Source organism: Enterococcus sp. MMGLQ5-1, assembly GCF_013155265.1.
GTDB lineage: Bacteria > Bacillota > Bacilli > Lactobacillales > Streptococcaceae > MMGLQ5-1.
Genome location: NZ_JABJXU010000001.1, coordinates 488,154 through 545,824 on the forward strand (window position 1 = coordinate 488,154; position 57,671 = coordinate 545,824).

Genomic DNA, 57,671 nt, shown 5'->3' on the forward strand with positions numbered 1-57,671 from the left:
GTACAAGTATTAGTGATTCATCATCAACAAGTACGAGCGTAAGCAACAGTGCTGCATCAGAAAGTACAAGTATTAGTAATAGCGAAAGCACAAGCTTAAGTACGAGTGTGAGTGATTCGTCATCAATTAGTACAAGCAATAGTAATAGTGACAGCTCAAGTCTTAGTGCTAGTGATTCATCTTCTACAAGTGAGAGCACAAGCATCAGTAATAGCTCTATCTCAGGTGGAACTGGATCTGGTACGAATGGCACTTCAGCAGCGACCGGAACAGGTACTACATACTCTGGTAAGCAATTACCAATGACTGGTGAAAATACTGATATGACCAAAGAATTAGCTATGTTAGGAATGGTTTCAATGCTCTTAGCGTTAGTTCTAAAAAAGAAAAAGAAACAATATAAGATGTAAGAATTTGAGAAAATAATGTTGGGAATGTTAACCAGTGTCTCAAGGCACTGGTTGATATTTTTTAAGTCATTAAATTGAATTATTAGTTCTATCGCTTTATTTTTTAAGCTTTATGGTGACTAGGATGAATGATTGAGATTTAATAAAAATAATAAATTCCCTTTAAAGGTAAAAAAATGATAGATAAAAAATTAAAAAAATATAGTAAAATTGCCAATGAAATTCAAAAATTATCAGAGAGTTATCAAAAGTTAACTGATGATGAATTAAAATTTAAAACAATTTCTTTTAAGCAACGTCTTGTTGAAGGAATAGGCCTAGAAAACTTATTAATAGAGGCTTATGCAGTTATAATTGAAGCAGATTATCGGGTTTTAGGGATACGTCCTTACTATGTTCAAATTTTGGGCGGAATTGCTCTTTTTTATGGTAACGTAGCTGAGATGAAAACCGGAGAAGGAAAAACGTTAACTGCGACAATGCCTTTATATTTGAGAGGATTAACTGGAAAAGGTAATTTTTTGATTACATCAAATTCTTATTTAGCATGGCGTGATGCTGAGGATGTCGGAAAAGTGTATAAATGGTTGGGACTTACTTGTTCAGTAGGTGTTGTAAAGGATAATAGTGAAGATGAAATTGATAAAGAATTAGTTTACAACTCGGATATCGTCTATACAACACATAGTGCATTAGGTTTTGATTATTTGTTTGATAATCTAACTACGACTATTGAAGAGCAATTTGTTACAAATTTTAACTTTGTGCTAATTGATGAAATTGATGCTATTTTACTAGATATGGCACAGGTGCCTTTAGTAATATCAGGCGCACCGAAGGTCCAATCAAATTTATTTAAATTATCGGATATCTTAGTTAAAGGATTAGTTAATGATGAAGATTTTGAAATCAGTGAAGATATGAAGAATGTTTGGTTTCTAAAATCTGGAATAGAAAAAATTGAAAAGCAGCTAGGTATCCAAAATATTCTTTCTGAAAAATGGCAGGATTTATATCGCCACTTGGTTTTAGCCTTGCGAGCAAATTATTTATTATTTAAGGATAGAGATTATATTGTCGAAGCAGGAGAAATTATGCTTCTAGATGTCGCTAATGGTCGAAAGCTAGAAGGAAATAAGTTGCAAGCTGGTTTTCATCAGGCCTTGGAAGCAAAGGAAGGACTGGAGATAACTGAGGAAAGTCGATCAATGGGATCAATTACTTATCAGAATTTATTTAAAAAGTTTAAGACGATTGCTGGCATGACTGGAACTGCTATGACAGATGCTGAAGAATTTAGAGAAACCTATCAAATGGATGTTGTAGAGATACCGACAAATAAGCCACTTTGCAGAGTGGATCATCCGGATCAAATATTTTTGACGAATGAAGCTAAAATGAAGGCGTCATTAGAGGTTGTAAAAGAAGCAATTAAAAGTCAACGCCCAATCTTGATTGGTACCAGTTCAGTTTCTATGTCAAATCTTTATTCCCTAATGCTACTTGAAAATCAGATTCCTCACAGTGTCCTTAATGCCTCAAGTACAGCAAAGGAGTCATTAATTATTTCTGAATCAGGAAATAAGGGCATTGTTACAGTTGCTACCTCTATGGCTGGTCGTGGAACAGATATAAAATTGGACGATGAAACTCGGTCATTAGGCGGTCTATTAATACTTGGAACTGAACGGATGACAAGTAGTCGAGTGGATAACCAATTGCGTGGACGAGCAGGTCGACAGGGAGATCCAGGAGATAGTATGTTTTTCGTTTCCTTGGAAGATAAGATTGTGCTTGAAAATTCACCAAGCTGGGTTTCAAAGATAAAAGGAAAATTTGAAAAATCTGCTAGTAAAAATGGTGAGGCTATTCTAGAGGAGCCGTTAGATTCTAAGAAGTATGGGCGTGTTATTTCAAGGTCACAGAAATATCTTAAAAATCAAGAGGTTGAAGGTAGAAAGCAGGTTCTTGAATATGATGGTATTATTGACCTTCAACGAGAAAAAATTTATAAAATGAGAAATAGGATAATGGGAGCCAACGAAGACTATCTGGATAGAATTATTAAATATTCCAACCAACAAAGTATTGAGGTTTTTGTTTCCAATAAAGAAAATCTAACGAAACTAAAAGTTATCGATTTTATTTATAATTATTTGGATTATAATTTTGATTATTCATTAATTGGACAAATTGAGAAATTTAGTGATAAAATAATCAAAATTTTTCTAAACAAGATTATTGAAGATAAAATTCATGATTTACCAAAAATGATTCCGGATCGAGTTCAGCTCGTTTATTTTAAGCGTTTGATTATTTTAAAAGCGATTGATTCAATGTGGATTGAACAATCAGACAATTTGCAGCAATTGAAATCTGTAGTTAGTGCTAGAGGTTGGGGTCAGCATAAACCCATTTATGAATTTCAGGAGGAATCACAAAAATCTTTTATTGAGATGGAAAATGAGATTTCAGAGAACGTTATGAGAAATCTATTGTTATCTGAGCTAATCAATAATGAGGATGGATCAATTGAAATTGAATTTCCATAAAATTGAGGAGGATATCATGAAGAACTTTAAGTTCTTATATAGAAAAATAGGTTGGAGTTTATTATTATTATTAATTCTGGAGCTCGGAAAAAATATTCCGATTCCTGGCTATACAGCAAATGCTATTTCTGAAAAATCTTCAAATGTACTTTTAAATTTTATTTCTAGTACGACAGGTGGGAATTTTTCCAATCCTTCTTTATTTTCATTAGGCATGGGGCCTTATATGAGCGCATTAATCATTTGGACAACGATTAGTATGAGTGATTTTGATTGGATAAAAAATATGTCCACTAAGGTTAGAGGTTATTTTCAAAGAGGATTAACATTACTGTTTACAATAATTCAGGCAATCATCCTTTCGGTGAGATTTCAGAAGATGTCAGGCTTCAAATCGCTTGCAGAATTTTGGACATTAAGTAGTACAGTTCAATTAGTATTGATTTTAGTAGCGGGTGGATTAATTGTTTCTTGGCTTTCAGATATTAATTGCGAGCAAGGTATTGGCGGTCAGAGTTTATTTATTTTACCAAGCATCTTAGCTAATATTCCTTCAATGTTAATTTCTGGTCAGGTTGGTGAGCAAAAATACAGTAATCTGTTTCTAATCATCCTATTTATAATAACCATTATCTATATCATATTTACACTATTTTTATATAATACGGAGTATCGGATTCAGATTCAAAGAATTGGTGTGACGAGTAGATTGACGCGTTCATACCTTCCAATTCGTATTTTGACTGCGGGTGCAATGCCCTTTATGTTTGCTGTCACTTTATTTTCCATACCAAGCCTATTGTTTTTAAATAAAAGCTGGACTAATACGACCTTTTCTTATCTAATTTCTCGCTTGTTTACTTTTAATACGGTAGAAGGAATTATTACCTATGGCATAGTCATTTATTTATTGGCCTTAGGATTTAGTTATATTAATTTCCGACCATATGATATCGCAAAAAATTTACGAGATACGGGTGATTATATTTTTAATATTTTACCTGGTAGAGCTACGGAATCCTTTTTAAATAAAAAATTAATTGCCATTTCATTTTTTGGAAATACATATTTGGTACTGGTTTCTGTAATCCCTTTATTTCTTGGATTAAAATATGGGATGATTACGAACTTATCTTTCTATTTTGGCAGTATATTTATGTTGATTATTATTATTGATAATCTATACCAAGAGATAAGATTTATGCTGCAAATTGCCAACTATAATATTTTTAATAAGATTTAGGGGATATATTTATGATTTATTTAATTCCAAATTGGCAACAAGAAAATTTTGTCATGACTAATGATCGAATTTTAGAAATTGCAAAACTGTTTGATAACCGTGCAATTGACTATGAAGTAATGCTCACTAATTATATGCCCTTTTTACGTTATAAATTAGCAAACTGTCAAATAAAATACTGTCAAGTCTTTGATGTGATACAAGACATTCATTTAGAAAAAGGTCATCCGATAACAATTTCTGATTTAAGCTTTCCAGCATTTTCAGAATTTGTTTATTCACCATTCGGTATCAATGTAATTCAGAATCAAAAGCTATTTGCTGAAATTATCTTTAATGAATTTGGATGTATTGCAAAGGTAAAATATTATCAAAAAAATGATTATCATATTGATTACTATGATGAACGTGGCTTTTTATCAGCAAGATTTTTTTATGTTGAGGCTACTTTGGTAAAACGTGAATTTTTTAATGAATACCATGAGCATACCTTAACAGAATATTTGGGTGTTAATCCGAGGGTTATTATTGAAAAAAATAATCATCCAGCAATTTCTAAAAAGGAATATCCAAATTTAGCTGCTGTTATTAGTGAGGTTTTAAAAAGTAAGCTTGTCAGTATGGAGCAAAGCAATGATGTTATCACAACGATTGATAAAAATATTCTTGAAATCACCAGTGAAATACAAAGAAATTTATCGTTGATTAGATTGGTACCTGATAATGTTGATTTGAAGCAATATAGTTCAGATGAATTAAAGGACTTGATGCTAAGAAGTAAGGCTATTGTTACTGATACTGTTCGTCAAAGTAATGTACTGACTGATTTTCAATTTATTCATCCTGCCTTGACTGAGGTTAAAATCGCTTTAATACCATTATTTAATGCTGAGCTCAGGCTTGGTAGTAGTAATTTCGTAGATGATATGATTATTTATTGGAGAATTTCTAAGCTTTCAGCTGAAATACTTGATTTTAATGAAACATTGATTAGCAAATTGTTTGCTGAAGAAAGCTACCGTTTGATTTTAAGCTTGATGAGTACTGAAGACCAACAAGTTATGGTGAATAAGATTAGAGATATAATTGATACTTATTATGGCATTGATAGTCAAACTGAAGATTTTAACAAAATTGAAAAATTTATTTTGGATAAAAGAAATAAAAAATTATTGAAGGTTGATGAAGATGCGATTGAACCGCTGAGAAAAAGTAAAAAGTGGTCTGATTACGTAGCAGCGATTCATGCTTATCATCGGATTGAGTATCGTGTCAACTCGCAGCTTTATGAAATTCAAGCGGATTTAAGTGTGGCAAGACTATATATTGATATTAATGAAAAGCAGAATTTACAAATTCATATTCTGGCTTTAAGTGTCGGAATACCTCAAATTTTAAGTCATTCATCTGATTATATTATAAATCGTATCAATGGACTCGTATTAGACGACTCCTTATCGAAAGATCAAGTAATTGATTTCTTTTTAAAAAAATTAAATCATTGGAACATTGCATTGGTAAAAAATATTGAAGTATTAGAGCAATTTGATGCTGATTGCGTAATTGAAAAATGGAGGCGTGTATTTGATGAAGAAACAGATTAATGTTTTCCATATCGGAGAATCTAGCTCTAATCAAGCTGCAAGTTTATCAGAGCGTTTTAAATATCATTGGTTACCGGTAAAGCAAATTTTTCAATATGGTGATAGCGTCAACGAAAACTTTTGGGATGATAGCTTTGGTGAAAAGGAAAAGCGTTCCATTTTTATTATTGAAAAATTACCTGAGATGATTCTTTCAGAAAATCTGTTGAAGCAGCTGCCAGCCCATCAAATTATTTATAATATTGACGGGGGATTTTCAGAAAAATTGACTGAATTATTAATTTTAAAGGAAGCAATTCCAATGCCTTTGGTGGACATGGAAAAAGCTTTCAAATTAATTAATTTAACGTTTGGTATTAAACAGCAGGGCTATAAAATTTCTAATGATTCCATTATGGTTCATAAAAATTTCGATGGTCATTATAGAAAGCTTGGCAATGCCTATATAGAATTATCAGGTATTTTTCCAGAAAATTATGCGCAGGTGGCGACTTGGCGAATGACTAATTTGATTCAAAAAGCAGATGAAATGGTATTTTATCCTGAGATAGAGGTTTTAGAAGGAGAGGCAGATATTCTCTTTAAAATTTTTATGATTAAGGAAAATTCAAATCAAATTATCAATGTTGTTGAGGCAAGCTTGAATCAAATTAAGGAAAAATTAGCAATTCCATTTATTAGTGCCTCGACCAATGCATATGTTAATGTTTCAATGTACGCTAGAGGTGGCGTTGGTACCTTTCGCGTTGGTCAGCTACATATCAGACGTGCAGTTGGTAAGGGTAACGTAATGGTTCCAGGTGGGCGAAAAATCCATGACGAGGAAAAATTAGATGATGAAGTTTTCTATCATTTTAATGCAGGTGATTTGAAACCACCACTTGCGGTTTACTTTTCAGGCTATCGATCCGCCGAAGGGTTTGAGGGCTTAGGAATGATGAGTAAAATGGGCTGCCCATACTTATTAATTGCAGATCCACGCTTAGAAGGCGGTAATTTCTATCTAGGCAGTGAAGCCTTTGAGAAAAAAATTGTAAAAATAATTTCAGATAAGCTTGAATTATTAGGCTTTACTAATAGCGAATTGCTTCTTTCTGGACTTTCTATGGGGACATTTGGGGCGCTGTATTATGCAAGTGACCTATCACCAAGTGGAGTTATCATTGGTAAGCCCTTGACAAATATAGGGACCATTGCAATGAATGGTCGGATTAATCGTCCAGATGAGTTTGCAACAGCCTTTGATATGGTTAAGTTTAATACTGATACAATCTCTCAAGCCTCAGCACAAGCATTAGATGAGCGCTTTTGGCTGAAATTTCAAGCCGGTAATTATGTCAATACAACATTTGCAGTCGCTTTTATGAAGCAAGATGACTACGATAAGGAAGCTTTTCCAATGCTATTCAAAATACTTAAAGAAAAGTATCCAGCGACAAGAATTTTATATCATGGTTTTATTGGCAGACATAACGATAATAGCGCTGCAATCAATCGTTGGTTTGTAAAGCAGTACAGGAATTTAATGCTAAGTAAATATAACAGAACAATTGGAAGAATAATTTGATTTTTTGGAGGCAATGCAATGCATAATTTTTATATTATAAAATGGGGAAGGGATTATTTTGACAACTATAATTATGGTGCCGAAATTAAATTTGAAGCTGATGATTCTGTCGCCTTCTCTGCGCCATTCATGCCTACTGGCGATGTTATTAAAAGCTGGACCTCTAAAACTCAGTTTCAGATTCATCGCAAAACACCACTATTGCCCTTGTTAACTTCAGGTAACCTTTATCGATTTAAAATAGTAGCAACTGCTGATCATTCTGTGGCAATGCAAGTACGTATTGAATTTTTAGATGTTAGTGGCTCAGTTATTCTTGAAAAAAGCTTTAGTGACTTAGCAGGTCAGTTTGAATTTCCGACTAATGCAGTAAGCTATCGATTAAATTTATTAAATAATCATCACCAGCAAATTTGTTTTAATTATTTGTTGATTTATGACATAGCATTGCATGATAAATTTGAGATTGAGATTGATTTAAAGCATAATTTAGTCTGTTTTCGTGACCATGAGGCGATTAAAAAGAATAGAATTGTTATTTTAAAACAATCAGAGGATGTAAATTGTTTCACTGTTGCAGCTTCGGGAAATCAATATTTTGTTTTGTCAAAGGCTAAAGGCACTGATTTTATTTCACAAATTCAACAGCTTTACCGGCTGATTCAGGTGGATTGGACCGCTGATGCGATTTATCAAATAGAAAAGGGTATCTCATTTTTGCTATTAGAAATGGAGTATCAATTATTGCCTGATATTTTAAAATTGCTCTTAGCAAATGTTAGCTTTACTAATATTGACCCAAAGACAGAAGCAATGGCTCTACAAATAATTGAAAAAAGAATGCTTATCAATGAATTAGCATGTGATATTTTAGAAGAATTTGTCTCAGTTTCTAAATAGAAACGAGACCTCTTCATTTAAAATTTTAAGATGCTTTGCTTAAAGTTTTAAATGAGTGGTCACTTTATATTTTAAATGTGAATTTTTATTTGATAATCATTAATTATCTGGCATAAGGAGAAAGAGGAATGAATTTTTTTATTAATAAAGCGATGGGAATTGGCAATTCAGGTGTTGAACATGCACAGTTTTATCGGGCGGAATGCTTTGATTTAGTGAAATTACCCTATAAATATATATTTATGGAATTGGTTAAAAATCTTCATGAGGCAATGGATAATTGGAATATCGAAGAAAATCAAGTGATTAATATATGGGAATTTTTTGTTTTAGGAGATTCCTATTTATACGAAGGAATAACAGCGCGCGTTGAAGCGAAAAGTGATCTCTTGGTTGATTTTACCAATACACATCGTGTAAAAGAAACAATCACAAGCTCAGGCTTATTAATCAGAGAACATTTTGAAAAATCAACAAATAAAAAAAATCCAAAAACACTTTTAGTATCTAATTATAAAACGGAGATTTATAATGCTAAAACATTAGAGAAAAAAATAATGTTTGAATTGCTTGAAATGCCTCATCGAGGTCGTGTTATGAGCAATATTCATATTTACGATTTTCATGGCAAGCATCTATTTTTCCGAAATGAAATTCTATTTCAACGTTTCTTTTTACATTATTTAGCTGAAAAATTTGATGGAGCTCATAATTTTTTCATTGATCGAGGAGAAGAGACTGAAGCAGCAATTTTTAATCACAGACCGGCAAATTCAAAAATTATCGAGCTGGTTCATGCAGATCATTTATCGGATAGAGATGTTCCAGAAGCACCTTTATGGAATAATTATTATGAATACTTACTAACGCATCTTGATGCAGTTGATAAGGTAGTAGTAGCCACAAAATTACAAAGAGCTGATTTATTAGTTGATTTTCCAAATCAGGCGGATAAGTTTGCGGCAATTCCGGTTGGTGGCATTGATGATATAGATTTTGAAAATATTGAGATAATTGATAAGAAAAACCTTGTTAGATTTGTTACAGCATCAAGGCTTGCATCAGAAAAGCATTTAGATATTGTGATTGAGGCAATTAATAAGGCGCATCAAAAATATCCAGCAATTATTTTGGACATTTATGGTCAGGGTGGAGAGGATCAAAGGCTTCGAGAAAAGATTAAAGCACTTAATGCTGAAAGCTTCATTCAATTAAAAGGGCATACAAATTCTATCAATGATGTCTTATTAGATTATGATGTATTTATCTCGGCCTCATTTTCTGAGGGCTTTGGCTTAACCTATATTGAAGCTCTAAATGCTAATTTACCGATTGTAACGTTTAATGCTAGGTTTGGTGCAATCGAGCTAGTTAAAACGGGTGTGAATGGGATTGTAAAAGAGTTTTCAAGAACCGACTCTGAATTTAATATAAATTCTCTAGCCGAAGGCATTGATGAATTAATAGAATTAGACAGAAAAGAGCTATTAAAAAATATTCGACCATCTGTTAAGGATTTCCAAAAATCAGTGATTGCTAATCAATGGAAGGAGCTTGTTAATGAATTATGAATTAGTCACGGTTATTAAACCAAATAATCCAATATGGGCTAAGCAAAAAGAAAGATTAAAGCATTCTGACGGTCAGGTGCTTTCCATTTCGCCAAGTCCCTGCTTTAATCGTTTAAAGCAAATTGAAGGCATAAAAGGCATTAATTTACTAGATAATATTACAAAGCGCGCACATATACCTAATCAATTTTTATTTTTTAATCAAATTCCAACTGTTACAGGCTCTGAAATTTATATGAACACTGATCGAAGTATTTCGATTATTTCTGAGGGCGAAGAGATTGGTAGCGTAATTACATACGCAGGTACTAGAAGACATGTAAAAGAAGTAAGGTACATTAATCCAGATCAAAGTCTTGATTTTATTGAAGAGTATTCGGATGATGGAAGCCTGTATAGTAACATTTTTTACTATAATAATAAGGTTCAAGAAATTGATTTTCTAAATACACAAAAATTCCCTGTTGTTAGTTATTATTTTTATGAAAATGTGATTACCTTGATTGCAGTAAAAAATCCAATTACCTTAGAAGTTGAGCATAAATATAATAATCTGAATCAATTTGTTTCAGATCAGCTTGCTAAGCTGGTTACTGAGCATGATCAAATTTCGATTTCTTTTTTGGGAATTGAATTAATGGCATTGGAGCATACTCAATCAACCAATACCTTATATCTTGAAGAAAGTCCATTAAATGAAGCAGGGGAAATTAAGGGTAATTTATTAAGCATTTTAACAAATCAAGTTCAGTTTGTGCATAAAGTTGTAGTCAATGAAGCGAATTACGCTATTTTAAAATCAAAAAATGTGCCTTTAGATAAAGTTGTTATTAATAATGGCTAATTGTTTGTAATGAGGGAAGGTTGAAAATGAGTACAATACCCGATGAAAAAATAAAAAAATCAATTTATTCTTTGGTCGCCGATAATGAAGCGACTTCGATTTTTAATTTTGATGAGAACTTGGAAGAGGCTGAACAGCTTGTTTCAGAGCAGTTCGATATTGTGAGACAATTAGAGGAATTGAATGCTTCGCTAATTAGTATTTCATCAGATTTAAAAATACCCGAACGTAATCAAAAAATTCAGCAGATTAATCAACAGTTTGATAAGCTTCAAGCAAAATATAAAAAGAATTTTCATCACCTTAAAATTATTAAAAATACAGTTGAGGTCACCTATCAAGCTGAAAAAGATTTATCAGAATATCATCAATTTTTGGTTAATCAAAAACAATTAAATAGCATAATAAAAGCATCAGCTATTCAAGATGTAAATTTAGAGACAAGCATTTCTAAAGAAAAAAATTAACTTGATGTTAAATATGATTAAGCAAGTAAGCACGCCAACTATTATTAATTTTTGTTAAATAAAGAATAGGTGAAGTAATGAGTAATAAAGTAATTAAAAAAAATGTAGATAGTATGTTTAAGCATGAAGAAACTTACATTAATGCACGTATTAAAAGGAGAAAAAAAAGTAATAGAGGTAGATGGGTCGTCGTTTTTGTTTCAATTATCATGGGACTTCTTGTTATTGGCACTATCTTATATAGCTTCATTGAAACAATTTATTTAAATAATTGATTAATGAGATGGTAATGAGCTTTAGCTATTATTAGAAATTCTGGGAAGCTATTTTCTCAAGAGGAGATAAAATGACAGATTTAGAAAAAGAGCGAATAGAAATAGATTCAAAACATGATCTTTTAGCGGAGAATGAAGCGCTAATTAAAGAAAGGGATAATGAGCTTCAAGCCCTGCTTCAATTAGCTTCGGAAATTGAAAATACAAAAAATGGCAAATTTGAAATGATACATTTTTTTAATGATAAATTTAATAATTTAGTAAATATTTTTAATAGAATCAATCAAAATATAGTAGCCTTAGGTGGTAATGCCTCTCAAATTCAAGATGACGAGTTAACAGCAGATACTATTGAATCGCTTACTACTAAGCTTGATCAGCAAGAGGAGAAGCTTCAAGCCTTATCAATTGATATTTTGAAATTAAAATAAGTTGGTTTTAGTATTCACATATCCAGCTTAAAACCTATTGTATCAATACCTATTGTGCGATATTATAAATGAAAGATTGGTTTTGTTTTTTGAGATTGAAGGAGTAAGATGTAATGAATTATATACCGCGAAAATTGATACGGCTGCAATATAAAATGAATCGACAAACACGACAAATTAATGCGATCAAAAAGAAGAGTTTATCATCAATTACACTTGTCTCGATTATTTCAGGAATAACATTAAGCAGAGGCATCGTGAGTGCTGATGAAACTAGTCAGGATACAATATCTGGTCAGGCAATTGATGCTGGACAAATTAAAACTGGTAATGCTTTTATTGATTCAATTGCGCCTACGGCAACCGATTTAGCTAATAGATATGACCTATATGCTTCAGTTATGATTGCACAAGCTTATCTTGAGAGTGGGAGTGGTCAAAGTGGGCTAGCTTGTGCACCATATTATAATTTATTTGGTATAAAGGGGAGCTACCAAGGCAATTCAGTAACAATGTCAACTAAGGAGCAGTCTAGTGATGGCAATTATACAACAATTGATGCTGCCTTTAGAAGCTATCCGAGCTATGCAGAATCGCTCGAGGATTATGCGCAGCTACTATCTACAAATTTTTATCAGGGTGCAAGAAAAAGTGTAGCAGCAAGCTATGCAGATGCGACCGCTTTTTTAACTGGGCGTTATGCAACAAGCTTAACCTATGCTCAAAATTTAAATGCGGTTATTGAACAATTTGATTTGACGCGCTTTGATAATGCGGATGGCAGTAGCTCAGGGATATTGTCAAGTGATGGCACTTATTTTGCAGACAGTGTACCCTCACAAACTTCAAGTAAAATTTATACTGTGGTTTCTGGCGATACATTAGAAGCAATTTCCGAGCTTTATCATAAAACAGCAGAAGATTTAATGTCAATGAATGGTCTAACAGCCAGTGAATTACAAGTTGGACAAAAAATAGTAATTAATCAGCTTAAACGTCCACTGATTACTGATGACGAGCGACAGGCTGCTGAAAGCCAGCTCTATACGATTCTTACCGGAGATACACTTTCAGAGATTGCGCATAAATTTCAGATTTCGCTAGAGGAATTGATGACTTGGAATGGACTGACAGAGAGCTTAATCTATCCGGGGCAACAGTTAATTGTGAAGCCTGCGGATTCACAGCTACAGAATGCAATTCAAATCAGGGAAAGCCAGTTAGCATTGGAGTCCGAGTATTTGGGAGAAACCTTTAATGTTCCTCAGCTAGACAATTTTAGCTATAGTGTAAAAGGTAATTTAGAGCAGTATCAAGTTGATTATTTTTCTAATAATCAGTGGCAATCTACCATGCAAAAGAGATCTTATAGTGACTCAGAAATTGCATCGTATGTAAATAAATTATTTGATATTAAGGGTGACGAAGAGACCTTAGAGGATGGTGTTAAGATCATCCAAACTAAAGGTGAGACATTAAATAATTTACGCTATACGGAAGCTCAGCTTTCAGTCAATATTATTAATCAAATAGATGGTACTTCGGCGGATTATTTTAAAAATGAATTACTAGCTAAATCTAGAGAATTAAAAAATAAAATTAGTTCAACAGTTGCTTCTGATATTGTTTTAAGAGTAAATCTGACCAAGGATGATGCAACTCGATTTGCTGTTTCTTGGCGTGAAGGAAACGTTGTCTACACTTATACAGATAAAGATATCGATGGTTTAATCGCGGTCGTTTAATTCTTAATAGCTCAACTAAAAATATTAAAATGAAGACGTTTAATGACGTAGAAAAGGTGCTAAATTGCCCTGTGAAAACATTCTGTTTACGCTTTTTAGACAATCTATCTTCAATGACCAGCGTTTAGGAAATTAGAGAAAAAGTACGCACAAGCTGAAGTCTGTTTACGCCTTTTTCCTAAATTTCTACAACAATAAGGTGTTAAATCAACTCTCTCAGAAAAGTGTGGACAAGCTAGTCTTGCACTTTGGCGATTTTTGCCAAAGTGCAAGACGGACTTGTATCACCACTTTTCTAGTTGATTTAACCCATTCACGCTAAACAGTCATTTCAGCTTTTTAGACAATCTATCTTCAATGACCAGCGTTTAGGAAATTAGAGAAAAAGTACGCACAGCTGAAGTCTGTTTACGCCTTTTTCCTAAATTTCTACAACAATAAGGTGTTAAATCAACTCTCTCAGAAAAGTGTGAACAAGCTAGTCTTGCATTCATTCACTTTGGCGATTTTTGCCAAAGTGCAAGACGGACTTGTATCGCTACTTTTCTAGTTGATTTAACCCATTCACGCTAAACGGTCATTTCAGCTTTTTAGATAATCCAGCTTCAATGACCAGCGTTTAGGAAATTAGAGAAAAAGTACGCACAAGCTAAAGCCTGTTTACGCCTTTTTCCTAAATTTCTACAACAATAAGGTGTTAAATCAACTCTCTCAGAAAAGTGTGTACAAGCTAGTCTTGCATTCATTCACTTTGGCGATTTTTGCCAAAGTGCAAGACGGACTTGTATCGCTACTTTTCTAGTTGATTTAACCCATTCACGCTAAACAGTCATTTCAGCTTTTTAGATAATATTCGGCAATTTGTCTATTTTCCTATGGCATTGAGCTTGTCGCATTGTTCCCCGTAAATATAAAAGCTAAGTGTGATTGTCTACCAAACTCGAACGGTAAACAATAAATTTTAAGACATATGAAACTTAACGCTTTAGCGTTCTAGTTGAGTTGTTGAAAAAATTTTATTGTTTCGGGAGAGTTTCGGTAAATCACACGTGCTAGATAAATTACGAATAATTCAAAAAGGGTTAGGACTTTTGTCCTAACCCTATTTTTTTATGATAATATTTCAAGCAACCAGTAATTTGTCGTTTGATTAATCAGGCTTAGCTCTGCGTAAGTCTAATCTATACTAATATATTTTAAAGAATGTATTAATTTTATTATTTGAAAGATAAAATCCATGCTTCTTTTTTATAAAAAAGCTAAACTATAATAAATGAGGAGGGATGTTATGAGTAAAATAATCTACGCACCAGCGATTCAACTAGAGACAGCTGAAATTAAGGCGCTTGCCAAAGATTATCAGCTAATTGTTAAGCCGGAGCAAGTAAATTTAGCAACTGTTGAAATTGTTATTGATACAGGTGAAGTCGCCAATCAAATTTTAAGCCTAGAGAATAACCAATTGAAATGGATTCAGGCATTATCGGCAGGCGTTAATTACTTTGATTTAGCCAAAATTGCTGAGCAGAACGTCTTTCTTACCAATATGAAGGGACTTCATGCCGTGACAATTAGCGAGCATGTTATATTGACAATGATGTATGCAAATCATCAGCTTCCAACCGCGATTAAAATGCAAGCAAAGCGAATTTGGGATACAGAATATTTTTCGCCAAAGACGCTTGAAGCTGAGCGCGTGTTAATTTTTGGAACTGGTGAGATTGGTCGTGAATTAGCCAGACAATTAGCCAGTCATGGCGCTATTCCCCTTGGCATTAATACGACAGGTCAACAGGTGGCTCATTTTGAAAAAGTATTTGCGATGTCAGATTATAAATTGGCATTAGATGAAAAAATAGATACAATCGTTAATATTTTACCTTTAACAGAAGCTACTAATCATTTTTATGATACTACTTTTTTTACTCAGTTAAAATCAAGCGTTAAATTTGTTAATGTTGGTAGAGGACAGAGTGTCGATACAGTCGCTTTGATTAAGGCGCTTTGGAGCGGAGCGATTAGTTTTGCCGCCTTAGATGTTTTTGAATCAGAGCCACTTGAGCAAAGCTCGCCACTTTGGACAATGGAAAATGTAATGATTACACCTCATATGGCGGGCAATATTCCGAATTTTTCAGCTCACGTTTTAGCGTACTTTCTACCCAATTTAGAACATTACTTAAAAACGGGTGCGCCAAATAGAAATTGTGTCGACCCAACTAAAGGCTATTGATTGATAATACAAATATTGATTTAAATTAGAAACCGAACTTCTTTACTAGAGGCTCGGTTTTTGTCAGATTTACCCTTTTATTTTACTGGTTTTTATCATACAATACTATTAATCGAATTTTTAGAAAATTGGTACAATAACGGGGTTTGCCGTTTGGCGAGACCCACAAAGAAGGAGTTTGAGAAAATGTCAAAAAGAAGTTATGTTGTCGCAGTTGTTGGTGCAACTGGTGCCGTCGGTACGCGAATGATTAAAATGCTAGAGGAATCTACTTTACCGATTGAAAAGGTTCGCTTATTAGCGACGTCGCGTTCTGCTGGTAAGGTCTTGAAATATAAGGCTCAGGAAATCGTAGTTGAGGAAACAACTGAAAATAGCTTCGAGGGTGTTGACATTGCTTTATTCTCAGCTGGCGGAAGCGTTTCAGCCAAATTTGCACCAGCGGCAGTTAAGGCCGGTGCGGTTGTTGTGGATAATACAAGTCATTTTCGGATGAATGAAAATGTACCGCTTGTTGTGCCCGAAGTGAATGCCGATGCATTAAAGGCTCATCAAGGCATTATTGCTTGTCCAAATTGCTCAACCATTCAAATGATGATTGCGCTTGAACCAATTCGTCAAGCATATGGCTTAGAGCGAGTAATTGTCTCAACCTATCAAGCAGTATCCGGTGCAGGTGCACGCGCAATCGCTGAAACCGAGCGTGAGCTTAAGGAAGTTTTAAATGATGGTGTTATCCCTAATGATTTGAAGGCAGAAATTTTACCTTCAGGCGGCGATAAGCGTCATTATCCGATTGCCTTTAATGCGCTAGCACAGATTGATGTTTTCACAGATAATGATTATACATATGAAGAAATGAAAATGACTAATGAAACAAAGAAAATTATGTCTGATGATACCATTAAGGTTTCAGCAACTTGTGTTCGAGTACCTGTGCTAACCGCACATTCTGAATCTGTTTATATTGAAACAAAAGAGGTTGCAGATATCAAAGCGGTCAAGGCTGCGATTGCAAAATTTCCTGGTGCTGTTCTTGAAGATGACCCAGCAACTCAAACTTATCCTCAAGCTGTTAATGCGGTTGGTAAGAAAGAAACATTTATTGGTCGCATCCGTCGTGACTTAGATATCGAAAATGGAATTCATTTATGGGTTGTTTCAGATAATCTGCTTAAGGGTGCCGCTTGGAATTCAGTCCAAATTGCAGAAACTTTGCATGAATTGGATTTGGTTAGAAAAACTGAAGTTCTAGTTTTCTAGACAAGCTTTGATTATAGCGTCATGTGATGAGAAAAAAGGAGGCTGAGCATTTATGTCTCAGTCTCTTTTGATGAATTGTAAAAGCAATAGATTAAAATAGGAGGTTATTATGATTTTGAAAGATGTAAAAATAATTACTGCGTTAGTTACCCCGTTCGATGAAAAAGGTGCAATCAATTTTAAAGCCTTGCCAAAGCTCATTGAACACTTGCTTTCAACGCATACACAAGGCCTCGTTATTGCCGGAACGACTGGGGAAAGCCCAACGCTGACTCACGATGAGGAAATTGAGTTATTTAAAGCGATTATTGAAATTGTTAATGGTCGTGTACCATTAATTGTCGGCGTTGGTACAAACGATACTCGAGATTCAGTAGATTTTGTTAAGGAAGTGGCTGCGTTAGATGGAATTGATGCAGGCTTAGCGGTTGTACCTTATTATAATAAGCCGTCACAAGAAGGACTTTATCAGCATTTTTCAGCGATTGCCAATGCTAGTGATTTACCGATTATTTTATATAATGTACCCGGTCGAACTGGTGCTAGCTTAGATGTGGCAACTACTTTGCGATTAGCAGAAAATAAAAATATTATTGCAATCAAAGAATGTCATGGCTTAGATGCAATTACAGAACTCGTTTCCCAAGCACCAAATGAATTTTTAGTGTATACTGGAGAGGACAGCTTGGCGTTTGCATCAAAAGCTGTAGGTGCACAAGGTGTGATTTCGGTCGCAAGCCATGTTCTGGGTAATGAGTATTATGCAATGTTCCAAGCACTTGAAACTGGTGATATCAAATTGGCAGGTCAACTGCAGCAGGCAATTTTACCGAAGGCAAATGCCTTGTTCTCAGTGCCGTCACCAGCGCCAGTCAAAGCCGTTTTAAATCATTTGGGTTATAATGTTGGACCTTTAAGATTGCCAATGGTTGCTTGTACTGAAGCAGAAAGCAAACGCATCGTTGAAATTATAGAAGAATAGTACCATTGGAAATTTATTAATCATACAAAAAGATTATTCATAATTTGTTTAGTTGATTAAAAATGAATTTCGGTCCTATTTTTACTTGACTATGGAGGAGTAAGTTTTTTTATGAGTAATATTAAGATTATCCCACTTGGTGGTGTTCGTGAAAACGGTAAAAATCTTTATGTCGTTGAAGTAAATGACGAAATTTTTGTGCTAGATGTTGGGTTAAAATATCCAGATAATAGCTTATTAGGGATTGATGTTGTTATTCCTGATTTTACCTATTTAATTGAAAATAAATCACGTATTTCAGGTGTCTTTTTAACACATGGACATGCGGATGCCATTGGCGCATTACCGTATTTATTAGAGGAAATTAAGGTCCCAGTTTTTGGCTCAGAATTTACAATTGAGCTAGCCAAAAGTACTGTTAAGCAGTACGAATTACAATTTGATGATTTTCACATTGTAGATGCCAATACCGAAATCGAATTTGCAAATGCGGTTGTCTCATTTTTCAAAACAACGCATACAATTGCTGAAAGTATGGGTATTGTTTTAAGCACTGACGAGGGTAGTATTGTTTATACGGGTGATTTTAAATTTGATCAAGCCGCTACTAAGGATTACGCTACTGATTTTGGCCGATTGGCTGAAATTGGTAGTCAGGGTGTTTTAGCTTTATTATCTGAATCATCAAACGCTGAAAATCCAGCTCAGGTCGCTAGCGAGAAGGATACCGCAGAGGCAATCAAAGAAACAATTGACGAATGGGAAGGTAGAATTATTGTCGCCAGTGTCGCCAGTAATCTATCAAGAATTCAACAGGTCTTTGATGCGGCGGCAAATTCAGGAAGAAAGGTAGTTCTAACTGGTTTTGACCTTGAAAGAATCGTCAAAACAGCAATTAAGTATCATAAGCTTTCAATTCCTAATGAGGACTTATTGATTAAGCCAAAGGATATTTCAAAATATTCAGATCAGGAAATTCTAATTTTAGAAACTGGTAAAATGGGAGAACCAATCAAATCCTTGCAGCGTATGGCTAAGGGAATGCATAAATACGTTAAATTGCAGGAGGGTGATTTGGTTTATGTAGTCACTACACCTTCCATTTCAATGGAAACACAGGTTGCCAAGGCAGAGGACATGGTTTATCGTGCAGGTGGTCAGGTTAAGCTGATTGCACAAGATTTACGTGTTTCAGGTCATGCCAATCCAAACGATCTGCAGCTAATGATGAATTTTATGAAGCCAACCTACTTTATTCCAATTCAAGGTGAATATCGTCAGCTTTCAGCGCATGCCAAGCTTGCCGAGGAGGTTGGTATTGCACCAGCAAATATTGAAATTTTAAATCGCGGTGATATCTTAGAGTATTCTCATGGTCAATTCGGCCTATCAGGCAGTGTACCAGCAGATAATGTGATGATTGATGGTATTGGCGTGGGTGATATCGGGAATATCGTTTTGAGGGATCGTAAGGTTTTATCAGAAGATGGTATTTTTATTGCGGTGATCACAATTAATCGACGGAATAAAACGATTGTTTCTAAGGCAAAAGTGACGACACGAGGCTTTGTTTATGTTAAACAAAGTCGTGATTTGATGCAAGAATCACAAGAAATTGTTGATGCAGTCGTTTTAGATTATTTGCAAGGTAGCGATTTTGAATGGGGTAAACTAAAGCAAGAGATTAGAGATCGTTTGAACAGCTATTTATTTGAACAAACAAAACGTCGCCCAGTTATTTTACCTGTTGTAATGGAAGTTAATCGTAATAAAATTAGTAAAAAATAGCATAATAGATATTTTCAGCATTGGAGACTTGGCTTCAATGCTTTTTTTTTAGGGCATAGTAAAAAGATTTAGATAGTTTTCAGACTAAAGACTCATGTAAAATTGCCTAAATGCTAGCATAATAACAATATAAACGAAAGAGAGGGCAAAATCATGGATAAAAAATCAAGAATTTTAGAATTAGTGAAAAAAGATATTATCTCTGCAGATGAAGCCATAGTATTATTAGAGCAACTTGAGGAAACTAAAACGCCAGATGTGCAAAAGGCTGAAATTGAAGATAACCAAGAAAATTTAAAGGCTATTAATGCTGAACAGGTCACTGAAGAGACAAAAGAAGCGGTTGAGAGTCCTTTTGACGAACCTAAGGCTTCAGAAGATGAAAATATTTATCAAACGCTTAAGGACTTAGAAGATGCCAAGCAAGTTGAAGATAGCTTGCCAGATGATGAGGAAGGCAAAGAATCCAAAACGAACAAATCTGATTTTTCTGAGCAATTTAATCAAGCCTTTAATCAGGCTAAGACGGAATTTGAAAAAGCCAAGCCCCAAATAAAAGAAGTTACTAAGCAGACAGCTGAAATTTTTAAGAGTACCTTTTCATTATTAGGTGGCACAGTCCGTGATTATGTTAAAAGTGAAGATGGTTTATTTATTAAACCCTCATCAGCTGCAACTACGATTGAGAAAAGCTTTACCTTTGAAGACTTAACTGCGATTGATGTTGAGGAAACAAGTGGCAGGATTGAATTTATTGGAAGCGATGATGATCAATTTACAGTAAATGCGCAAATTAAGATATATGGCTCCTTAGATGAAATGGATGCTTTAGAATTATTTGATGAAAAAAGCAGTATTGAGGTTGTTGATCATCAGCTTAAATTTTCAGTTTTAAATAAACGAATGAATGTTGACTTATTATTTAAGGTACCACAAAATAAATTGAATAATTTATCAGTTAAAACAATTAACGGTGATATTATTTTAAATGGTTTATTGCTTGAGGATGCCTACCTAAAATCAACTAATGGTAATATTAAGGTTGAAAATAATGAAGTGACTAACCTTGAAATCGAAGGTGTCAATGGTCAATTAAAATTGATTAACAATAAAATTTTTGCAACTGTTATTAATATGGTCAATGGTAGCATTACCGCCAATGGTAATATTGAAAAAATTAAAGTAAAATTAGTTAATGGCGATATTAAGCTAACACTTAATCAAGAAACCCTACGGATTGTAGAAGCTAATAATGTTAATGGTGCTGTAAAGCTGGCTGTTCCTAGAAAATTGGGTATTAAGGGTGAAATTAGAACGACCTTTGGTAAAATTTTTGATAAGCTAGAGGATTTGAGTACTGTGACCGAACAAAATATTTCTTCAGAGAAATATAAGACAGTTGAGCGTGAAGGGAATGCGCACGTTAGCTTGGATATAAAGACAACAACTGGTAATATTTATATTAAAGATGCCGAAAAGTAGTTTTTTGAAAATACTTAGGACATCAAAAATTAACGTGGAGGGGTTAAAATGAAAAAATTAACCAAATCAAGTACTGACATTGTTTTAACAGGGACACTTGCCGGTATTGCAGAATATTTAAAAATGGATCCAACAATCCTAAGAATTATTTATGTGGTTATTTTATTCTTAGGCTGGGGCAGTCCAATCTTCTTATATATTGTACTTGCCGTTTTGATTCCATCAGCACCAAGACAGCAAAGAAATTCATTCTTTACAGAGGGTAGCTTTAAACAGGAAGCACCAAGAAAGCGTAAGGATGCCGAAAAGGTGGATGATGATTCAAATGATGACTGGTCAGATTTTTAGCAGTATTCAGCTTGGTAAATAAAACTAAAAATGAGGTAGGGAAAGAAATTCCTACCTCTTTTTTTTATTAACTAGGAGAAGATTTTCAAGAAATTTTATTAAGCTGTTATGAGTTTTGATGAGCGCCTTGGTTTATAGCTTGGTAAAAATTAGAATAGTTTTTTATTGAATTTAGTTGTTATACAAATTTTTGAATGTAGGCGGAACATATCATTAAAGAAATTATAAATCTGGATAGAATGACTCTAGAAAAATGATTAAAATCGTAGTATGATTGGCAAATAAGTTAATAACATTAAAGGAGCTTCGTTATGTTGAATGAGCCAAAAAAAAGAATAACATTACCCAGATATCAGCAAATTGCCGTTGATATTGCAGAAAGAATAACTGAAAACAGGTATTCTGTTGGTGAAAAATTGCATGCACGTTCTACTCTGGCAAGTACCTATGGCGTTTCTCCAGAAACAACTCGAAAAGCAATTAATGTATTAGTAGACTTAGGGATTATGGAGGTTAAACATGGTAGCGGTGTTTATGTTGCATCAAAGGAGCGTGCTAAAGACTTTGCTTTGCAGTATCGTGATGTTCAATCGGTTCAAGAATTAAAAAATGAAATTATGGCAAGCGTTGAACGTCAGAAGGATGAATTAAATAATTTTTCAGCCATTCTAGATACGCTAGTTACTCAAACTAAACGCTTAAACAGTATCAATCCTTTTGTACCTTTTGAATTGTTAATTACAAATGAGGCCAAGCATCTGGAAGCAACCATCAGTGAACTTGGTTTTTGGCAGCACACTGCAGCAACCTTAATTGCAATTAGACACCAAAATGAGCTTTTATTATCTCCCGGACCGTATGCTAAAATTTCAGAGAATGACACAATTTATTTTGTTGGCAATGAATTAGCCTTACAGCGTGTGGAAGCATTTTTTTATAATTAATAAATCTCCATTTATAATTGATAGCATTTGCAAAAAATAAGCAGCTGCTATTTTTTTATCTAAATTTGACAAAAGTGACCACACGATGTTAAAGTTGTATGGTCACTTTTTTTAAAATAGATTTTTTATTAATGGAGGAAATTTTGAGTAAAATAAGCGTTAAAAATTTGACTAAAATATTTGGTAAAAAAACCAATCAAGCATTAAATATGATTCAAGGAAAAGCCAGTAAAAATGAAATATTGAATCAAACTGGTGCAACAGTGGGCGTTTATGATGTTTCGTTTGATGTTAATGAAGGCGAAATTTTTGTGATTATGGGATTGTCAGGTAGTGGGAAATCAACTCTTATTCGTCTATTGAATCGTTTGATTGAGCCAACATCAGGTGATATTTTTATAGATGGTCAAGATATCGCAAAATTAGATAAGAAGGATTTAAGAGAAGTGCGTCGTCATAAAATGAGTATGGTTTTTCAAAATTTTGGTCTATTTCCACATCGAACAATTTTGGAAAATACTGAATTAGGACTTGAAATAAGAGGAATTTCAAAAAAAGAAAGAACCGAGCGTGCAGAAAAAGCACTAGAAAATTCGAGTTTAATTGATTTTAAAAACCAATATCCAAACCAACTTTCTGGTGGCATGCAACAGCGGGTTGGTCTGGCGCGCGCTTTAGCGAATAATCCTGAAATTCTCTTGATGGATGAAGCATTTTCGGCTTTAGATCCATTAATTAGGCGTGAAATGCAAGATGAGTTATTAGACTTGCAGGAAAGTGTAAAGAAAACAATCGTTTTTATTACACACGATTTAAACGAAGCATTGAGAATTGGTGATCGAATTGCATTAATGAAGGATGGTCAACTGATGCAGGTGGGAACAGGTGAAGAAATCTTAACTAATCCAGCCAATGATTATGTTAGAGAATTTGTTGAGGATGTAGATCGTTCAAAGGTTTTAACGGCTCAAAATATTATGGTACCAGCGTTAACTACCAATATTGAATTAGATGGTCCAACTGTTGTTTTAAAACGTATGCGACAAGAAGAGGTTAGTATGTTGATGGCGGTTGACAAAAAAAGACATCTGAAAGGTGTTATTTCGGCTTCTGATGCTTTGGAAGCACGTCGAACGAATCAGCCTTTAATTAACTATTTAAAACAAGATGTCATTACGATTGATAAGGAAATGTTAGTGAATGATATTTTTAATTTAATTTATGATTCAAGCATGCCATTGGCTGTCACTGAAGAAGAACGTTTAATAGGTGTTGTTATAAAGGGTAGCGTAATTGAAGCATTAGCAGAAACAAGTGAGGGTTCAAATCATGAATAACATTTTAGATAATAAATTACCGATTGCTGATTGGGTCGAGCAATTTACTAATTGGCTAACTAGCAGTTTCTCTGGATTATTTTCATTTTTACAGTCAATTGGTCAAACCCTAATGGATGGTATGACTCAGATGTTCTTATTGATACCGCCGATTATTTTTATTTTTTTAATCACAATCGCAGCATTTTTGATTTCAAAGCGAAAGCTTGGCTTAACCTGCTTTACTTTGATTGGTTTACTATTTATTCTCAATCAAGGACTTTGGAATGACTTAATGTATACTTTGACCTTGGTATTAATTTCCAGTCTAATTTCAATCATTATTGGTATACCACTTGGGATTTTGGTTGCAAAAAGTGATAAAGCGCAAAGCATTGTTAAACCAATTCTTGATTTTATGCAGACAATGCCGGGATTTGTTTATTTAATACCTGCAGTCGCATTTTTTGGAATTGGTATGGTTCCAGGCGTTTTTGCGTCTGTAATATTTGCCTTACCTCCAACTGTCCGCTTTACAAATCTTGGTATCCGTCAGGTGCCAAAAGAATTGACAGAGGCCTCTGATTCATTTGGTGGTACCGGCTGGCAAAAATTAATTAAGCTGGAGTTACCGTTAGCCAAAAATACAATATTGGCTGGTATTAATCAAACGACTATGCTGTCACTTTCAATGGTTGTTATCGCATCGATGATTGGGGCACCAGGGCTTGGGCGCGGGGTATTGTCTGCCTTGCAAAGAGCACAAGTCGGGAATGGCTTCGTTAATGGTGTTGCACTGGTGATTTTAGCGATTATTATTGATCGCTTTACTCAGAATCTAAATCAGGCAAAAGAATTAGGTACAGTGCCTAAATCAAAAAAAAGTCGTAAAATTTACTGGATGATTGGTAGTGTCATTGCTATTGTAGCTTTAATTGGTGGTTATTTGGTGACAAGTACTCAGTCTAAATCAGATAAAAAAATTAACTTATCTTATGTTGAATGGGATACAGAAGTTGCATCTACTCATGTCATAGGTGAGGTATTAAAGGAGATGGGCTATAATGTAACCTTAACTCCTTTGGATAATGCAATAATGTGGGAATCCGTTGCAAATGGCGAAACAGATGGCATGGTGGCTGCATGGTTACCAACAACCCATAAAGCGCAATATGAAAAATATAAAAATCGTCTAGATGATTTGGGTGAAAACTTAAAAGGTGGTAAAGTGGGCTTTGTTGTTCCAAGCTATATGACTGTTGATTCAATTGCTGATTTAACGAATCAGGCAAATCAAACAATAGTTGGTATTGAGCCAGGTGCTGGAATGATGACATTAGCTGAAGCAACCATGAAGTCATATGCTAATCTATCAAGTTGGAATTTAGAAAGCTCGTCTACTGGTGCGATGACAGCTGCTTTGAGTCAAGCAATTAATAATCATGAGGAAATTGTAATAACTGGCTGGTCACCTCACTGGATGTTTTCAAAATATGATTTAAAATATTTAGAAGATCCCAAAGGAACAATGGGAGGCTCTGAAACGATTAATACTATGGTCAGAAAAGGCTTAAAAGATGATCAGCCCGAAGCATACAATGTACTAGACAATTTTAATTGGACTGTTGAGGATATGGAATCAGTTATGCTGGCAATTAATAATGGTCAGTCCCCAGAAGAGGCAGCAAAGGATTGGATTAAGCAAAATCCTGAAAAAGTGGCAGAATGGAAAAAATAATTAAAAATAGTGAGCTTAAATAAGCAAAGGATTATTTATTAATTGACGACTAAAAAGCTGTGCAGGCTGCTAACATTATTGATAGCAGCCTGCATAGCTTTTTTGCAATTGATCTCATTTAACGAACTGGTATTAAGACTTCAAAGCTTGTGCCCTCTCCAAGTTCACTTTGGACCTGAATGCTGCCACCAAGCTCAGTAACATATGATTTAACGATGGACAGGCCGAGACCAGTACCTTTATTATTTTTTGATTTCGTATTATCAACTCTAAAGAAGCGATCGAAAATTTTTCGCTGATTTAACTCACTAATTCCAATACCAGAATCGCAAATTTGAAAGGTAAGCATATTTTGCTTCATTGATAATTGGATATTTACTTGACCATTATTTTCAGTATAATAGAGTGCATTTTCAATTAAATTTTTAAAAATTAACTGTAATAAGCGTTCCTTGGAGCGAATGATAAAATGTTCTTTTGAAATATTAACTGTAATCTGTTTTTTTTCAATAGTTTTTTTATAGTCGCTTAGGATTGAATTAACAAGCTCAGGTAATTGAATTTCAGAATTATTAATGTGTTGATGACTTTTAGAAAGTGAGATGATATCGCTAATCAATTGATTCAGCCTTTCAGCCTCATGATTGATGATGGCAGCAAAATGCTTAATATCGTCTGGATCCTCAATGCCTTCTAATAGATTTTCAGAAAAGCCAATAATTGAAGCAGTTGGTGTTTTCAATTCATGAGCAATATTAGCTGAAAATTCATTTTGTTTTTCTATTAGCTCAATTATATCCGTCTGATCCTCTAAAAGCACAAAAAAATTCGCAGCATCAATTGGAAAAATAGTAATTTTAAAGAAACGATTAACCTTATCAAAATTCATTTGACGATGGATATGCTCAGGCTTAATTAGCTGATTAACTAATAAATTTAGAAATTCAGCTTCAGCCGAAAAATAGTCAATTGCTGGAAAAAACTGTGGAAAAGTCTCCAATACTTTTTTGTTAGCATGAACAATTTTGCCCTTTTGATTATAAATAAAACTAGGTAAGAGTAGTGTATCTGAAAGTTCAATAAATGAAGTAATTCTTTGTTCTGTTTGAAGTAACGGTTCGGTATCTTGTTTATCTAACATCAATCCTTTTTTTCGGTCGGACTCAACAATTGCCTGAATATTGAGTCGGTTTCTGCGGCGGGTTAATAGTTCATTAATCCAATAGATGAGATAAAGTAATAATAAAGTGATGATAATCGCCGTTTGAATGCCTGAAATATTATTTTTGAGCTCACTGAGACGTAAATAGCCAATAGTTTGGTTGTTTTTAATAATTTTTGTACTATAAGTAATATCTTGATTAGTTATCTTTCGGGTGATATAGCTCCCTTTTTTTAAATTACGAATATCCTCAGTATTAATGGTTTGATTAGTAGCTGGGAAAATTTGCTTTAAATCCTTGTTTAAAATTTGGATAGTTTGTCCATTGGCCTCTAATAGAGAAAAATTGTCTAGCTGACTAAAGTCTTGCTTTTCAACGACTTCTTCAAGCGCAATTAACCGTTTTTCGATGTTATTAGATTGATTATTTAGATTGATAATACGAATAGAAAAGATTAATAAGCTTCCGATAATTAAATAAAAAATCGTTATTAATAATGATTTGTATTTCATATTTGTCCTCTTTTCAGATTGATAATCGCTCTTTTTAACATACAATAAAAGAAGCGATAAAACAATAAAAAGTCAGGTATGTTTTTTTATTTATCGACACAAATAAAAAAGAACAAGTAAATTCAAGCTATCAGCTAGCTTGAATCAATTGCTCAAATGTTAAATTAAGTGCCAAATTGTAATAATTAATTTTCAGAAATTTTAAATTTATAGCCAAATCCGTGCTTGGTGATGATATACTCTGGTTTTTTTGGATCTAGTTCAATTTTTTCTCTTAAATGCGAAACGTGAACATCAACAATTCGGGTTGAGCCTTCAAAATCAAAATTCCAAACGCGACTCAATAGCTTTTCTCTAGAGACAGTATGATTAATATGTGTCATAAAATAATGGAGCAATTCAAATTCTTTTTTAGTTAGCTCAACAAATTGCTCATTAAGTAATAATTGACTGGACATGAGATTGAGCTTAAAGGGGCCTGCTTCCAATAGCTCTAGTTCAGTATTATCTTCATCGCTCGCTGTGGTAGAAAATTCAATTCGTCGTAAAACGGCATTGACACGGGCTACAATTTCACGGGGTGAGAAGGGTTTGAAAATGTAATCATCCGCACCTATCTCAATGCCAACAATTTTATCGACCTCATCCTCTTTTGCAGTTAAAATGAAAATGGGAGTTAGAATGCCTTTACTACGTAATTTTTTAGTGATTTCAATACCACTCATTTCTGGTAGCATTAAGTCTAGAATAATAAAATCAAACTTTTTTGTAGTCGCTAAATGATAAGCTTCGAGTCCATTAGTAGTCGTTGTTACCGAAAAATTATTTTTTTCAAAATTATATTGAAGTAGTGTTAAGATGGAAGGCTCATCATCAACAATCAATATTTTTTTCATTTATCTTATCCTTCCTATCAGTTAGTGCAATAATCAATTTACATTAATAATGTTTTTATATTAATGTAGGCAATGAATGAACTTCATCTTTAAGTTTAACATAAGCATTACTTTAGTAATGTAAAGTCGGCGTAAAATGTTTTTAAGGTTTTGATTAAATTTTGTTATTTTTGTGAGCTACAATTTTTATCAGCTTGAGTTAGCTAAATAAAACTTTAAACCAAAGCGAAATATGATAAAATAATAGTTATGGAGATAGAAAAAAATAATCGAATTAATTCATTATTTGAATTTTATTCGACACTACTAACCGAGAAGCAAATGAATTATATTGAGCTTTATTATGCCGATGATTATTCTTTAGGTGAAATCGCCGAAGAGTTTCAAGTGAGTCGTCAAGCTGTTTATGATAATATAAGAAGGACTGAAAAATTATTAGAAAGTTACGAGCAAAAACTACATTTGTATAGTAATTACATAGTGAGAAAACAGTATCTTGACGAGATTCAATCTAAATACTCGGATGATCCGCAGCTTATCGAGCTTATCGAGCAAATTCAGGCAGTTGAAGAAGACTAATAAGGAGTAAAGATGGCATTTGAAAGTTTAACAGAACGCCTACAGGGTGCGTTTAAGAAATTAAGAGGTAAGGGTAAGGTTTCTGAAGCCGACGTCCGAGAAATGACTAAGGAAATTCGGCTGGCATTGCTAGAAGCCGACGTAGCATTACCTGTGGTTAAGGATTTTGTAAAAAATATTCGTGAGCGTGCTGTTGGCGTTGAGGTATTAGAAAAATTAAACCCGGCACAACAAATTGTTAAAATTGTTGATGAGGAATTAACTAAAACACTCGGCTCTACAGAGAGCCAGCTTTTAAAATCACCAAAAATTCCAACAGTTATCATGATGACTGGTTTACAAGGAGCTGGTAAAACAACATTTGCGGGCAAGCTAGCGAATCGTTTAATAAAGGAAGAAAATGCACGACCTTTAATGATAGCTGCAGATATTTATCGACCTGCGGCGATTGATCAATTGAAAGTCTTAGGCAGTCAAATTAATGTGCCTGTTTTTGAAATGGGAACGGAAGTTTCACCTGTTGAGATTGTTCGACAAGGTTTGATACAGGCTGCTGAGCAGCATAATGATTATGTTCTAATTGATACCGCGGGTCGTTTGCACATTGATGAGCATCTGATGCAGGAATTAGCGGACATTAAATCGCTTGCTAATCCAACAGAAATTTTGTTAGTTGTTGATGCAATGACTGGTCAGGACGCCGTTAATGTAGCACAAGCATTTGATGAAAAGCTAGGTATTACAGGCGTCATTATCACTAAGCTAGATGGTGACACGCGTGGTGGTGCAGCATTATCGATTCGAGCTATTACAGGTAAGCCAATTAAATTTACTGGTACTGGTGAAAAATTAACCGATTTAGAAGTCTTTTATCCTGATCGGATGAGCTCAAGAATTCTTGGAATGGGTGATTTACTAACCCTAATTGAAAAAGCGCAGCAAGATTTTGATGAGAAAAAAGCTGCTGAAATGACGCAAAAAATGCGTGAAAATACTTTTGATTTTAATGATTTTATTGATCAATTAGATCAAGTCACTAATATGGGACCAATAGAGGATCTTTTAAAAATGATTCCTGGTATGAATGAGGTGCCGGGGATTGCCAATGTTAAGGTTGATCCGAAAGATATTTCGCGTAAGCGGGCAATCGTCATGAGTATGACACCTGAAGAACGTGAGAATCCTGATGTGTTATCCCCGAGTCGTCGTCGTCGGATTGCGGCAGGCTCAGGTAATACTGTTATTGAGGTTAATCAGATGATTAAGCAGTTTAATGAATCTAAAAAAATGATGCGTATGGTTTCTAATGGTAATATGGACCAGATGATGCAGGGTATCCCAGGCATGGATCAAATGATGGGTGGTGGCGTAAAGGGTAAGCTTGGAAAAATGGCGATGAATCGTATGATGAAGCAGGCTAATAAAAAAATGAAGAAAAAAAAGAAGAAAAGATAAAATTTTATTCAAAAAAGCATTACTTATTCGGTCAGACTGGCTGATTAAATAATGCTTTTTTTGTGCATTTTAATATCATTTTTTATAGGTATATACCTTTTATTATTAATGACAATATACGACTTGTTTAGGTTAAAAATAGAGCATTTATAACGAAAACCGTATATTAAGATGAAGTTGGTATCGGTTTATAAATTTTTTTGATTATTAATAATAACGTTGATTGGGCAAACGTTCAGCATTAATAATCGAAAAAAATAATGGAGACTAAGGCTAGTATTTGAAGCTCGTTTGGAAACTTTATTACAGGTTTAATTAATAATTGGGATGGGTGTGTATACATGAAAAAATTATCAAAAAGCGGTATTTTTATTTTAATGACGATTACTATACTCTTACAGTATGTATCGCCAATATTAACCGCTGCTCAGACAACTGAAGCAAAGGCTAATCCAATAACATTGGATACCGCAAAAATTGCTGCAATTGGTGATCAGGATGTGACGGTTGATTTACAGGTTACGGTCAATAATCCTGACACTCAGGCTATTAACTCAGAGATTAAGATTCAAGACAGTGCTGCTGTGATTAAAGCGGTAGCGAATCAAACTGCTTCAAAGAATCAATTTAACCTGAATCGTAATCTGATTTCAGCGCAAATTGCGGGTAGTGCTATTAATGAAATAAATAATCTATCAATTAAACTGGACAAGAGTAGCTTAAAGAATAAGAATACCTTAGTTTTTGAAAGTGAAGGTAATACGACTACCTTAGATTTGAGTCAATTGATTCAAGCTGAATCAGCCGATAGCTCAACGGCTAGTTCGAATAATACCTCAGCAGATACCGAAAAAAGTAGCTCAGAGGCTACAGGTACAACAAGTGATACTGTTGAAAATCAAGGTGAGGAGGAAGCTGTTACAGCAAACCAGATTAATGCTTTCAATGATGAGTCACAAGCAATGGATATTAGTCAGTATTTACCAGCTGATACAAATGGTTCAATATTTGACAGTGTTGAGCTATCCTATACGGATGCGAATGGTAACCCAGTGGATAAAGATCAGATCACTGCTGATACCAAAATTTCTTTTAAATATAATTGGTCGATTCCTAATCAATTAAATGATGATTATGCTTTAAAAGATGGTGACTATTATGAATTTAAATTACCAGAAAATATCAGTTATACTCCTGGAACAGGAACTTTAGGAGATTATGGCGATTATCAAATTTTTAGTGATGGGACAGTTAGGTTTACCTTTAAAAATGTTGAGAATAATGATACGATTTCGGGTTCATTTAATTATAGTCAATCTAGTATTAAAACAAACGAGCCTGGCAAGATAACGATTGATGTGCCAACTAAAGCAGGTACCGATACGCATGAAATTGTAATAAAGCCTAAAGGCGGTAATGATATCGTTAAAGCCGGTAAATTTGATCAGGTAAATAATCCATCAGAGGTATTTTGGGATGTAACGGTTAATACAAGTGGCAATCATTTAGTTGATGCAAAGGTTTCTGACGCTTTTCCAGAGGGTAATGCCTATGAAAGTGTCGCCGTTTATCCGTTAGTTATTGATTTAAATGGTAATGTGAAATCAACAGGTGCTGCATTAAATGAAGGTACAGATTATCAGGTTGATTCAAATGGTACAGTAACTTTTATAGGGGCTTATGCTGATACCTATCAAGCCTTTAAGGTATCATATGTTACTAAAATTGCTGAAAATATCAAGCCAGATGATGGGGGCTTAATTGATTTTAAGAACACTGCAACATTGACAAATGACGGTAAAGAATTAACTGCCAGTGCAGAAGTATCGGCTAAATACGGCAAACTTTTAGCTAAATCTTTTGACGGTGCCGATGGCAGTGGTTCACAAGTCTTTAACTGGCATATTGATTATAATGCGGGTGAAAAAGCGCTTGCAGCTGGCACAACGATTACAGATACTTTAGAGGGTAATCAAATCTTCTATGGTACACCTAAGCTAACTGATACCTCAGGTAAAGTGATAGATGCTAGCTTATATACAATTTCATATTCTGCTGATAATAAAACAATGACAATCAATTTTCCAAAGGGAATTGACCAGCAGGTTAAGATTGCCTATCAATCTCAGGTGACAGTGCCTATTGTGGACAGTGATAAGGTGATTTTAAATAATACTGCTACTAGTAATTCAAAAGAAGCAAGTGTTAATTCTGGTCAAATTACAGAGCAGGGGGTAGTTAAATCACGCGGTGATATTGACTATACAAACCGTACAGTGCAGTGGAATTTAGATATTAATAAGGGCCGTCAAGAGATGAGTAATTGGTCTTTAGAAGACAAGATTCCGGCTGGTTTGACAGTAGACTACGATTCATTTGTTTTTACAAACAATGATTCCAAAGCAGTTTTAGAAAATGGTAAGGATTACAAGGTTACGGATACTGGCTCCGGCTTTAAGGTTGAATTTTTAGGTGATTTGGCAGACACGACTAGTGCTAGATATACTTTGAGCTTTAAAACGAGCTTTGAAGCAAGTGCTTTATCCGATAGTAATAAAAAATGGACCAATTCTGCTGTAATGAATTGGACTGATAAGAATGGTAAGGAACATAAAAATCAGAGCACCGCGGATTTTACACCTCGTGATGATTACCGTTATGATGGTAGTAAATCTGGTAGCTATAATGCGATTACTAAAGCAATCACATGGAATGTTTATACTAATCTTAACCAAAGAAAAATTGAAAATGGTTCGATTACTGATAAAATTTTAGAAGGTCAGGAATATATAGCTGGCTCAGCTACGCTCTACGTAGGTTCAATTAATAAAAATGGTGATGTTGTTGATCTAGTTAAGGTTGATGATGTAACACCAAGCTATGACGAGGCTACACGAACATTGAGTGTTAATTTACCAGAAGGTAGTACAGCAGCCTATGTTTTAAGATTTGATACCTCGCTTAAAAATCAGGTTATTGATAGTAAAGACTATAAAAATACAGCGGTATATAGTAATAATGAAATTTCAAATGACTTAAATGGTCATGCCTCTGTCAATAATGGGGATAGCGTTGTTCAGAAAACAGGAGAACAGGATCCAACAGATTCTGCCTATGCACTTTGGCATATTTGGGTTAATCAATCACAATCGACTGTTAAGGACGTGGAAGTAACAGACATTCCGTCCTCAAATCAAGCAATTGTCGAGGATTCAATTAAGATATATGGCAGTATCGTAGATGCGAGTGGTAATATCAGCAAGGATCCAAGTAATATTCTCGTCTTGAATAAGGATTATTCGATTAATTTGCAAACAGATTCTACAACAGGTAAACAGGAATTAATAATTAAATTTTTAAATCAAATAGATACCGCCTACTTAATTGAGTATCGTGCTTACATTAATTCTCCAGCAGTGAATGATGTTTTGACGAACACCGTTAATGTAACAGCGACAGGTCAAAAGGAAGTCAGTGGTGAAGTTAGCGGCTCGACAACAGTTGTCAATAATGGTGGTTCTTCAACTGCTAAGAATGTTAATCTTATTTTAACCAAGGTTGACAAGGATGATAGCAATAAAAAATTAGCTGGTGTTAGATTTGAATTATATTCATATGCTAACGGTAAAAAAGGTTCACTCCTCCGAACTGGTTTAACTGATGATAATGGACAAATTACTTGGGGAAATCTTAAGAGTGGCGACTATATATTGGTTGAAACCGCAGGCTTAACAGGCTATGATATTCCAAGTGACTTAAAAGCTGGTAAGAAAATAACCTTAAAATATGATAGCGTGGATGACAATAATAATTTTAATCTAACTGAAACAAACGAAAAAACCAAAACTACTCTTTCTGGTGTTAAGGTCTGGAGTGATAGTGATAATCAAGAAGGTCTAAGACCAGAATCTGTCAAGGTTAATTTATTGGCGGCTGGTAAAGTAATTGATTCAAAGGTTGTTTCGGCCAATACAAATTGGGCATTTAGCTTTGCTAATTTAGTTAAATATGATTCAAACAACGAAGAAATTCAATATTCTATCTCAGAGGATAGTGTTCCAAATTATAGTTCCTCAATAGATGATTCTGATTTAAGCCATATTGTTATTACGAATTCTAGAGAAGTTGAAAAGCTTGCTGTTAACGGTAGTAAAACTTGGGACGACAATGATAATCAAGATGGTATTCGTCCATCAAGTATTACAGTTAACCTACTGGCTGATGGTGTCAAAATTGATTCTAAGGTAGTGACGGCAGCTGATAATTGGCAATACAGCTTTGAAAACTTAGCTAAGTTTAAAACAGGTCAAGCAGTTAAGTATACGATAACTGAAGACAATGTTGCTAATTACACAACGACAATTGATGGCTATAATCTTACTAACAGCTATACACCGGGTAAAACGAGTGTAACAGTAACTAAAGCTTGGGCTGATAATAATAACCAAGATGGTATTCGTCCAGAAAATATTGAGGTTGAGCTCTACGCAGATGGTATAGCTACTGGTCAAACTGCGACATTATCAGCTGAGAATCAATGGACAACCAATTTTACTAACTTAAATATACGGCTTAAGGGTAGCCCAGTTTTGTATACGGTTAAGGAAACCGAAGATGAAGCAGGCTATGTTGAAACAGTTGATGATTCTAATCAAGGTAATGTGATTATTACTAATACTCATACACCTGAGCTGACAGAGATTTCCGGTACTAAGACCTGGGCAGATAATAATAATCAAGACGGTATTCGTCCGGCAAGTATTACAGTTAATTTATTAGCAGATGGTATCAAAATTGACTCTAAGGTTGTGACGGCAGCCGATAATTGGCAGTATAGCTTTGAGAACCTAGCTAAGTTTAAAGCGGGTCAAGCAGTGAAGTACACGATAACTGAAGACAGTGTTGCCAATTATACAATGGCAATTGATGGTTACAATCTTACTAATAGTTATACACCAGGTGAAACGAGTGTGACAGTCACTAAGGCATGGGATGATAATAACGACCAAGATGGCATTCGTCCGAAAAGTGTCAAGGTACAGCTGTATGCAGACGGTAAAAAAGTCGGAGATGAAGTAGAATTAAGCAGCAAAAATCATTGGACTAAGACTTTTGATAAGTTAGCCTTAAAGGCTAGTGGTAAGGAAATCAAATACACGGTTAAGGAAGTAAATGTTGCGACAGGGTATGCAGAAACAATTGATGACTCTGATCAGGGCAATGTGATTATTACTAATTTCCATCAGCCTGAGGTTAAGTCGATTGAGCTAACTAAGGCGTGGGCAGATAATAATAATCAATTTAAAGCAAGACCAGATAAAATTCAGGTTCAATTGTATGCAAATGGTATTGCAGTTGGTAGTCCGGTTGATGTAACTGCTCAAAATGATTGGCAGTATACTTGGAAAGATTTAGCTGTTAATCTTTCAGGTCAAGCAATCAAATACACGGTTAAAGAGGTAAGCAATGTGACTGGTTATACTGCTACAATTAGTGTGAAGGATTCTACACATATTGTAATTACCAACACTTATCAAGCAGCAAAGATTAAAACAACAGATAAACCAACTATTTTACCTAAGACTTCTGAAAGGGTAAATAGCTTCTATTACCTCATTGGTTTAATCATCATTGTATTTGCCGGCTTTAAGCTTTTCTTTAAAAGAGAAGCTAAGACTTCAGCAAATTAATTGAAAATAAGGTGTGTCCTTAGGGAGACACCTTTTTTATAACAAAATATTAGCAAGCTACAAGTTTATTCTAGGCTTGAGTTATGATAAAATATGAGTAATATTAATTATAAAAACTAGATTGATTGGCTAAAGAAAGAGGTAAGAAAAAATGTTTAATGGTGGTAATATGCAACAAATGATGAAGCAGGCACAAAAGTTACAAAAGCAAATGGAAGAGAGTAAGAAAAGCCTTGATTCACAGGTTTTTACTGGTAAAAGTGCACAAGATTACGTTAAGGTTAGTATGACTGGCGATAAAATTGTGCAGTCAATTGAAATTAATGAGGCACTTGTTGATCCTGATGATGTTGAAACACTTCAAGATTTAATCGTTGATGCAGTCAATGATGCGATGATTCAGATTAATAAAATTTCTGATCAAACAATGGGCAAATTAAGTAAGGGTTTATTTTAAACAATAATTGCGATAAAAGACTTTTAAAAGATTAAAACTTTTAAAAGTCTTTTTTTGTTTATCAGGATATTAAAAATATGCATAATACTATAATAAAATCATATATTATGCATAAAAATATAAAAAAAAAGAAAAAATATTCAAAAAACATTGATAAAAATTCATTTTAGCGTATAATTACAACTATTAAGTGGAAAAAAATATTCGGGAGGTTGAATTACATGAAAGTATCAATTATCGGTGTGACAGGTTATAGCGGATTAGAGCTTGTCCGATTATTGCATAGCCATCCTGAAGTTGAAATAGCAGGGGTGTATGGTACGCAAAACATTGGCAAAAAAATAAGCGAGCTTTATCCACATTTAATGGGTATCTTAGATTTGCCATTAAAAGAGATTAATCATTTAGAAATTATGGCAGCGAGCGATTTGGTCTTCTTTGCAACACCGAGTGGTGTTTCAAGAGAGGCTGCAATTCAATTTATAGAAAATCAATTTCCAGTGATTGATTTATCAGGTGATTTTCGACTTGATTCGGCTGAAAGCTATCAAAAATGGTATAGTAAGCCAGCAACGCATGCTGCACATTTAAAGCAGGCGGTTTATGGGCTAGCAGATTTTTTAGATAAATCTTCAACTGCTGGTACAACCTTAATTGCAAACCCGGGTTGTTATGCAACGGCATCAATTTTATCGCTTGCACCTGTTGTAATTGACGATTTAATTGATCCTGAAAGTATCATTATTGATGCGAAATCAGGATTATCTGGTGCGGGTAAAAAACTATCCGATGCTAGCCATTATGTTGAAGTAAATGATAATATGTCAGCTTATAAAATTAATCAGCATCAGCATATTCCTGAAATTATGCTTCAATTTAATCGATGGAATACCAAAATTCCAGCAATTCAATTTTCAACCAGTCTGATTCCAGTTACTCGTGGCATTTTTGTGACTAGCTATGTCAAATTAAAATCAGATGTTACCTATGAGGCAGTTAAAGCAGCTTATCATGAGCTTTATCAGGATAAGGTATTTATTCGTGTGATGGAAAATGATCAAACGCCGCAATTGAAGCAAGTTATCGGTACAAATTATACAGATATTGGATTATCCTATAATCCAGTAACCAATACCTTAATGGTTGTGACGGTCATTGATAATTTAATTAAAGGTGCTGCGGGACAAGCGATTCAAAATTTAAACTTATTTGCTGATTTTGACCAATTCGCTGGTTTAGATTTTGCACCAGTTTTCCCATAATAATATTTTAAAAGACTGAGCGAGACAAAATTCAGCTTAATAACAATTCAGCATCGAGCGCTGGGTGATTCTCTTTCGAGCTTTCTATTTTTTCGATAAAACAACTAATAACTAAAGTTGTATATTTTCTCTATCTCAAAAGTGTGAAAGCGATTGTTCGAGTATACCTAATTAGCGCTCAGCTAAAACACTGAGCAGAGTCGGAAAGTTTACATTCCAATGGAGCGTGTGTTTTGTAACAAATTATTGTGTGAGTGGAGCGAGCAAGTGCGATAGCACTCAAGCAAAGCTTGATAATAATTTTCTACAATGCTGAGCAGTCATCTCAGCTTTTTACTTAATCCAGTTTCGATGACCAGTATTTAGGAAAATAGATAAATCATGCGCACGTACAGTCGTCCGCTTCCGCTGCTTTCCTAATTTTCTACAATGCTGAGCAGTCATCTCAGCTTTTTACTTAATCCAGTTTCGATGACTAGCATTTAGGAAAATAGATAAATCATGCGCGCGTACAATCGTCCGCTTCCGCTGCTTTCCTAATTTTCTACAATGCTAAGCAGTCATCTCAGCTTTTTATGAAAGGAATAGATAAAATGAAAGAAATTATAGGAAATATTGCTTCTCCAATTGGTTTTTCAGCTGATGGTGTTCATGCAAAAATGAAGAAAGCCAAACGTGACTTAGGTGTTGTCTATTCTGAAGTGCCAGCAAATTGTGCTGGTGTTTTTACTACCAATCAAGTTCAGGCTGCCCCAGTTAAATTAGATCGCGAGGTACTTAAAGGTGGCAAGCTACAAGCAATTATTGTTAATTCGGGTAATGCCAATGCTGTAACAGGTGAGCAGGGTATGATTGATGCGAAAAAAACACAAGATTTGCTAGCAGCAAAATTGTCAATTGAAGCTAGTCAAGTGGCGGTTTGTTCAACTGGAGTGATTGGCAAATGTTTACCGATGGACAAAATTGAAGCCGGTATTGAACTGTTAGACTTAGAGCGTCATCAGCCAGAATATTTTTCTGAAAGTATTTTAACAACAGATTTGGTAAAAAAAGAAATCGTAGTGACCGAGGAATTTGCGGGGAAAACTGTAACAATGTCAGGCGTCGCTAAGGGAAGTGGCATGATTCATCCAAATATGGCGACAATGCTGGCCTTTATTACGACTGATGCGAATATTTCAAGCGAGCTTTTACAGCAAATTTTAGCAGAATTAACCGAGACAACCTTTAATCAAATTACAGTTGATGGGGACACCTCAACCAATGATACTGTTTTAGTGATGGCTAATGGCTTGTCAGGACAAGCAGAGATTCAAAAGGAAAGTGAGGATTACGCGAAATTTAAATTGATGCTAGCTAAGGTCATGTCAGTCCTCGCCCAAAAAATTGCTGCAGATGGTGAGGGTGCAACTAAGCTAATTGAAGTAAATGTTAAGGGTGCAAGGAATAATTTAGATGCACGCTTGATGGCGAAAAAAATTGTTGGTTCACCGCTTGTTAAAACCGCAATTTTTGGTAGTGATCCAAATTGGGGACGGATTATCTGTGCACTCGGCTATGCGGGACCAGCATTTAATCCAGAAGTTGTCGATATTGCCCTTGCTGAACAATTTGTTTTAAAGCAAGCTGTACCAGTATCATTTGAACAAGAGAAAATGCAGGCAGCATTAAATAATAAAAAGGTTGTAATTGATGTCTTTTTAAATCAGGGTGAGTCTGAGGGAACAGCTTGGGGCTGTGATTTGACTTATGCCTATGTTGAGATTAATGCTTTGTATCATACATAACAATTAACAATTAATAATTAAAGGAGGGTTTCAATGTCGCATTTATTTAATAATTATGGTCGAAATGAAAAGATAGAATTTGTTAAGGGTGAAGATGTCTATTTATATGACGCTGATAATAATCAGTATTTAGATTTCACCTCAGGAATTGGTGTAACCAATCTAGGCTATTCCTTTGAGGCACAAAAATCAGCTATAAAGGCGCAGGTTGATCAGCTGATTCACATTCCTAATCTTTATCATAGTAGCCTTCAAGAGGCAGTGGCTGAGTTAGTCGGTGGCGAGGCGTATGTTGGGCTTTTTGTCAATAGCGGGACAGAAGCGAATGAAGCGGCGATTAAGTTTGCGCGCTTAAAAACGGGCAAACCAGAGATTATTACTTTTAAAAATGGTTTTCATGGTCGTACATATGGCTCGATGAGCGCAACAGCGCAAGAAAAAATTCAAAAGGGCTTTGCACCACTAGTACCAGGCTTTAGGTATGCTGATTTTAATGATATTGATTCTGTTAAAGCTTTAATTTCTTCTGATACAGCGGCAATCATGTTGGAACTGATTCAAGGTGAAGGTGGTGTCTTACCAGTTGATAAAGCATTCATTACCGAATTGAGCCAATTAGCTAAAACCAACGACATTTTATTGATGATCGATGAAGTTCAAACAGGTATAGGTCGGACAGGTAAAAAATTTGCTTTTGAAAATTTTGAGATACAGCCAGATGTCTTTACACTAGCCAAGGGTCTTGCAAATGGCTTGCCTGTCGGTGCATTTTTTGCTAAGGCTGAGTATCGCTCAGTTTTTGCACCGGGTACGCATGGTTCAACCTTCGGTGGTAATCCTGTAGCTATGGCCTCTGCTAAGACAGTGCTTGAATATTTAACCCCTGATTTTTTGGCTGAGGTGACTAGAAAAGGTCAGTTTGTCTTTGACTATTTAAAGGAAAATTTAAAGCAGGTGCCAAATGTTGTAAAAATTCAAGGCATTGGTTTAATGGTTGGCATTCAGTTACTCGATTCGGCTCAAATTGCTACGATTATGCAAGAATTGCAGACTGATGGTGTACTCGTATTACGTGCAGGCAAGGATGTGCTTCGCTTATTACCACCCTTAGTAATGAGTCAAGCGCAATTAGAGCTTGGTTTAGAGAAGATTGTTAAAGCTTTAAAGGAGGTGGCTTAATGTTTCAAGGTAGAAGCTTTTTAAAAGAAATTGACTTTACGAAAAATGAATTAATGTATTTGATTGGCTTAACAGGGCATTTAAAGCAATTAAAGCAGCAAAATATACCTCATGAATATTTAAAAAATAAAAATATTGCCTTATTATTTGAAAAAACGAGTACAAGAACACGGTCTGCATTTACGGTTGCAGCCAATGATTTAGGGGCAAATCCAGAATTTTTAGGTAAAGAGGATATTCAGCTAGGCCATAAGGAATCAACTGAGGACACAGCCAGAATTCTGGGCTCAATGTTTGATGGTATTGAATTTCGTGGCTTTGAGCAGACGGTAGTTGAGGATTTAGCGAAATATTCTGGTGTACCAGTTTGGAATGGTTTAACTGATCTATGGCATCCAACGCAAATGATTGCGGACTATTTTACGATTTTAGAGTATTTTGGTAGTTTAGAGAATAAAACATTGGCTTATGTTGGGGATGGTCGCAACAATGTTGCCAATTCTTTATTAGTGACGGGCGCAATTTTAGGTGTCAATGTTCACATTGTTGCACCGAAGGCGTTGCAACCTGAGTCTGAAATTTTAACAATCGCTCAAAATTATGCTTCAAAATCAGGTAGTGCAATTTTAGTGACGGATGATGTCGCAGTAGGTGTCAAAGGTGCAGACGCACTTTATACTGATGTTTGGGTTTCAATGGGTGAAGCAGTTGATTTCAAGGCGAGAATTGATTTATTATTACCTTATCAAATTAACGCCAAATTGCTTGCACTAACAGGCAAAGCAGAGACAATTATTTTGCACTGCCTACCTGCTTTCCACGACACAGAGACAAAAACTGGTAAAGAGTTAGCTGAAAAATATGGCTATACTGAATTGGAAATTACTGATGAAATTTTCAGAAACGAACGGTCACTTGTTTTCACACAGGGTGAAAATCGGATGCACTCGATTAAGGCAATTATGGCAGCAACCTTAGGTAATTTATATATACCAGAATCTATTTAATTTTCTTTTGACTTACAGAGTTGCTGAGGTATTGCCTTATTATTCCTTGTTATTTATTAATAATTAAATATAATTATTTTTATATAGTGAGTAACTTAATAAAGCATATGTTTTTTGAAAATACCTTTTAGAAATTTTCAAAAAGATTATGAAAATAATAGTCAAAAGTATTCTAAAATGCTAAAATAAGGTTGTTAGGGCAAATTGCCCGCAAAAAATTTTAGGAGGCTATTTAACATGGCAATCGTATCAGCAGAAGAATTTGTAAAAGCAGCTCGTGAAAGTGGATATGCTGTAGGTGGTTTCAATACAAACAACCTTGAATGGACGCAAGCAATTTTACGTGCAGCGCAAGCAAAGAACGCACCAATCTTAATCCAAACATCAATGGGTGCTGGTAAATACATGGGTGGTTACAAAACTGCTTACAACTTAATCGTAAACCTAGTTGAATCTATGAATATCACTGTTCCAGTGGCAATTCATTTAGACCATGGTCATTACGATGATGCATTAGAATGTATTGAAGTTGGTTATACTTCAATTATGTTTGATGGTTCTCACTTATCAATCGAAGAAAACTTAGAAAAGACTCGCGAAGTTGTTAAATTAGCCCACGCTAAAGGTGTGTCTGTTGAAGCCGAAGTTGGTACTATCGGTGGTGAAGAAGACGGTATCATTGGTAAAGGTGAATTAGCACCAATCGAAGATGCAGTTGCAATGGTTAAAACTGGTATTGACTTCTTAGCAGCTGGTATCGGTAACATCCACGGACCTTACCCTGAAAACTGGGAAGGTTTAGATTTAGAACATTTGAAGAAATTAAACGAAGCTGTAACAGAAGCAAACGGTGGCGAAGCATTCCCAATCGTTTTACATGGCGGATCAGGTATCCCTGATGACCAAATTCGTGCTGCAATCAAGCTTGGTGTTGCGAAAGTTAACGTTAATACTGAATCACAAATTGCATTCTCTGATGCAACTCGTAAATTTGCTCGTGAATATGATGCTAATGAAGCAGAATACTTCAAGAAAAAATTATTTGATCCACGTAAATTCTTGAAATCAGGTATTGATGCTGTTCAAGGTGCTGTTGAAGAACGTATCGACGTTTTCGGTTCTGAAGGCAAAGCATAATTCGCTTTTAAAACATCATTAAATCAACGCTTGTCACTTGTGGCAGGCGTTTTTTAGTCGTTCTCACTTTTTTATTTGGGCTCAAATGAATGCTCAAATTGACTAGCTGTCGCAAATTATTGATTGTACAACAAATGCCGAGGCATAAGCAAAATTTGTTTATGTCTCAGCACTTTTATATGTGAATGTAAAGCAGTTAGATATCTAAAATTTAATCAGTTCGTTCTGCGATAAACTCGCCATCTAAAGAATAAGTATTGGTATAAGTTGTATACCCCCTAATATCTTCAGCAGAAACGGTCCAAATCCATGAATCATTACTCTGAGATAAAATGACAATTGAGACGCCACGGTAATAAGCTGGTAACTGTTTGACACGATTATCAGTTTCTTTTAATAGTTTTGGGATAATTGCCCAAGGTACCTCTTGATAGTTAATGGTTTGCTTATAGGATAGCGAGATTTCGTTAGTATTTTTTGACCATTTGAAAATCGGATTTGTTGGGTCGTACCAATACTCATCTTGTAGTTTAGTTTTAGGATTAAGGACACGGGTAACGGCGTAACTACCTGTTTTTAAAACAGGATTTCTAAAATGTAGGCTATAGTTAATTAATTGAACCTCTTGATTTTTGAAATCAGGCTTTTCGAGTAGACTTTTCATCGCGGAGCTAGTCTTTGTTTCATTTTGAAAAAGTTCACTTTTAAATGTCGAGATTGTAGTTCCAACACCGATGATTGTCCAAAGACTGCTTGAAGCTATCAAAAAAATAAGACCTAACCACCATTTAGTCCGCTTTTTCCAAAAAATTAGGATTGTAATCATAAGGATTGGGACAAAACCTAACCACCACAGGATGCTCAGAGCTTTGATTAGATTATCTTTAAATTCAGCTGTTTGATACTCAGTCCATCCCAACAAGAGATTAGAGAAATTAATATTAGTTAAAACTAAAATAAATACAATGACTAAAAATAAGATTATTGGTATTAAGATAGTTAATATTCTAGCTATTTTTTTCATTATTAGCTGCTCACTTTCCGTTTCTTTGTCAATTACTAGTATAGCATAAGGCTTTTTAAAGAAGCTTTAAACGATTGAATGCGACTCGAGGCTAAGCGTTCTACTTTCCATTTATGGTAGCAGTGCTAGAATGCTTATTATTAATAAAAAAAGTTTATTTTATGAAATATCTAGTAACAAGTGGAATAGGTATTCTAGTTTTTCAAAGCGTAATATCTTTGCTCAAGCTGTTTGATAAAAATGAGGTGGTCGTTACTGTACGTAATTTAGAAAAAGCTTTGGGTATTGAATTAGGCAAGTAAATTATTTAGATGAATCGAGTTTAGTAAAGGTATTGCTCGAGTACACAGAAAGTAGATTGCTAAACGTCGATTGTGTCACCTGAACATAAATTGAACGAAGGATTAATTACAAACTTCGGTTTAGATTATGCTATTTTAAGAAATAATTGGTATTTAGAAAATGAGGGCCTGTTAATTGACTCGATTAAAAAAGAACAGCCCTTTGCTTCTAACTCTGGTACTGGCAGAGCGGGATGAGTGAAGAAGTCAGATTATGCTGCGGCTCGTATTTTAGCTGGCGTTGCACCGAGTAAATTAATTTATGAGTTAGGTGAGCAGCCTTTAACCTATCCTGAGTAAAAAATTTCATTAATTTCAATGGATAAAAAGGAATATACTGTACAATTGAATTGCAATTGGTCAGCTGTTAATCGAGGTATTCAAATAGATATCAAAAATGGTTAATTAGCTCTGTTTTAGGTAATGATTTAGAGGTGTTATTAGGTCGCCCACTTGCAAAATTGATAGTTTAATTGTGGACAGGGCTTGTGAGTTTAGGGTTTAAAAATTCTATATTAATGAAGAGGTGGGACAAAAGACGTTTAACGGCGTAGAAAAAGGTGCTTACTCTCTCTGATTAAAACTGTGAAAATAGACAAGTCATTTGTTTATTCAGTTAGACGTTTTCTGTCTGATTGAATGACGTATCTGTTTGAAAAGTTTTGAGAGAGGACGCCCGTAAGTTACGAGCATAAAAAAAGGGGTTTGGATTTTTGTCCTAACTCCCTTTTTATATGGTGAAATATTAATGAAAAATATTCTGATAAAAAATAAAGCAGAAGTTTGATTTCAATCATTAAATATTATTTTCTTGCTATGGAGTGGACTCCATACTTTACAATGATACTAATAGTATAGGAGGTACAAAATGAATATTAAAAAGGCAGCAGAAATGTTTGATTTAACAATTGATACACTTCGTTATTATGAACGAGTTGGCGTAATACCACCAGTTCACCGTAACAAGAGTGGCTATCGAGATTATCAAAACAATGATTTGAATTGGATATACTTAGCTAAAAATTTAAGAAACGCTGGATTATCAATAGAGTCTTTAATTGAGTTTGCTGATTTAGCTCAGTTAAGGGGACAACAAGATGTCGAGGCAGCACAAAAGCAAATATTGGCAGATCAGCTGGAGGAATTAGATAAAAAACTAGCCGAAATGCACGAGGTGAGAGATTTATTGGTTTATAAAATTGAAAGCTACGATGACCATCTTGCTAAATTCAAGGCAGGTGAAATGACGCCAGATAAGGTTGAAAAGCTTTGGGAGCGAAAAAAATAATTTTTTTCGCTTGCACTAGAGTGCACTCCAGAGTTTATTCTAAAGATGTAATCAAATTTAAGGAGGAGTTATCAATGAAAACAATCACGTTAAACAATGGTGTTGAAATGCCACAATTAGGTTTTGGCGTTTATCAAATTCCAAATGAAGAAACAGCAGAAGCGGTTTACCAAGCAATTAAAGTGGGTTATCGGTTAATTGATACTGCCTCAATTTATGGCAATGAAAAAGAAACCGGCGAGGGCATTAAACGCGCAATCGATGAAAAATTAGTGACTCGTGAGGCGCTATTTGTGACTTCAAAATTGTTTATCTTACAGACTCCAGAGGAGAAAGCGGCTGATACGATTGAACAATCGCTTAATTTAATGGGCTTAGAATACTTAGATCTATATTTAATCCATCAGCCATATGGTGATGTATACGGAGCATGGCGTGCGCTGGTTGCAGCTCAAAAGGCTGGTAAGGTACGTGCCATTGGTATTTCTAATTTTAAATCATCTAAAATGATTGAATTTGTTGGTTTAACTGAAGTGAAGCCTCAAATTAATCAAATTGAAGTTAATCCTTGGAATCAACGAATTGAAGATGAAGTGTGGCATCAAAAATATGGCGTTCAAGTTGAAGCATGGGCACCGTTTGCTGAAGGTCGTCATGATTTATTTACAAATGAAGTTTTATCAGAAATCGGTAAAAAATACGGTAAATCAGTTGGACAGGTTGTTTTACGTTGGTTAATGCAAAGAGGCATTGTTGCATTAGCTAAATCAGTTCGCCCAGAACGTATGGCCGAAAATTTTGATATTTTTGACTTTGAATTATCCAAAGAAGATATTGAGACAATTACTGGCTTAGATATGAAGGAATCTGCATTCTTTGATCATGATGCGCCACAACAGGTGGAATGGTTTATGAATCGAATGCTGGAAACGGAGAAATAATGAGAAGCATTTTATACTTACTGCCTTTATGTCTCTTTGCATTAACCGGCTGTTTTCAAGCAGACCACTCCAACCAGAAGCAAGCAGCAAGTACTAATTCTAATGGCAACTCTACAAGCAATGCGTTGATTGTTTATTTTTCAAAGCCCGAAATGAATGGTACTGACATCGTTGCAGGGGCAAGTCGAGTAGTGTCTGAAAATGATCAGATTTTGGGAAACGTTGAACAGTTAGCAGATTGGATTTCAGAAGCTACAAATTATCCGACTGCTCGAATCGAAACGGTCGAAACTTATCCTGATGATCATGATACTTTAGTAGATCAAGCAACAGAAGAGCGTTCAACTGATTTTAGACCGGAATTAAAACCACTTGATGCAAATTTAGCAGACTACAATACGATTTATATTGGCTACCCAATTTGGTGGTCGGATATGCCCATGGCGATGTATAGCTTTTTTGAAACTAATGATTTTAGTGGCAAAGCGATTATTCCATTCTCTGTTCATGGTGGTAGTGGCTTAACCGGGACTGTTGAAACTATTGACAAATTAGCGTCTGGTGCGACTGTTGAATCTGATAATGTTTTGAGTGTTTCACGTCATGATGTGCCAGAGGCGCAAGGTGAGGTGAAGGATTGGTTGAAGTCACTTGGTGTGAATTAGCAGAACAAAATAGCTTATATAGTTATTAAGGTATTTTGATAGCCCATTTGGAGGTGCGAATAAATGAAAAAAGTAATTATCATTGGTGCAGGTGGACAAATTCCAGAAGTCTTGATTCCACTTTTACAAGAGCAAGATGATGTTGAATTAACATTATTTGGTAGAAGTGCATCGAAGCTGCCATACGAAAACGTAACTAAAATTTCAGGTAATGCAAGTAACCTGTCAGAGCTTGAATATGCTTTGGTAGGTCAAGATATTGTCTACATGAATTTTGATAATAAAGCTGTGACCGATGTTGTCGTTGAAGCAATGGAAAAAACTGATGTGAAACGGATTATTCAAGCAGGTGTTTTAAGTGTTTATGGTGAAGTTGCGGAGCCCTTTGCCACATGGAATAGTCGAATGATGGGTGGGCGTGTTGCCAATAATCGCGGTATAGTGACACTGGAAGCGAGTGATTTAGACTATACCTATATGCGTATGACATGGCTTTATAATGGCTCAGACAAGGCTTATGTTGTGAGTCCAAAAGGTGAGCCATTCTTAGGCGTTCAAATTACAAGACGGGCAATTGCAGAGTTTGTTTGTGATAATATCACAGGTAAACGCAACGATCTAAAGGCAAGTATTGGTCTGTGGGAACCTGGTTCAGAAAATAAAGCAAAGCCAGTTTTTTATTAAATTTGAATTAAAGGGAGTAAACCATGAAATTAGCGGAAATTAAAGTTGAAGACATTGTAAAAGTAGAAGGTAATGATAATCAATGGGGTCTTGTTTATGACAATGCCATCACTGAAAACAAAGCGGGTGAAGTCAATATTCATCCAACAACCTATGACTTAAACGGCATTAAGGTTGTAGCAAATATCTATACACCAGCTGGATATGATGCAAAGAAAAAATATTCTGCAGTCACAGTTGCACATCCAAATGGTGGGGTTAAAGAGCAGGTTGCCGGTTTATTCGCTCAAAAACTAGCAGAACACGGTTATATTACTATTACTGCAGATGCGGCATTCCAAGGTCAATCAGGCGGCGAACCACGTATGGTCGACTGTCCAGAATACCGTGTTGAAGACATTCATGGTATGGCAGATGCAATTTCACTTTTCCCGGGCGTTGATTATGATCGGATTGGTGCTTTTGGTGTTTGTGGTGGTGGCGGCTATACACTCCGAGCTGGTCAAACGGACAAACGCTTTAAAACAGTTGCAACTTTATCTGCCTTTAACTCAGGCTTAGTTCGTCGTAACGGCTTTGTGGACTCACAAATTAATACCATTCAAGAACGCTTAGCACAAGCCTCAGAAGCAAGAAATAAACGTATTCGTGGTGGAGGCGTCGATTACACACCTGACCTAAAGCTTTTGAAGCCAGAAGAAGCCGATAAATTACCATATGATATGTATAAGGAAGGCTATTACTATTATGCTGTTGATTATGCCCATCCAAAATCATCATTTATCTACACACAAGAGAGCTTATTACAGCTTGCAACCTATGATGCTTCTGTCAATATGGACTTAATCAATGTGCCATTATTGATGATGGCTGGTAAATTAGCGGATTCCTTCTATTTGACAGAAAAAGCCTTTGCCAATGCAACAGGAACTCAAAATAAAGAGCTATTCTTGATTGAAAATGCACATCATATTGAAACTTACTGGAAACCAGAATACGTTAAAATTGAATTGAAGAAATTAGTTGAATTTTTAGATAAAAATCTTAAAGGAGCCTAATGATGATTGAACAACCATTTGCATTAGGTCAACTTTCCAAGGACAACCATTATTTTAATGGTGATGTCTATCTGGAAGAGTTAACGAAAGAACCAATTCGTGTGACAAATGTGACGTTTGATACAGCAGTGCGCAATCATTGGCATATTCATCACAAGGGTGGCCAGATTTTACTTGTGACTGCTGGCTTTGGCTGGTATCAAGCATGGGGTGAGCCTGCGCAATTTCTTAAAACAGGTGATGTGGTTAATATTCCTGCTGAATTAAAGCATTGGCACGGTGCTGCAAGGGATAGTCAGTTTGTTCATATAGCAATTTCTGTTCCTGCTAAGGATGCAAGCACTGAATGGCTTGAAGTAGTTAGCGATGCGGATTTTGATAAATTAAAGAAGGATTGAATATGAACAGTTTAACAATTAAGTTACAAGGGTCGTTTGTTGTTGGGGGTAAAACAATTACAGCACCCGGTCAATTTGAATTTGATGATGCGCTGCAAACTGCTGGGCAAACCCGTCATGGTGATCATGCCTACGTGGAATATCAAGTGTCTGAAAATGCAAACAAATACCCATTGATATTTCTTCACGGAGCTGGTCAATCAGCCGCCGGTTTTCAAACAACACCAGATGGCAGAGCATTTTGTTTTAGCGATTAATCGTCATGGTGGTCAAGCAGAGCTTTTACGATTGCCAGACCTCGGTTTTAAAGTCAACACGTACTTTATGTTCCAAGATTTAAATAATCAAGAAGTAGCGAATATTATAGATGATTGGTTAAAAAAACATCAGTTAGGAGGAAGATAACCATGGTAAGCCTAGATAAAAAACAAGTTAATTTCATTGCGACAGCAGTATATGCGACTTTAGGAGATTTAGATAATCTAAAAATTGCTTTTGGAAAAGCATTAGACGAGGGCATGACAATCAACGAAGCTAAAGAAGCGATGTTGCATGTTTATGCGTACGCTGGTTTTCCTAGAAGCATTAATGCGACAAATGTTCTACGAGTTTTGATAGATGATAGAGCTAGCGCTGGGAAAAAAGATGCTGTCGGTGTTGCTTCTAGCGAGCTGTCAGCGGAGATTGATAAAAATAAATATGGTGAAGAAATAAGGACTTCTTTAACTGGTCCTAGACCACAACCTGCTTATGCTAAATTTTCACCAGCACTTGATGATTTTTTGAAGGAGCATTTGTTTGCTGATTTATTTGCAAGAGTAACCTTAACTCAATTAGAACGTGAGTTAATTACGATAAGTGTCTTAGCAACCCTTCAAAATGTGCCAGCTCAGCTTGAAACACATACTAAGATTGCCCAAGGTATTGGTTTGACAGACGAACAGGTGGAGGCTTTTGAACAAATTATCTTTAATTTATTAACCAATGGGATTTGAGGTATGTATTTTGAGTAAGGAACGCTTGACTACCTTTATTGATGCAGTTATTGCAATTATTATGACTATTTTAGTTTTAGATTTGCCACATCCAGAATTGATGACATGGGATGGTCTTTTGGCATTACGAGCTAATTTTTTCTCTTATGCCCTTTCCTTTTTCTGGTTAGGGACAATGTGGGTTAATAGGCATAATGAATGGCAAAATATTAAAGTAATTGGCAAGGATACCGTTTGGTATGCCTTGCTAATGCTATTTTTTGCCTCGCTATTTCCGTATACAACAAGCTTAGTTGCTGAAAATTTTTCTAATGCTGTGGCCCAATCCTTATATGGAATTATTGTTCTAATGGTGACATTATTTAATTCTTTAAGCTATAGGTCATTAGTTGTTGCCAATAAAGAGAAAAAGGTCTTTTATCTGCAACAATTATCTAGAAAACATTTCATGAGATGGGACATTGCCATCAAAATGATTGGTCTGATTATCACCATTTTTATCTGGCCGCCTGCGATGACCTTGTCCATTTTAATAGCAGCAGTCATTATTCTTGCCTATCCGGAAGAAAGAAGTAAAGTATGAAAAAACCTTATTTGATTATATTTATTTTTATAGTTATTTTGTTAATGATTGGTTTCTTTATTGGGAATAATGCTTTGAATACCAATAACAACACGAAGGAGGTCAAACAGGTGGAAAATCCTAAAACACTAATTGTTTATTATTCACGATCCGGTAATACTAAAGCGATTGCTGAATTGATACAGGATAAGGTCGGTGGTGATTTGATACAAATAAAAACTGCTGAGGCGAGATCAGCTAATTATCACGAAGAGGTTAACCAAAATGAGCAGGAGCAGGATAATGATATCCTGCCAGAATTAAAGACAGAAATAAGTAATTTTGAGAGCTATGACCGTGTGTTTATTGGCGCACCGACATGGAACATGGCATTGCCACAAGCAGCTGTTGCTTTTTTAGAGAGCTATAATTTTTCTGGAAAAACGGTAATTCCATTTAACACAAATGGTGGTTACGGTGAGGGCTCGACATTTAGCCAGATTGAAGCTGGTGCCAAAGATGCTAAAGTTCTTGAGGGATTTTCGGTCAAAGGTGGCGAGGAAACCAATGGAATTTTATTAGCAATAAAAGGTAATAGAAAAGTTGAAGTTTCAAAGGAAATTGATCGCTGGTTAAAAAAAATTAACCAACAATCACAATAAAAAATTGAAAGAAGAAGAGAATTGAATAAACAAAAGTTTGGAATTGTTTTACCGGTGACACTGTTTGCCTATTTTTTGATTTTAATGGATAACTCGATTATTTTTACGAGTTCTGTCCAAATTGGAGAAAGCCTTCAGCTTTCTTCATCTGCACTTTCTTGGGTATCTAGTGCGTATACGCTAACCTTTGGTGGTTTTCTATTATTAAGCGGTCGTTTATCGGATTTACTAGGTCGAAAACGTATTTTTTTGATTGGTCTAAGTATATTTGGTATAAGTTCACTTTTAATTGGCTTATCACAAAGTGCCTTGATGATGATTAGTATGCGTGCCATGCAGGGTGTTGGTAGCTCAATTATAGCACCAACCACACTTGCTTTAATTATGGACGCTTATCAATCTAATATGCGGCAAAAAGCAATTTCGTATTATGGTGCGACTGCTGGAATTGGTTCGAGTATTGGCTTGTTAATCGGTGGCGGCTTAACTAGCTTAATTTCATGGCGTGCAGGATTCATTATTAATGTTCCTTTTACAGTAATATTAATATTATTAACCGCAAAATATATCAACGAATCAGAGACCAAATCAGAAAAAATTGATTATCTTGGCAGTATACTTTCCGTTTTGGCCCTTGTTGGTATTATTTTTGGTTTTACTGAGGCAAACTTAATTGTTATTGTTTTAGGTATTATTATCCTAGTTCTATTTATTATTCGAGAATCACGAATTAATTTTCCGATTTTACCCTTAACCTTATTTAAGAATAAAATTCGTTCCAGTGCTTATGCGACTCGACTATTATTTATGATGACAATGCTACCTTTCTGGTTTTTTTTACCGCAAATGTTACAAAGTCAGTATGGCTTTTCAGCCTTTGAATCGGGGCTGGCCTTTCTGCCGTTAACAATTGTTAATTTTATTATTGCTTTACAATTACCAAGATTAACCTTGAAATTTGGCAATAGTCGTATTTTATTAGCTGGGGAAATCGTCTTGATGATCGGTTTGATATTGATTGCGATATCAAATATTAGTACAGGTTATTGGGGGGCAATTTTTATCCCAATGATGATTATCGGTATCGGTCAAGGGTTAATTTTGGCGCCAGTGACAGCTGCTGGCGTTCATGAGGCGCCTGTTGAGTTATCAGGTATCGCAAGTGGCGTTACGAATACAATGCATCAAATTGGAGGTCCTATCGGATTATCAATAATTGTTTCAATAACCAATGATTTTCATATCGAAATTTGGATGATGGTAGTATTTACAGCGGTTGCCACGATTATCTTAGCTGTTATGGCTAATTCAAGTAATAATTAATGATAAAATATAATCATAATAAACAATGTTTTGTAAGGACAATAAGTCATATATCTGCTAATATTTAGAAATGCTACCTTTTATTTTTTGAAATTTGAGGCCCACGCTTCAATTTTCTTAATTTTATTAGTTAATCGTCGCTTATATAGATACAATTTGAAAAAATAATGATAAAAAAGATGATTTGTAACTTTATAAGTATACTTTTTTTGAAAATACTTGCACTAGACGCTCGGATTTGATAAAATATTAAAGGTATTAAATAACTCTGTCGTGGCAAACACTTCAGGGCAAGGAGGACAAAACATGAAAACTGATATTCATCCGAAGTATCAACCGGTAGTATTTTTAGATTCTACGACAGGCTTTAAATTCTTGTCAGGCTCTACAAAATCATCAGCTGAAACAATCGAATGGGAAGATGGCAATACATATCCATTAATCCGTGTCGAAATTTCTTCTGACTCACATCCATTCTATACTGGACGTCAAAAGTTCACACAAGCAGATGGACGTGTCGATCGTTTCAACAAAAAATACGGTTTACAAGATTAAAAAATTTAACATCAAAGCGATTGCTTTGGTGTTTTTTTATACCAAAAATTGGTGTAGCTGCTAATAAGGATTGAGTAGATAAATCACTGATAGTTTTTGGCTGATAAGTTACAATAAAAACAGTCTTTGGTATGATAGAAGAATAATGTTATTATTGATATACTGTATTTAACTGAAATTGAATTATTAATTGAAATTGACATTGGATTTGAGGGCATGATTTGAAAGTTCTATTATATTTTGAAGGCATAAAGCTATTAAAACAGTCAGGCATCGGTCGTGCGCGTGAACATCAAATGCGAGCACTGCAGCTTTTAGGATATGAAATAACAGAGGATCCTAGGTGTACCGATTATGATATTTTACATATTAATACCTATGCTCTAAAAAGTTTATTACTGGCGCATAAGGCCAAACGTTTAGGGAAAAAGATAGTTTATCACGCTCATTCTACAGAAGAGGATTTTCGCAACTCATTCATTGGCGCTAATCTCGTTTCTGGTTTGTTTAAACGACATTTAATTCATCTTTACAATTTAGCAGATATTGTCATTACACCAACGGAATATTCTAAGCACTTACTTGAAGGGTATGGTATTAAACCGCCAATAGTTGCCATTTCTAATGGGATAGATCTGACACGCTATCAACGCTCTGAGCAAAAGGAAATGGCATTTCGTAAATATTTTAAGCTCTCGGACGATCAAAAGGTGGTTATTAGTGCTGGATTATTTATTGAAAGAAAAGGTATTCTTGACTTTGTAAAAATTGCAGAGTCCTTTCCAGAAATTACTTTTATTTGGTTTGGGCATGCGCCACTTTACACAATTCCAAGGAAAATTCGTCATGTCGTGCAAAAGGCGCATCCTGAAAATGTGCTATTTCCGGGCTATATTCGTGGTGAGGTTTATGAAGGGGCCTATACATCGGCCGATCTCTTTTTCTTCCCTTCTTATGAAGAAACTGAGGGTATAGTCGTTTTAGAGGCATTGGCGAGTCATCAGCTTGTACTTGTGCGAGATATTCCAGTATACCAGCCTTGGCTTTCTGATGGTCAAAATGCTTTAATGGGTAATAATAATGCTGATTTTGTTCAAAAGATTGAAATGGCTTGTCATTCTGATTGTTCCGATATCGTCAAGGCTGGCCAGACGGTCACACAGCAAAGAACGCTTGAAGCAGTTTCACAGCAATTGAAAGTGGTTTACGAATCATTGATAAAGGAGGTTTAGCGTTTTGAATATTGCTTTTTTTACGGATACCTATTATCCACAGGTGAGTGGTGTTGCGGCATCTATTCAAACTTTAAAAGTTGAATTGGAACGTTTAGGGCATCAAGTTTATATTTTTACCACTACCGACCCAGAAGCAAAGGACGAGAATGATGAAACAATTATTCGGATGCCAAGTGTGCCTTTTGTATCCTTTTCTGAGAGAAGAATCGTGATTCGTGGGATGATTGATGCTTATTTAATCGCGAGTAAATTGAATTTAGATATTATACATACCCACACCGAGTTTGGTGTAGGGATATTAGGTAAGATTATTGCAAGTCGTCTAAAAATTCCAATTGTGCATACCTTCCATACGATGTATGAAGACTATCTTCATTATATTGCCGGTGGTAAGGTAATTAAGCCTTCAATGGTTAAATATTATTCCAAGGCCTTTATGCATAAGCTAAACGGTATTATTTGTCCCAGCGTATTGGTGCAGAGTGTACTTTTACGCTATGGCATTAAAATTGAGAAACGAATTATTCCTACTGGAATTGATTTAGAGCGGTTTGTTCGTCCAGAAATCACAGAAAAGGATGTCCTTTTCTTAAAGGCAGAGCTTGGCATTGATTTTGATGAGGTAATGCTGCTATCTCTTTCTAGAATTTCTTATGAAAAAAATATTCAGCTTGTTGTCAAGGCGCTACCTGAAATTTTACAAGCCATTTCTGCAAAATTAGTCATTGTCGGAGATGGTCCTTATTTAGCTAAAATTCGGAAGCTTGTTCAGGAGCTTGGTATTGAGTCTAATGTCGTTTTTACGGGCATGGTTCCTAATTTAAAGGCTGCCTATTATTATCGTGCTGCTGATTTTTTAATTAGCGCTTCTACTAGTGAGACACAGGGCTTGACCTATACTGAAAGCATTGCTGCCGGCACGCCGATTATTGCATGGGGAAATTCATATTTGGAAGGCCTAATCAGCGATCCAAGCTTCGGTTGTTTATTCTATAATGAAGCTGAAATTGCTAGAACAACAATTTCAGCGGTTGAAAATCATCAGCCGATTCCTAGGCAATTACTAGATCAAAAGCTATTTGAAATTTCAAGTGAAAATTTTGCAATGACCGTCTATGCTTATTATTTGGATACTATGATTAATTTCTCCAGAGAACAGGACTTTAAAAATGCGCATACCATTAGTAAAAAAATTACAGGTACACTGTATTCAATTGTGAAAAGAGGTTAAATGATGAAAATTGGTTTTATTGGCACAGGTGTGATGGGCAAGGCAATTGCTGGACATTTATTAGCTGCCGGACATGATGTTTTTGTTTATAATCGTACGAAATCAAAGACCGATACTTTGGTTAATGCTGGGGCAATTTGGCAGGATACGCCTGAGAACGTAACTGAAAAAAGTGAAATTATTTTTACGATGATTGGTTATCCCAAAGATGTCGAAGCAGTTTACTTTGGTGAAAATGGGATTTTTAAAGCTTCAGTTGCTGGTAAGCTATTAATTGATATGACAACGAGCACACCGACTTTAGCGCAAAAGATTGCTGTGTCTGCAAATAAGTATGATGCTGAAGCATTGGATGCGCCAGTGTCAGGAGGGGATATTGGTGCTAAAAATGCGACCTTGACTGTGATGGCAGGAGGTAGTGAAGAAGCATTTAATCGGGCCAAGCCACTCTTTGATTTAATTTCAAAAAAAGCAGAATTGCATGGTGCTGCTGGAAGCGGCCAGCATGTTAAAATGGCGAATCAAATTGGGATAGCAGGAACGATGACTGCAATGAGTGAACTTATGGTTTATGCAAAGGCAGCGAACTTAGATTTAAAAAGGGTTATTGAAACCTTAAGTGCAGGTGGTGCACAAACTTGGTCGCTCTCCAACTATGGTCCCAGAATATTAAAATCAGACTATTCACCCGGTTTTTTTGTTAAGCATTTCATAAAGGATTTAGGGATTGCTTTAGATGAAGCTGAAAAAATGTCGATTAAATTACCTGCGACTGAGCTTGCCAAGGCGCTTTATGATCAGCTTGCTGAAAAAGGGTTTGAGGATGCAGGAACACAAAGTTTAATTAAGCTTTGGTGGGATTAGTCATGAATTATTCAAAAAAAACTATCAGTGCTGTTCAGGTTATGTTAAAATATCTATGAACAAAAATGGATAAGAATTGAGGCATAGATATGAAATCTCGTTTAGTAGCGATTATCAAGCGTTTAGAAGCAATGTTGGAAGCCAAAGATGGCGAGGACCAGATTCGTCGTTTTGAACGTGATGGCGAAGTCAAAGCAGAAGTAGCATATAGTCAAGAGTCAGAAGCATTTACTTTGACTGATGTTGACTCTAACCAAACTTATACATTCGATGATATTGACATGGTTGCAATTGAAATATATGAGTTGATTTATTAAGAAGAAGTCAATAATAACAGGCATTTAGTTGATTAGTTGTGATTTTAGAGCCTTAAAAGCAGCAAGAAAAAATTTAGATTTGTATTTAGTATTAGCTTTCGCGAAATTTTCGTGAAAGTTTTTTTGTATTTTTTATTATTTTCAGTAAATAATAATTGCTTTTCATGTTCTGTAGATGTATTATGTCTATAGACTTGAAATATCCATAATACTTTTTTAAGGAGTTATTTATGAAATTGAAGAAAAGCTTTGAACAAGCAGTTTGTGTTATTCTAATGCTTGCCCTAGAAAAGGATAATCGACCGATAAAAAACGCAATTCTAAGTCGTCGCTTGCAGGTTTCGGATTCGTATTTAAAAAAAATAATGAGAAAAATGGTCGTGGAAGGTATTATCATCTCAGATGCGAGCAAGGATGGCGGCTTTAGATTAGCAAAGTCACTTGATTTAATCACAATGCTAGACGTTTATTATGCGATTGAGGGTCATGAAGATTTTGTTGAAATTGCACATTACGCCAACCGTGTTTTTGATAACAGCTATAAAAGCTATATTAAAAATGAGCTGGCGGCTGATATACCAAGCTTTGAGGATAAAATATTAACAACTGAGAATAGTATTTTACAGGTTATCTTTGATGGACAAAAGGAATTTTTAGATCGACTAAAAAACTATCCACTATCTAATATCCTGAGAGATGTT

General features: G+C 35.1%; 52 protein-coding genes (1 of these 52 only partly in view). 48 read left to right on the forward strand and 4 right to left on the reverse strand.

Features of this window, described 5'->3' with window-relative positions:
• Nucleotides 1-331: hypothetical protein (locus HOY35_RS13430; protein WP_249666048.1), on the reverse strand; the 331-nt coding region annotated here is incomplete at its 3' end.
• A 255-nt stretch (nt 332-586) separates the two neighbouring features.
• Between HOY35_RS13430 and secA2 the strand changes: the two genes are divergently transcribed.
• From secA2 to HOY35_RS02245, 20 genes are all read left to right on the forward strand, one after another.
• Entirely contained in the window at nt 587-2,962 is a 2,376-nt protein-coding gene (secA2, locus tag HOY35_RS02150; RefSeq protein WP_172210363.1) for an accessory Sec system translocase SecA2, read from the forward strand.
• Between the two features lie 16 nt (nt 2,963-2,978).
• Nucleotides 2,979-4,205, forward strand: coding sequence for an accessory Sec system protein translocase subunit SecY2 (locus tag HOY35_RS02155; RefSeq protein WP_172210364.1), 1,227 nt, complete (start codon nt 2,979-2,981; stop codon nt 4,203-4,205).
• 11 nt (nt 4,206-4,216) lie between these two features.
• Complete coding sequence (gene asp1, locus HOY35_RS02160) at nt 4,217-5,809, forward strand: accessory Sec system protein Asp1 (RefSeq protein ID WP_172210365.1); 1,593 nt, start codon at nt 4,217-4,219, stop codon at nt 5,807-5,809.
• On the forward strand, nt 5,793-7,376 hold the full coding sequence (gene asp2, locus HOY35_RS02165; protein WP_172210366.1) for an accessory Sec system protein Asp2: 1,584 nt from the start codon (nt 5,793-5,795) through the stop codon (nt 7,374-7,376). The genes asp1 and asp2 overlap by 17 nt, the downstream gene beginning before the upstream one ends.
• Before the next feature lie 18 nt (nt 7,377-7,394).
• On the forward strand, nt 7,395-8,276 hold the full coding sequence (gene asp3, locus HOY35_RS02170) for an accessory Sec system protein Asp3 (protein ID WP_172210367.1): 882 nt from the start codon (nt 7,395-7,397) through the stop codon (nt 8,274-8,276).
• Nucleotides 8,277-8,404: 128 nt separating this feature from the next.
• On the forward strand, nt 8,405-9,847 hold the full coding sequence (locus HOY35_RS02175) for a glycosyltransferase (RefSeq protein WP_172210368.1): 1,443 nt from the start codon (nt 8,405-8,407) through the stop codon (nt 9,845-9,847).
• Nucleotides 9,837-10,691, forward strand: a complete 855-nt coding sequence (locus HOY35_RS02180; RefSeq protein WP_172210369.1) for a hypothetical protein — start codon at nt 9,837-9,839, stop codon at nt 10,689-10,691. The genes HOY35_RS02175 and HOY35_RS02180 overlap by 11 nt, the downstream gene beginning before the upstream one ends.
• A 26-nt stretch (nt 10,692-10,717) precedes the next feature.
• A complete protein-coding gene (locus tag HOY35_RS02185) occupies nt 10,718-11,158 on the forward strand; it encodes a hypothetical protein (protein WP_172210370.1) in 441 nt (146 codons plus the stop codon).
• Between the two features lie 77 nt (nt 11,159-11,235).
• Nucleotides 11,236-11,433 (forward strand): hypothetical protein, encoded by a 198-nt coding sequence (locus HOY35_RS02190; protein ID WP_172210371.1) that lies wholly within the window; start codon nt 11,236-11,238, stop codon nt 11,431-11,433.
• A 71-nt stretch (nt 11,434-11,504) separates the two neighbouring features.
• Complete coding sequence (locus HOY35_RS02195) at nt 11,505-11,864, forward strand: hypothetical protein (RefSeq protein WP_172210372.1); 360 nt, start codon at nt 11,505-11,507, stop codon at nt 11,862-11,864.
• Between the two features lie 113 nt (nt 11,865-11,977).
• The gene (locus HOY35_RS02200; protein ID WP_172210373.1) at nt 11,978-13,609 is read left to right on the forward strand and encodes a glucosaminidase domain-containing protein; all 1,632 of its coding nucleotides are present in this window, start codon (nt 11,978-11,980) and stop codon (nt 13,607-13,609) included.
• A 1,288-nt stretch (nt 13,610-14,897) separates the two neighbouring features.
• Nucleotides 14,898-15,842: an NAD(P)-dependent oxidoreductase gene (locus tag HOY35_RS02205; RefSeq protein ID WP_172210374.1), complete on the forward strand. Its 945-nt coding sequence runs from the start codon at nt 14,898-14,900 to the stop codon at nt 15,840-15,842.
• Nucleotides 15,843-16,028: 186 nt separating this feature from the next.
• Nucleotides 16,029-17,105 carry an aspartate-semialdehyde dehydrogenase gene (locus tag HOY35_RS02210; RefSeq protein WP_172210375.1) on the forward strand — a complete coding sequence of 359 codons (1,077 nt, stop codon included), beginning with the start codon at nt 16,029-16,031 and terminating at the stop codon, nt 17,103-17,105.
• Nucleotides 17,106-17,214: 109 nt separating this feature from the next.
• Nucleotides 17,215-18,087, forward strand: coding sequence for a 4-hydroxy-tetrahydrodipicolinate synthase (dapA, locus tag HOY35_RS02215; RefSeq protein ID WP_172210376.1), 873 nt, complete (start codon nt 17,215-17,217; stop codon nt 18,085-18,087).
• 111 nt (nt 18,088-18,198) lie between these two features.
• Entirely contained in the window at nt 18,199-19,875 is a 1,677-nt protein-coding gene (locus tag HOY35_RS02220; protein ID WP_172210377.1) for a ribonuclease J, read from the forward strand.
• Nucleotides 19,876-20,028: 153 nt separating this feature from the next.
• On the forward strand, nt 20,029-21,357 hold the full coding sequence (locus tag HOY35_RS02225) for a DUF4097 family beta strand repeat-containing protein (RefSeq protein WP_172210378.1): 1,329 nt from the start codon (nt 20,029-20,031) through the stop codon (nt 21,355-21,357).
• A gap of 48 nt (nt 21,358-21,405) precedes the next feature.
• Complete coding sequence (locus tag HOY35_RS02230) at nt 21,406-21,705, forward strand: PspC domain-containing protein (RefSeq protein WP_172210379.1); 300 nt, start codon at nt 21,406-21,408, stop codon at nt 21,703-21,705.
• Between the two features lie 311 nt (nt 21,706-22,016).
• On the forward strand, nt 22,017-22,649 hold the full coding sequence (locus HOY35_RS02235) for a GntR family transcriptional regulator (protein WP_172210380.1): 633 nt from the start codon (nt 22,017-22,019) through the stop codon (nt 22,647-22,649).
• Nucleotides 22,650-22,792: 143 nt separating this feature from the next.
• Nucleotides 22,793-23,986 carry a glycine betaine/L-proline ABC transporter ATP-binding protein gene (locus tag HOY35_RS02240; protein WP_172210381.1) on the forward strand — a complete coding sequence of 398 codons (1,194 nt, stop codon included), beginning with the start codon at nt 22,793-22,795 and terminating at the stop codon, nt 23,984-23,986.
• On the forward strand, nt 23,979-25,703 hold the full coding sequence (locus tag HOY35_RS02245) for an ABC transporter permease/substrate binding protein (protein WP_172210382.1): 1,725 nt from the start codon (nt 23,979-23,981) through the stop codon (nt 25,701-25,703). Before HOY35_RS02240 ends, HOY35_RS02245 begins: the two co-directional genes overlap by 8 nt.
• A 118-nt stretch (nt 25,704-25,821) precedes the next feature.
• Here the strand turns inward: HOY35_RS02245 and HOY35_RS02250 are convergent, their stop codons facing one another.
• Both HOY35_RS02250 and HOY35_RS02255 read right to left on the reverse strand, forming a co-directional pair.
• On the reverse strand, nt 25,822-27,378 hold the full coding sequence (locus tag HOY35_RS02250; RefSeq protein WP_172210383.1) for a cell wall metabolism sensor histidine kinase WalK: 1,557 nt from the start codon (nt 27,376-27,378) through the stop codon (nt 25,822-25,824).
• Between the two features lie 185 nt (nt 27,379-27,563).
• The gene (locus tag HOY35_RS02255) at nt 27,564-28,274 is read right to left on the reverse strand and encodes a response regulator transcription factor (RefSeq protein WP_172210384.1); all 711 of its coding nucleotides are present in this window, start codon (nt 28,272-28,274) and stop codon (nt 27,564-27,566) included.
• 249 nt (nt 28,275-28,523) lie between these two features.
• On the opposite strand from HOY35_RS02255, the gene HOY35_RS02260 reads away from it, so the two are divergent.
• From HOY35_RS02260 to HOY35_RS02300, 9 genes are all read left to right on the forward strand, one after another.
• Nucleotides 28,524-28,853 carry a putative DNA-binding protein gene (locus HOY35_RS02260; RefSeq protein WP_172210385.1) on the forward strand — a complete coding sequence of 110 codons (330 nt, stop codon included), beginning with the start codon at nt 28,524-28,526 and terminating at the stop codon, nt 28,851-28,853.
• A gap of 12 nt (nt 28,854-28,865) precedes the next feature.
• A complete protein-coding gene (ffh, locus tag HOY35_RS02265; RefSeq protein WP_172210386.1) occupies nt 28,866-30,308 on the forward strand; it encodes a signal recognition particle protein in 1,443 nt (480 codons plus the stop codon).
• A 341-nt stretch (nt 30,309-30,649) separates the two neighbouring features.
• The gene (locus tag HOY35_RS02270) at nt 30,650-35,998 is read left to right on the forward strand and encodes a Cna B-type domain-containing protein (RefSeq protein WP_172210387.1); all 5,349 of its coding nucleotides are present in this window, start codon (nt 30,650-30,652) and stop codon (nt 35,996-35,998) included.
• Nucleotides 35,999-36,149: 151 nt separating this feature from the next.
• Entirely contained in the window at nt 36,150-36,455 is a 306-nt protein-coding gene (locus HOY35_RS02275; protein WP_172210388.1) for a YbaB/EbfC family nucleoid-associated protein, read from the forward strand.
• Nucleotides 36,456-36,676: 221 nt separating this feature from the next.
• A complete protein-coding gene (gene argC / locus HOY35_RS02280; protein WP_172210390.1) occupies nt 36,677-37,717 on the forward strand; it encodes an N-acetyl-gamma-glutamyl-phosphate reductase in 1,041 nt (346 codons plus the stop codon).
• A gap of 593 nt (nt 37,718-38,310) precedes the next feature.
• Nucleotides 38,311-39,504 (forward strand): bifunctional glutamate N-acetyltransferase/amino-acid acetyltransferase ArgJ, encoded by a 1,194-nt coding sequence (gene argJ, locus HOY35_RS02285; protein ID WP_172210391.1) that lies wholly within the window; start codon nt 38,311-38,313, stop codon nt 39,502-39,504.
• A gap of 33 nt (nt 39,505-39,537) precedes the next feature.
• Nucleotides 39,538-40,683, forward strand: coding sequence for an acetylornithine transaminase (locus HOY35_RS02290; RefSeq protein ID WP_172210392.1), 1,146 nt, complete (start codon nt 39,538-39,540; stop codon nt 40,681-40,683).
• A complete protein-coding gene (argF, locus tag HOY35_RS02295; RefSeq protein WP_172210393.1) occupies nt 40,683-41,690 on the forward strand; it encodes an ornithine carbamoyltransferase in 1,008 nt (335 codons plus the stop codon). The genes HOY35_RS02290 and argF overlap by 1 nt, the downstream gene beginning before the upstream one ends.
• A 237-nt stretch (nt 41,691-41,927) precedes the next feature.
• Nucleotides 41,928-42,827, forward strand: coding sequence for a class II fructose-bisphosphate aldolase (locus HOY35_RS02300; RefSeq protein ID WP_172210394.1), 900 nt, complete (start codon nt 41,928-41,930; stop codon nt 42,825-42,827).
• Between the two features lie 211 nt (nt 42,828-43,038).
• Here HOY35_RS02300 and HOY35_RS02305 read toward each other — a convergent pair whose 3' ends face one another.
• Complete coding sequence (locus HOY35_RS02305) at nt 43,039-43,851, reverse strand: hypothetical protein (protein ID WP_172210395.1); 813 nt, start codon at nt 43,849-43,851, stop codon at nt 43,039-43,041.
• A gap of 392 nt (nt 43,852-44,243) precedes the next feature.
• On the opposite strand from HOY35_RS02305, the gene HOY35_RS02310 reads away from it, so the two are divergent.
• The 19 genes from HOY35_RS02310 to HOY35_RS02400 all read left to right on the forward strand — a co-directional run.
• The gene (locus HOY35_RS02310; protein ID WP_172210396.1) at nt 44,244-44,390 is read left to right on the forward strand and encodes a hypothetical protein; all 147 of its coding nucleotides are present in this window, start codon (nt 44,244-44,246) and stop codon (nt 44,388-44,390) included.
• A gap of 670 nt (nt 44,391-45,060) precedes the next feature.
• A complete protein-coding gene (locus HOY35_RS02315; RefSeq protein WP_172210397.1) occupies nt 45,061-45,480 on the forward strand; it encodes a MerR family transcriptional regulator in 420 nt (139 codons plus the stop codon).
• A 74-nt stretch (nt 45,481-45,554) separates the two neighbouring features.
• Entirely contained in the window at nt 45,555-46,421 is an 867-nt protein-coding gene (locus HOY35_RS02320) for an aldo/keto reductase (protein WP_172210398.1), read from the forward strand.
• Nucleotides 46,421-47,086 (forward strand): flavodoxin, encoded by a 666-nt coding sequence (locus HOY35_RS02325; RefSeq protein WP_172210399.1) that lies wholly within the window; start codon nt 46,421-46,423, stop codon nt 47,084-47,086. Before HOY35_RS02320 ends, HOY35_RS02325 begins: the two co-directional genes overlap by 1 nt.
• A 63-nt stretch (nt 47,087-47,149) precedes the next feature.
• On the forward strand, nt 47,150-47,770 hold the full coding sequence (locus HOY35_RS02330) for an NAD(P)H-binding protein (protein ID WP_172210400.1): 621 nt from the start codon (nt 47,150-47,152) through the stop codon (nt 47,768-47,770).
• Nucleotides 47,771-47,793: 23 nt separating this feature from the next.
• Nucleotides 47,794-48,828 (forward strand): alpha/beta hydrolase, encoded by a 1,035-nt coding sequence (locus HOY35_RS02335; protein ID WP_172210401.1) that lies wholly within the window; start codon nt 47,794-47,796, stop codon nt 48,826-48,828.
• 2 nt (nt 48,829-48,830) lie between these two features.
• Nucleotides 48,831-49,226: a cupin domain-containing protein gene (locus HOY35_RS02340; RefSeq protein ID WP_213173236.1), complete on the forward strand. Its 396-nt coding sequence runs from the start codon at nt 48,831-48,833 to the stop codon at nt 49,224-49,226.
• A gap of 2 nt (nt 49,227-49,228) precedes the next feature.
• Nucleotides 49,229-49,483 (forward strand): hypothetical protein, encoded by a 255-nt coding sequence (locus tag HOY35_RS13380; RefSeq protein ID WP_213173237.1) that lies wholly within the window; start codon nt 49,229-49,231, stop codon nt 49,481-49,483.
• On the forward strand, nt 49,455-49,631 hold the full coding sequence (locus tag HOY35_RS02350; RefSeq protein ID WP_172210404.1) for a hypothetical protein: 177 nt from the start codon (nt 49,455-49,457) through the stop codon (nt 49,629-49,631). Before HOY35_RS13380 ends, HOY35_RS02350 begins: the two co-directional genes overlap by 29 nt.
• A gap of 2 nt (nt 49,632-49,633) precedes the next feature.
• A complete protein-coding gene (locus tag HOY35_RS02355) occupies nt 49,634-50,221 on the forward strand; it encodes a carboxymuconolactone decarboxylase family protein (RefSeq protein ID WP_172210405.1) in 588 nt (195 codons plus the stop codon).
• A 10-nt stretch (nt 50,222-50,231) separates the two neighbouring features.
• Entirely contained in the window at nt 50,232-50,804 is a 573-nt protein-coding gene (locus HOY35_RS02360) for a TMEM175 family protein (RefSeq protein ID WP_172210406.1), read from the forward strand.
• The gene (locus tag HOY35_RS02365; RefSeq protein WP_172210407.1) at nt 50,801-51,445 is read left to right on the forward strand and encodes a flavodoxin; all 645 of its coding nucleotides are present in this window, start codon (nt 50,801-50,803) and stop codon (nt 51,443-51,445) included. The genes HOY35_RS02360 and HOY35_RS02365 overlap by 4 nt, the downstream gene beginning before the upstream one ends.
• A 21-nt stretch (nt 51,446-51,466) precedes the next feature.
• Nucleotides 51,467-52,768, forward strand: a complete 1,302-nt coding sequence (locus HOY35_RS02370) for an MFS transporter (RefSeq protein WP_172210408.1) — start codon at nt 51,467-51,469, stop codon at nt 52,766-52,768.
• A 306-nt stretch (nt 52,769-53,074) separates the two neighbouring features.
• The gene (locus tag HOY35_RS02375; protein ID WP_172210409.1) at nt 53,075-53,323 is read left to right on the forward strand and encodes a type B 50S ribosomal protein L31; all 249 of its coding nucleotides are present in this window, start codon (nt 53,075-53,077) and stop codon (nt 53,321-53,323) included.
• Between the two features lie 221 nt (nt 53,324-53,544).
• Nucleotides 53,545-54,555 carry a glycosyltransferase gene (locus HOY35_RS02380; RefSeq protein ID WP_172210410.1) on the forward strand — a complete coding sequence of 337 codons (1,011 nt, stop codon included), beginning with the start codon at nt 53,545-53,547 and terminating at the stop codon, nt 54,553-54,555.
• Between the two features lie 4 nt (nt 54,556-54,559).
• Nucleotides 54,560-55,789 (forward strand): glycosyltransferase family 4 protein, encoded by a 1,230-nt coding sequence (locus tag HOY35_RS02385; protein ID WP_172210411.1) that lies wholly within the window; start codon nt 54,560-54,562, stop codon nt 55,787-55,789.
• A gap of 3 nt (nt 55,790-55,792) precedes the next feature.
• On the forward strand, nt 55,793-56,653 hold the full coding sequence (locus tag HOY35_RS02390) for an NAD(P)-dependent oxidoreductase (RefSeq protein ID WP_172210552.1): 861 nt from the start codon (nt 55,793-55,795) through the stop codon (nt 56,651-56,653).
• Nucleotides 56,654-56,742: 89 nt separating this feature from the next.
• Nucleotides 56,743-56,970 (forward strand): YkuJ family protein, encoded by a 228-nt coding sequence (locus HOY35_RS02395; protein ID WP_172210412.1) that lies wholly within the window; start codon nt 56,743-56,745, stop codon nt 56,968-56,970.
• Nucleotides 56,971-57,200: 230 nt separating this feature from the next.
• Nucleotides 57,201-57,671 carry the 5' portion of an Rrf2 family transcriptional regulator gene (locus tag HOY35_RS02400; protein WP_172210413.1) on the forward strand. Its footprint extends 54 nt past the window's final position, so only the first 471 of its 525 coding nucleotides appear in the window; it begins with the start codon at nt 57,201-57,203; the stop codon falls past the right edge of the window.

What these genes read in the sequence shown, in the direction of transcription:
- argC (WP_172210390.1), top strand. Translation starts at nt 36,677, where the DNA reads ATGAAAGTATCAATTATCGGTGTGACAGGTTATAGCGGATTAGAGCTT.
- HOY35_RS02390 (WP_172210552.1), top strand. Translation starts at nt 55,793, where the DNA reads ATGAAAATTGGTTTTATTGGCACAGGTGTGATGGGCAAGGCAATTGCT.
- HOY35_RS02260 (WP_172210385.1), top strand. Translation starts at nt 28,524, where the DNA reads ATGGAGATAGAAAAAAATAATCGAATTAATTCATTATTTGAATTTTAT.
- asp2 (WP_172210366.1), top strand. Translation starts at nt 5,793, where the DNA reads ATGAAGAAACAGATTAATGTTTTCCATATCGGAGAATCTAGCTCTAAT.
- HOY35_RS02375 (WP_172210409.1), top strand. Translation starts at nt 53,075, where the DNA reads ATGAAAACTGATATTCATCCGAAGTATCAACCGGTAGTATTTTTAGAT.
- HOY35_RS02290 (WP_172210392.1), top strand. Translation starts at nt 39,538, where the DNA reads ATGTCGCATTTATTTAATAATTATGGTCGAAATGAAAAGATAGAATTT.
- HOY35_RS02315 (WP_172210397.1), top strand. Translation starts at nt 45,061, where the DNA reads ATGAATATTAAAAAGGCAGCAGAAATGTTTGATTTAACAATTGATACA.
- HOY35_RS02270 (WP_172210387.1), top strand. Translation starts at nt 30,650, where the DNA reads ATGAAAAAATTATCAAAAAGCGGTATTTTTATTTTAATGACGATTACT.
- HOY35_RS02335 (WP_172210401.1), top strand. Translation starts at nt 47,794, where the DNA reads ATGAAATTAGCGGAAATTAAAGTTGAAGACATTGTAAAAGTAGAAGGT.
- HOY35_RS02340 (WP_213173236.1), top strand. Translation starts at nt 48,831, where the DNA reads ATGATTGAACAACCATTTGCATTAGGTCAACTTTCCAAGGACAACCAT.
- asp1 (WP_172210365.1), top strand. Translation starts at nt 4,217, where the DNA reads ATGATTTATTTAATTCCAAATTGGCAACAAGAAAATTTTGTCATGACT.
- HOY35_RS02185 (WP_172210370.1), top strand. Translation starts at nt 10,718, where the DNA reads ATGAGTACAATACCCGATGAAAAAATAAAAAAATCAATTTATTCTTTG.
- HOY35_RS02320 (WP_172210398.1), top strand. Translation starts at nt 45,555, where the DNA reads ATGAAAACAATCACGTTAAACAATGGTGTTGAAATGCCACAATTAGGT.
- HOY35_RS02245 (WP_172210382.1), top strand. Translation starts at nt 23,979, where the DNA reads ATGAATAACATTTTAGATAATAAATTACCGATTGCTGATTGGGTCGAG.
- HOY35_RS02350 (WP_172210404.1), top strand. Translation starts at nt 49,455, where the DNA reads ATGGCAGAGCATTTTGTTTTAGCGATTAATCGTCATGGTGGTCAAGCA.
- HOY35_RS13380 (WP_213173237.1), top strand. Translation starts at nt 49,229, where the DNA reads ATGAACAGTTTAACAATTAAGTTACAAGGGTCGTTTGTTGTTGGGGGT.
- HOY35_RS02210 (WP_172210375.1), top strand. Translation starts at nt 16,029, where the DNA reads ATGTCAAAAAGAAGTTATGTTGTCGCAGTTGTTGGTGCAACTGGTGCC.
- HOY35_RS02255 (WP_172210384.1), bottom strand. Translation starts at nt 28,274, where the DNA reads ATGAAAAAAATATTGATTGTTGATGATGAGCCTTCCATCTTAACACTA.
- argF (WP_172210393.1), top strand. Translation starts at nt 40,683, where the DNA reads ATGTTTCAAGGTAGAAGCTTTTTAAAAGAAATTGACTTTACGAAAAAT.
- HOY35_RS02190 (WP_172210371.1), top strand. Translation starts at nt 11,236, where the DNA reads ATGAGTAATAAAGTAATTAAAAAAAATGTAGATAGTATGTTTAAGCAT.
- ffh (WP_172210386.1), top strand. Translation starts at nt 28,866, where the DNA reads ATGGCATTTGAAAGTTTAACAGAACGCCTACAGGGTGCGTTTAAGAAA.
- HOY35_RS02195 (WP_172210372.1), top strand. Translation starts at nt 11,505, where the DNA reads ATGACAGATTTAGAAAAAGAGCGAATAGAAATAGATTCAAAACATGAT.
- HOY35_RS02175 (WP_172210368.1), top strand. Translation starts at nt 8,405, where the DNA reads ATGAATTTTTTTATTAATAAAGCGATGGGAATTGGCAATTCAGGTGTT.
- HOY35_RS02180 (WP_172210369.1), top strand. Translation starts at nt 9,837, where the DNA reads ATGAATTATGAATTAGTCACGGTTATTAAACCAAATAATCCAATATGG.
- HOY35_RS02325 (WP_172210399.1), top strand. Translation starts at nt 46,421, where the DNA reads ATGAGAAGCATTTTATACTTACTGCCTTTATGTCTCTTTGCATTAACC.
- HOY35_RS02300 (WP_172210394.1), top strand. Translation starts at nt 41,928, where the DNA reads ATGGCAATCGTATCAGCAGAAGAATTTGTAAAAGCAGCTCGTGAAAGT.
- HOY35_RS02205 (WP_172210374.1), top strand. Translation starts at nt 14,898, where the DNA reads ATGAGTAAAATAATCTACGCACCAGCGATTCAACTAGAGACAGCTGAA.
- HOY35_RS02230 (WP_172210379.1), top strand. Translation starts at nt 21,406, where the DNA reads ATGAAAAAATTAACCAAATCAAGTACTGACATTGTTTTAACAGGGACA.
- HOY35_RS02330 (WP_172210400.1), top strand. Translation starts at nt 47,150, where the DNA reads ATGAAAAAAGTAATTATCATTGGTGCAGGTGGACAAATTCCAGAAGTC.
- HOY35_RS02355 (WP_172210405.1), top strand. Translation starts at nt 49,634, where the DNA reads ATGGTAAGCCTAGATAAAAAACAAGTTAATTTCATTGCGACAGCAGTA.
- dapA (WP_172210376.1), top strand. Translation starts at nt 17,215, where the DNA reads ATGATTTTGAAAGATGTAAAAATAATTACTGCGTTAGTTACCCCGTTC.
- HOY35_RS02235 (WP_172210380.1), top strand. Translation starts at nt 22,017, where the DNA reads ATGTTGAATGAGCCAAAAAAAAGAATAACATTACCCAGATATCAGCAA.
- HOY35_RS02395 (WP_172210412.1), top strand. Translation starts at nt 56,743, where the DNA reads ATGAAATCTCGTTTAGTAGCGATTATCAAGCGTTTAGAAGCAATGTTG.
- HOY35_RS02155 (WP_172210364.1), top strand. Translation starts at nt 2,979, where the DNA reads ATGAAGAACTTTAAGTTCTTATATAGAAAAATAGGTTGGAGTTTATTA.
- secA2 (WP_172210363.1), top strand. Translation starts at nt 587, where the DNA reads ATGATAGATAAAAAATTAAAAAAATATAGTAAAATTGCCAATGAAATT.
- argJ (WP_172210391.1), top strand. Translation starts at nt 38,311, where the DNA reads ATGAAAGAAATTATAGGAAATATTGCTTCTCCAATTGGTTTTTCAGCT.
- HOY35_RS02225 (WP_172210378.1), top strand. Translation starts at nt 20,029, where the DNA reads ATGGATAAAAAATCAAGAATTTTAGAATTAGTGAAAAAAGATATTATC.
- HOY35_RS02250 (WP_172210383.1), bottom strand. Translation starts at nt 27,378, where the DNA reads ATGAAATACAAATCATTATTAATAACGATTTTTTATTTAATTATCGGA.
- HOY35_RS02200 (WP_172210373.1), top strand. Translation starts at nt 11,978, where the DNA reads ATGAATTATATACCGCGAAAATTGATACGGCTGCAATATAAAATGAAT.
- asp3 (WP_172210367.1), top strand. Translation starts at nt 7,395, where the DNA reads ATGCATAATTTTTATATTATAAAATGGGGAAGGGATTATTTTGACAAC.
- HOY35_RS02220 (WP_172210377.1), top strand. Translation starts at nt 18,199, where the DNA reads ATGAGTAATATTAAGATTATCCCACTTGGTGGTGTTCGTGAAAACGGT.
- HOY35_RS02365 (WP_172210407.1), top strand. Translation starts at nt 50,801, where the DNA reads ATGAAAAAACCTTATTTGATTATATTTATTTTTATAGTTATTTTGTTA.
- HOY35_RS02275 (WP_172210388.1), top strand. Translation starts at nt 36,150, where the DNA reads ATGTTTAATGGTGGTAATATGCAACAAATGATGAAGCAGGCACAAAAG.
- HOY35_RS02305 (WP_172210395.1), bottom strand. Translation starts at nt 43,851, where the DNA reads ATGAAAAAAATAGCTAGAATATTAACTATCTTAATACCAATAATCTTA.